The 55,706-nt window shown below is 73.5% G+C and carries 53 protein-coding genes and 1 pseudogene (1 of these 54 only partly in view); 24 read left to right on the forward strand and 30 right to left on the reverse strand.

Annotated features, from left to right (window positions below):
* The first annotated feature begins 82 nt into the window (after nt 1-82).
* Nucleotides 83-1,750 (forward strand): serine/threonine protein kinase, encoded by a 1,668-nt coding sequence (locus tag IE239_RS27145; RefSeq protein ID WP_190152034.1) that lies wholly within the window; start codon nt 83-85, stop codon nt 1,748-1,750.
* On the opposite strand, the gene IE239_RS27150 is transcribed toward IE239_RS27145, so the two are convergent.
* Entirely contained in the window at nt 1,739-3,226 is a 1,488-nt protein-coding gene (locus IE239_RS27150; protein WP_190152035.1) for a serine hydrolase domain-containing protein, read from the reverse strand. The genes IE239_RS27145 and IE239_RS27150 overlap by 12 nt on opposite strands.
* Before the next feature lie 94 nt (nt 3,227-3,320).
* On the opposite strand from IE239_RS27150, the gene IE239_RS27155 reads away from it, so the two are divergent.
* Entirely contained in the window at nt 3,321-4,292 is a 972-nt protein-coding gene (locus tag IE239_RS27155) for an LLM class F420-dependent oxidoreductase (protein ID WP_190152036.1), read from the forward strand.
* A gap of 98 nt (nt 4,293-4,390) precedes the next feature.
* On the opposite strand, the gene IE239_RS27160 is transcribed toward IE239_RS27155, so the two are convergent.
* The 5 genes from IE239_RS27160 to IE239_RS27180 form a co-directional block, all read right to left on the reverse strand.
* Entirely contained in the window at nt 4,391-4,885 is a 495-nt protein-coding gene (locus tag IE239_RS27160; RefSeq protein ID WP_190152037.1) for a DUF6328 family protein, read from the reverse strand.
* 96 nt (nt 4,886-4,981) lie between these two features.
* Nucleotides 4,982-5,965 carry an aldo/keto reductase gene (locus IE239_RS27165; RefSeq protein WP_190152038.1) on the reverse strand — a complete coding sequence of 328 codons (984 nt, stop codon included), beginning with the start codon at nt 5,963-5,965 and terminating at the stop codon, nt 4,982-4,984.
* A 217-nt stretch (nt 5,966-6,182) separates the two neighbouring features.
* A complete protein-coding gene (locus tag IE239_RS27170) occupies nt 6,183-6,824 on the reverse strand; it encodes a TetR/AcrR family transcriptional regulator (RefSeq protein ID WP_190152039.1) in 642 nt (213 codons plus the stop codon).
* Nucleotides 6,821-8,305 carry an MFS transporter gene (locus IE239_RS27175; RefSeq protein WP_190152040.1) on the reverse strand — a complete coding sequence of 495 codons (1,485 nt, stop codon included), beginning with the start codon at nt 8,303-8,305 and terminating at the stop codon, nt 6,821-6,823. The genes IE239_RS27170 and IE239_RS27175 overlap by 4 nt, the downstream gene beginning before the upstream one ends.
* Before the next feature lie 146 nt (nt 8,306-8,451).
* Nucleotides 8,452-9,663, reverse strand: coding sequence for an FAD-dependent monooxygenase (locus IE239_RS27180; protein WP_190152109.1), 1,212 nt, complete (start codon nt 9,661-9,663; stop codon nt 8,452-8,454).
* A gap of 234 nt (nt 9,664-9,897) precedes the next feature.
* On the opposite strand from IE239_RS27180, the gene IE239_RS27185 reads away from it, so the two are divergent.
* Nucleotides 9,898-10,350 carry an SRPBCC family protein gene (locus tag IE239_RS27185; RefSeq protein WP_190152041.1) on the forward strand — a complete coding sequence of 151 codons (453 nt, stop codon included), beginning with the start codon at nt 9,898-9,900 and terminating at the stop codon, nt 10,348-10,350.
* Between the two features lie 15 nt (nt 10,351-10,365).
* On the opposite strand, the gene IE239_RS27190 is transcribed toward IE239_RS27185, so the two are convergent.
* Together IE239_RS27190 and IE239_RS27195 are read right to left on the reverse strand one after the other, a co-directional pair.
* Complete coding sequence (locus IE239_RS27190; protein WP_190152042.1) at nt 10,366-11,079, reverse strand: ribonuclease H family protein; 714 nt, start codon at nt 11,077-11,079, stop codon at nt 10,366-10,368.
* A 32-nt stretch (nt 11,080-11,111) separates the two neighbouring features.
* Nucleotides 11,112-11,912, reverse strand: coding sequence for a VOC family protein (locus IE239_RS27195; protein ID WP_190152043.1), 801 nt, complete (start codon nt 11,910-11,912; stop codon nt 11,112-11,114).
* A gap of 194 nt (nt 11,913-12,106) precedes the next feature.
* Here IE239_RS27195 and IE239_RS27200 point away from each other — a divergent pair, with 194 nt between their 5' ends.
* Nucleotides 12,107-13,051 carry an aminoglycoside phosphotransferase family protein gene (locus IE239_RS27200; RefSeq protein WP_229878329.1) on the forward strand — a complete coding sequence of 315 codons (945 nt, stop codon included), beginning with the start codon at nt 12,107-12,109 and terminating at the stop codon, nt 13,049-13,051.
* Here IE239_RS27200 and IE239_RS27205 read toward each other — a convergent pair.
* Nucleotides 13,036-13,518 carry a VOC family protein gene (locus IE239_RS27205; RefSeq protein WP_190152044.1) on the reverse strand — a complete coding sequence of 161 codons (483 nt, stop codon included), beginning with the start codon at nt 13,516-13,518 and terminating at the stop codon, nt 13,036-13,038. The genes IE239_RS27200 and IE239_RS27205 overlap by 16 nt on opposite strands.
* A gap of 303 nt (nt 13,519-13,821) precedes the next feature.
* Between IE239_RS27205 and IE239_RS27210 the strand changes: the two genes are divergently transcribed.
* Nucleotides 13,822-14,460, forward strand: a complete 639-nt coding sequence (locus IE239_RS27210) for an ATP-dependent Clp protease proteolytic subunit (RefSeq protein WP_190152045.1) — start codon at nt 13,822-13,824, stop codon at nt 14,458-14,460.
* 1 nt (nt 14,461) lies between these two features.
* Complete coding sequence (locus IE239_RS27215) at nt 14,462-15,064, forward strand: ClpP family protease (protein ID WP_190152046.1); 603 nt, start codon at nt 14,462-14,464, stop codon at nt 15,062-15,064.
* A 21-nt stretch (nt 15,065-15,085) separates the two neighbouring features.
* Here IE239_RS27215 and IE239_RS27220 read toward each other — a convergent pair whose 3' ends face one another.
* On the reverse strand, nt 15,086-15,520 hold the full coding sequence (locus IE239_RS27220) for a helix-turn-helix domain-containing protein (protein WP_190152111.1): 435 nt from the start codon (nt 15,518-15,520) through the stop codon (nt 15,086-15,088).
* A gap of 386 nt (nt 15,521-15,906) precedes the next feature.
* On the opposite strand from IE239_RS27220, the gene IE239_RS27225 reads away from it, so the two are divergent.
* The gene (locus IE239_RS27225) at nt 15,907-16,794 is read left to right on the forward strand and encodes an RNA polymerase sigma factor SigF (protein ID WP_190152047.1); all 888 of its coding nucleotides are present in this window, start codon (nt 15,907-15,909) and stop codon (nt 16,792-16,794) included.
* A gap of 266 nt (nt 16,795-17,060) precedes the next feature.
* Here IE239_RS27225 and IE239_RS27230 read toward each other — a convergent pair whose 3' ends face one another.
* The gene (locus IE239_RS27230) at nt 17,061-17,522 is read right to left on the reverse strand and encodes an ATP-binding protein (RefSeq protein ID WP_190152048.1); all 462 of its coding nucleotides are present in this window, start codon (nt 17,520-17,522) and stop codon (nt 17,061-17,063) included.
* Between the two features lie 215 nt (nt 17,523-17,737).
* Between IE239_RS27230 and IE239_RS27235 the strand changes: the two genes are divergently transcribed.
* Nucleotides 17,738-19,006, forward strand: coding sequence for a streptophobe family protein (locus IE239_RS27235; protein ID WP_190152049.1), 1,269 nt, complete (start codon nt 17,738-17,740; stop codon nt 19,004-19,006).
* 183 nt (nt 19,007-19,189) lie between these two features.
* Here the strand turns inward: IE239_RS27235 and IE239_RS27240 are convergent, their stop codons facing one another.
* Nucleotides 19,190-19,600, reverse strand: coding sequence for a hypothetical protein (locus IE239_RS27240; RefSeq protein ID WP_190152050.1), 411 nt, complete (start codon nt 19,598-19,600; stop codon nt 19,190-19,192).
* 308 nt (nt 19,601-19,908) lie between these two features.
* Between IE239_RS27240 and IE239_RS27245 the strand changes: the two are divergent.
* Together IE239_RS27245 and IE239_RS27250 are read left to right on the forward strand one after the other, a co-directional pair.
* Nucleotides 19,909-20,277 (forward strand): annotated as a pseudogene (locus tag IE239_RS27245) (nuclear transport factor 2 family protein); the annotation flags it as partial.
* A gap of 169 nt (nt 20,278-20,446) precedes the next feature.
* Nucleotides 20,447-20,716, forward strand: a complete 270-nt coding sequence (locus tag IE239_RS27250) for a DUF1905 domain-containing protein (protein ID WP_373308155.1) — start codon at nt 20,447-20,449, stop codon at nt 20,714-20,716.
* On the opposite strand, the gene mgrA is transcribed toward IE239_RS27250, so the two are convergent.
* The gene (mgrA, locus tag IE239_RS27255; protein ID WP_190152052.1) at nt 20,706-21,698 is read right to left on the reverse strand and encodes an L-glyceraldehyde 3-phosphate reductase; all 993 of its coding nucleotides are present in this window, start codon (nt 21,696-21,698) and stop codon (nt 20,706-20,708) included. The two genes, IE239_RS27250 and mgrA, sit on opposite strands and share 11 nt — an antisense overlap.
* Nucleotides 21,699-21,835: 137 nt before the next feature.
* Here mgrA and IE239_RS27260 point away from each other — a divergent pair, with 137 nt between their 5' ends.
* Nucleotides 21,836-22,720: a LysR family transcriptional regulator gene (locus IE239_RS27260; RefSeq protein WP_190152053.1), complete on the forward strand. Its 885-nt coding sequence runs from the start codon at nt 21,836-21,838 to the stop codon at nt 22,718-22,720.
* A 25-nt stretch (nt 22,721-22,745) separates the two neighbouring features.
* Nucleotides 22,746-23,261 carry a mycothiol transferase gene (locus IE239_RS27265; RefSeq protein ID WP_190152054.1) on the forward strand — a complete coding sequence of 172 codons (516 nt, stop codon included), beginning with the start codon at nt 22,746-22,748 and terminating at the stop codon, nt 23,259-23,261.
* On the opposite strand, the gene IE239_RS27270 is transcribed toward IE239_RS27265, so the two are convergent.
* From IE239_RS27270 to IE239_RS27305, 8 genes are all read right to left on the reverse strand, one after another.
* Complete coding sequence (locus IE239_RS27270) at nt 23,243-24,307, reverse strand: adenosine deaminase (RefSeq protein ID WP_190152055.1); 1,065 nt, start codon at nt 24,305-24,307, stop codon at nt 23,243-23,245. The genes IE239_RS27265 and IE239_RS27270 overlap by 19 nt on opposite strands.
* Before the next feature lie 37 nt (nt 24,308-24,344).
* Nucleotides 24,345-24,740 (reverse strand): VOC family protein, encoded by a 396-nt coding sequence (locus tag IE239_RS27275; RefSeq protein ID WP_190152056.1) that lies wholly within the window; start codon nt 24,738-24,740, stop codon nt 24,345-24,347.
* A 184-nt stretch (nt 24,741-24,924) separates the two neighbouring features.
* Entirely contained in the window at nt 24,925-26,334 is a 1,410-nt protein-coding gene (locus IE239_RS27280; RefSeq protein WP_190152057.1) for an aldehyde dehydrogenase family protein, read from the reverse strand.
* A complete protein-coding gene (locus IE239_RS27285) occupies nt 26,331-27,548 on the reverse strand; it encodes an RNA polymerase sigma factor (protein WP_190152058.1) in 1,218 nt (405 codons plus the stop codon). The genes IE239_RS27280 and IE239_RS27285 overlap by 4 nt, the downstream gene beginning before the upstream one ends.
* A 3-nt stretch (nt 27,549-27,551) precedes the next feature.
* Nucleotides 27,552-27,902 (reverse strand): YciI family protein, encoded by a 351-nt coding sequence (locus tag IE239_RS27290; RefSeq protein ID WP_190152059.1) that lies wholly within the window; start codon nt 27,900-27,902, stop codon nt 27,552-27,554.
* A gap of 269 nt (nt 27,903-28,171) precedes the next feature.
* Entirely contained in the window at nt 28,172-28,339 is a 168-nt protein-coding gene (locus tag IE239_RS27295) for a DUF8839 family protein (protein WP_190152060.1), read from the reverse strand.
* A gap of 73 nt (nt 28,340-28,412) precedes the next feature.
* The gene (locus IE239_RS27300) at nt 28,413-30,527 is read right to left on the reverse strand and encodes an MMPL family transporter (protein WP_190152061.1); all 2,115 of its coding nucleotides are present in this window, start codon (nt 30,525-30,527) and stop codon (nt 28,413-28,415) included.
* Nucleotides 30,528-30,748: 221 nt separating this feature from the next.
* Nucleotides 30,749-31,273 (reverse strand): MarR family winged helix-turn-helix transcriptional regulator, encoded by a 525-nt coding sequence (locus tag IE239_RS27305; RefSeq protein WP_373308152.1) that lies wholly within the window; start codon nt 31,271-31,273, stop codon nt 30,749-30,751.
* A 171-nt stretch (nt 31,274-31,444) separates the two neighbouring features.
* Between IE239_RS27305 and IE239_RS27310 the strand changes: the two genes are divergently transcribed.
* Nucleotides 31,445-32,968, forward strand: a complete 1,524-nt coding sequence (locus tag IE239_RS27310; protein WP_190152062.1) for an SDR family oxidoreductase — start codon at nt 31,445-31,447, stop codon at nt 32,966-32,968.
* A 107-nt stretch (nt 32,969-33,075) separates the two neighbouring features.
* Entirely contained in the window at nt 33,076-34,449 is a 1,374-nt protein-coding gene (locus IE239_RS27315; RefSeq protein ID WP_190152063.1) for a cryptochrome/photolyase family protein, read from the forward strand.
* Nucleotides 34,450-34,456: 7 nt separating this feature from the next.
* Here IE239_RS27315 and IE239_RS27320 read toward each other — a convergent pair whose 3' ends face one another.
* Complete coding sequence (locus tag IE239_RS27320) at nt 34,457-35,383, reverse strand: LysR family transcriptional regulator (RefSeq protein WP_190152064.1); 927 nt, start codon at nt 35,381-35,383, stop codon at nt 34,457-34,459.
* A gap of 157 nt (nt 35,384-35,540) precedes the next feature.
* Between IE239_RS27320 and IE239_RS27325 the strand changes: the two genes are divergently transcribed.
* Nucleotides 35,541-36,236, forward strand: a complete 696-nt coding sequence (locus IE239_RS27325; protein WP_190152065.1) for a type 1 glutamine amidotransferase domain-containing protein — start codon at nt 35,541-35,543, stop codon at nt 36,234-36,236.
* Between the two features lie 172 nt (nt 36,237-36,408).
* Here the strand turns inward: IE239_RS27325 and IE239_RS27330 are convergent, their stop codons facing one another.
* The gene (locus IE239_RS27330) at nt 36,409-37,395 is read right to left on the reverse strand and encodes a MerR family transcriptional regulator (RefSeq protein ID WP_190152066.1); all 987 of its coding nucleotides are present in this window, start codon (nt 37,393-37,395) and stop codon (nt 36,409-36,411) included.
* A gap of 324 nt (nt 37,396-37,719) precedes the next feature.
* On the opposite strand from IE239_RS27330, the gene IE239_RS27335 reads away from it, so the two are divergent.
* Nucleotides 37,720-38,166 (forward strand): SPW repeat protein, encoded by a 447-nt coding sequence (locus IE239_RS27335; protein ID WP_190152067.1) that lies wholly within the window; start codon nt 37,720-37,722, stop codon nt 38,164-38,166.
* A 188-nt stretch (nt 38,167-38,354) separates the two neighbouring features.
* Nucleotides 38,355-38,618 (forward strand): GlsB/YeaQ/YmgE family stress response membrane protein, encoded by a 264-nt coding sequence (locus IE239_RS27340; protein ID WP_190152068.1) that lies wholly within the window; start codon nt 38,355-38,357, stop codon nt 38,616-38,618.
* Between the two features lie 19 nt (nt 38,619-38,637).
* Here IE239_RS27340 and IE239_RS27345 read toward each other — a convergent pair whose 3' ends face one another.
* Nucleotides 38,638-39,456, reverse strand: coding sequence for a GNAT family N-acetyltransferase (locus IE239_RS27345; protein ID WP_190152069.1), 819 nt, complete (start codon nt 39,454-39,456; stop codon nt 38,638-38,640).
* Nucleotides 39,457-39,875: 419 nt separating this feature from the next.
* On the opposite strand from IE239_RS27345, the gene IE239_RS27350 reads away from it, so the two are divergent.
* Both IE239_RS27350 and IE239_RS27355 read left to right on the forward strand, forming a co-directional pair.
* On the forward strand, nt 39,876-41,492 hold the full coding sequence (locus IE239_RS27350; protein ID WP_190152113.1) for an alpha/beta hydrolase: 1,617 nt from the start codon (nt 39,876-39,878) through the stop codon (nt 41,490-41,492).
* On the forward strand, nt 41,493-42,977 hold the full coding sequence (locus tag IE239_RS27355; RefSeq protein WP_190152070.1) for an FMN-binding glutamate synthase family protein: 1,485 nt from the start codon (nt 41,493-41,495) through the stop codon (nt 42,975-42,977).
* Between the two features lie 215 nt (nt 42,978-43,192).
* Here IE239_RS27355 and IE239_RS27360 read toward each other — a convergent pair whose 3' ends face one another.
* On the reverse strand, nt 43,193-43,975 hold the full coding sequence (locus IE239_RS27360) for an alpha/beta fold hydrolase (RefSeq protein WP_190152071.1): 783 nt from the start codon (nt 43,973-43,975) through the stop codon (nt 43,193-43,195).
* 164 nt (nt 43,976-44,139) lie between these two features.
* Here IE239_RS27360 and IE239_RS27365 point away from each other — a divergent pair, with 164 nt between their 5' ends.
* Entirely contained in the window at nt 44,140-45,234 is a 1,095-nt protein-coding gene (locus tag IE239_RS27365) for a baeRF3 domain-containing protein (RefSeq protein WP_190152072.1), read from the forward strand.
* A gap of 72 nt (nt 45,235-45,306) precedes the next feature.
* A complete protein-coding gene (locus IE239_RS27370; RefSeq protein WP_190152073.1) occupies nt 45,307-46,332 on the forward strand; it encodes a Gfo/Idh/MocA family protein in 1,026 nt (341 codons plus the stop codon).
* A 13-nt stretch (nt 46,333-46,345) separates the two neighbouring features.
* On the opposite strand, the gene IE239_RS27375 is transcribed toward IE239_RS27370, so the two are convergent.
* On the reverse strand, nt 46,346-46,759 hold the full coding sequence (locus IE239_RS27375) for an SsgA family sporulation/cell division regulator (protein WP_190152074.1): 414 nt from the start codon (nt 46,757-46,759) through the stop codon (nt 46,346-46,348).
* A 349-nt stretch (nt 46,760-47,108) separates the two neighbouring features.
* On the opposite strand from IE239_RS27375, the gene IE239_RS27380 reads away from it, so the two are divergent.
* Nucleotides 47,109-48,506, forward strand: a complete 1,398-nt coding sequence (locus tag IE239_RS27380; protein ID WP_190152075.1) for a PP2C family protein-serine/threonine phosphatase — start codon at nt 47,109-47,111, stop codon at nt 48,504-48,506.
* Nucleotides 48,507-48,570: 64 nt separating this feature from the next.
* Here the strand turns inward: IE239_RS27380 and IE239_RS27385 are convergent, their stop codons facing one another.
* Nucleotides 48,571-50,073 (reverse strand): DNA-binding protein NsdB, encoded by a 1,503-nt coding sequence (locus IE239_RS27385; protein ID WP_190152076.1) that lies wholly within the window; start codon nt 50,071-50,073, stop codon nt 48,571-48,573.
* Between the two features lie 232 nt (nt 50,074-50,305).
* Between IE239_RS27385 and IE239_RS27390 the strand changes: the two genes are divergently transcribed.
* Both IE239_RS27390 and IE239_RS27395 read left to right on the forward strand, forming a co-directional pair.
* A complete protein-coding gene (locus IE239_RS27390; RefSeq protein WP_190152077.1) occupies nt 50,306-51,436 on the forward strand; it encodes an aminoglycoside phosphotransferase family protein in 1,131 nt (376 codons plus the stop codon).
* A gap of 244 nt (nt 51,437-51,680) precedes the next feature.
* Nucleotides 51,681-53,597 (forward strand): N-acetylmuramoyl-L-alanine amidase, encoded by a 1,917-nt coding sequence (locus IE239_RS27395; RefSeq protein WP_229878331.1) that lies wholly within the window; start codon nt 51,681-51,683, stop codon nt 53,595-53,597.
* Between the two features lie 43 nt (nt 53,598-53,640).
* On the opposite strand, the gene IE239_RS27400 is transcribed toward IE239_RS27395, so the two are convergent.
* From IE239_RS27400 to IE239_RS27410, 3 genes are all read right to left on the reverse strand, one after another.
* Entirely contained in the window at nt 53,641-54,138 is a 498-nt protein-coding gene (locus IE239_RS27400; RefSeq protein ID WP_062646030.1) for a hypothetical protein, read from the reverse strand.
* A gap of 343 nt (nt 54,139-54,481) precedes the next feature.
* On the reverse strand, nt 54,482-54,724 hold the full coding sequence (locus IE239_RS27405; protein ID WP_190152078.1) for a DUF397 domain-containing protein: 243 nt from the start codon (nt 54,722-54,724) through the stop codon (nt 54,482-54,484).
* 83 nt (nt 54,725-54,807) lie between these two features.
* On the reverse strand, nt 54,808-55,706 hold the 3' portion of the coding sequence (locus tag IE239_RS27410) for a thiolase family protein (protein WP_190152079.1). The gene runs 268 nt beyond the window's last position; only the last 899 of its 1,167 coding nucleotides appear in the window; its start codon lies off the right edge, out of view; it ends in the stop codon at nt 54,808-54,810.

A 55,706-nucleotide genomic window follows, 5' to 3' on the forward strand; every position in this document is an offset into this window, starting at 1 on the left:
CCGGAGTTGCGGATCGATTGAACGGACCCCCTCGCGCCGGGCGTACCACTGGGAAAGGTGAATACCAGCGGTTCAGCGAGGGATGGCCATGGTCAAGACGCACGTCTCCACGCACGAGTTGGTCGCCGGGAGGTACCGGCTGCTCGACGTCGTCCACCGGGAGACGAACCGCGTCAGCTGGTACGGCGAGTACGTCGAGGACACCGGGGCGGTCCGCCCGTGTCTGGTCACCGCCATCGAACTGCCCCCCGACCAGTGCGAGGAGAAGGCGCGTCAGGCCGCCGACCGGGTACTGGGCATGTCCGAGACGATGGCGCGGCTGTGTCCGGGCCGGATCGCCGCGGTCGTGGACGCCGTGGAGGAGGCGGGCTCCCTGTGGACCGTCACCGAGTGGATCGACGGTCCGCCGCTCGGCCAGCTCATCGCGCAGAAGGGCGCGTTCAGCCCGGCCCGGGCGGCGGCGATCGGGCTGCAGCTGCTGGACGTCCTGGAGGCCGCGCACAGTGAGGGCATCACCCACGGCGAGCTGAGCCCCGGGCAGGTGTTCCTGCGGAGCCAGGGCCCCCTCGTCCTCACCGGGTTCGGGCTGGCGGGAGCGACGCTCGCCCCGCGGATGGCCGCGCCGTCGTACGCCTCCCCCGAGCAGGCGCGCGACGAGCGCATCGGCCCGGCGGCCGATCTGTGGGCGCTGGGCGCGATCCTCTACACGATGGTCGAGGGGCGGCCGCCGTACCGGGACCGGGACAGGCCCGAGGCGACGCTGAAGGGCGTGGACCGGCTGCCGCTGCGCGCCCCCCTGCGGGCGGGCCCCCTCGCGCCGACCGTGCAGGGGCTGCTGCGCAAGGACTCCCGCGAACGGCTGACCCGCACGGTCGTACGTCAGTCCCTCACCCAGGTGCTGGACGACGACCCGCACGCCGCCCTGCCCACGCCACGGCTGCGACGCGTCCGTGACGCGGCCCGGCACGTGGGCCCGCAGTGGAGCGGCAGGGCCATGGCGGCCGGAACCGCGCTGGCCGTCGTCACTGTGGCGTTCGCCGCCCTCGTCGTGACCCATCAACTGCCCGACGCCGACGACACCTCGGCGGGAGGGACGCAGGCCCGCCCGTCCGCATCCGCTCCCGCGCCCGACGAGGACGCAGGCGACAGAGGCGCCACGACGCCCACGCCCGCGCCCACCCCGGCCCCCTCCTCGGCGGCCGCGAGCCCGGCCGCGCCGGCCCGCCCGTCGGCGAGCGCCTCGCCGCCGGACGCTCCGCCGTCCGCCGCCGCGACCGCCCTCCCCAAGGGCTACAGCGTCTACCGGGCGCCCGAGGGATTCTCGGTCGCCCTGCCCGCGGGGTGGAAGCGGCTGGAGACCGCGCGCGGCGCCGACCACGCGTTCCGCGTCACGTTCGGAGCCTCCGGCGATCCGCGCACCCTCGCGGTGACCTACAGCGAGAGCGCCGGACCCGACCCGGTCGCCGTCTGGCGGGACGACGTCGAACCGAATCTGAGGAAGGCCGACGGTTTCCGGCGGATCGGCGCGATCAGGGCGACGACGTACCAGGGGTACAAGGCCGCCGACATGGAGTGGGTCTTCGACGTCGACGGCGGACAGGGTCGGACCTTCGGCCGCGGTTTCCTGCTCGGCGGGCACCGCAGCTTCTCGCTGCGCTGGACGACGCCCGCCGGGGAGTGGGACAGCAAGGCCGACCGGCAGGCCCTCGACACCTTCCTGAAGACCTTCCGGCCCGGCTCAGCCGCCTGAGCGGGACGAACGGTCCGGCGCGCGGAACGAGCGCAGCGGACCGCCGTGCAGGGGCGTCGTGTCCCAGCGCGCGGTGAACGTCCGCGCGGCGAGGGAGCAGGTCACCCGCAGGCGGTGCGGCGTCTCCAGGAAGACGATGTGCACGGCGAGCGTGTCGGCGTCGGTCCAGCCGCCGCCGACCGCGGTGGGCAGCGGGTCGTCGCTCACCCGCCAGCCGCCCGCCGTGGGCAGCTCCAGCCTGAGGCCGCCCTGCTTCTCGGCGAGGCCGAGCGTCCACCCGTCGGGTCCTGCGGCGAGTGTGACGCCGGTCAGCCCCGGCTGGTCGGCGCAGACCCCGCCGGCGGGGACGAACGCGGCCTGCGCCCACTGTGCGGCCCCCTGGGGCGGCGCCGGCTCGCCGGCGGCCGGGGGCAGTGCGAGCCGCTCCAGCCGCCGGGCGAGCGCCGAGTCGGCCTCCTCGCGGCCGGTCAGCGGCCCCGGCCCGAACGCGGGCAGCAGGTGCTCCCAGACGAGGGTGAGCAGCGCCTGCATGTCGCGCGTGGCCGCGGTCGTCGCGATCACGGCGTCGTGCTCGGGCAGGATCAGGCAGAACTGTCCATAGGCTCCGTCGCCGCGGTAGCCGTGCCGGGAGCGCCAGAACTGGAAGCCGTAGCCGCGGTCCCAGTCCAGACGGTCCGCGTCGGCGGGGACCCCGGGGTTCGTCGGCACGTGTTCGCGGGTGGCCTCGGCGACCCACTCGGGTGACAGCAGCCGTTCGCCCTGCCGGCTGCCCTCGTCCAGATAGAGCTGTCCCAGTCGGGCGATCGCGTCCGTCGTGCCGTGCAGCCCGCTGAAGCCGAGTTCGCGGCCGGACCCGTCGGTCAGCCAGGCGACCTCGCCGAACCCGAGCGGGTCCAGCAGGCGGGGCCGCAGATACTCGGTGAGCGAGCGGCCCGTCACGCGCTGCACGATCGCGGCGAGGGTGTAGGTGGCGGGCTGGTTGTACGCGAACACGCTTCCCGGCTCACGGTCCGGCGGCAGCAGCAGAAATCCCCGGACGAGGTCGTCGCGGTCGAGGGCGTGCGCCCGGTCGTAGGTCTCCTCCTCGTGCCCGCTGGCCATCGACGCCAGATGGCGCACCAGCATCGCCCGGCTGCGCGGGTCGGTGATCTCCGCGTCGAACTCGGGGAAGTACGACACGACGGGGTCGTCGAGGCCGATCAGTCCCTCCGCGAGGGCGAAGCCCACGGCGGTGGACGTGAAGCTCTTGCTGAGCGAGTACAGCAGCTGGAGCCGGTCGGGCGTGTACGGCTCCCACCAGCCGGAGGCGACGAGCCGGCCGTGACGCAGGATCATCAGGCTGTGCGGCTCGATGAGCTCGGCCGCCTCGACGGCGTCGAGGAACGCGAGGACGCCGAGGGCGTCGACGCCCTCGGCGGACGGGGTGCTCGACGGCAGGGCGGACGGGGCGCCGGAAGGCGTGGGGTGAGCGCTCATGTCCGCATCCTGCCCCGCCCGCGCCCCGCGATCGACGGGTTTTCCGGCCCCCGGCGGCCCGTTTCCCGCGGCGACGGCCGGGGACCCGGACTCCATGGTGCGAATCGGATACACGATGATGACCGAGCAGGCCGGCCCGCGTGACCTGGTCGGCCACGTGGTGCGGGCCGAGGAGTCGGGGTTCGACTTCTCGGTGACGTCGGACCACTACTTCCCGTGGCTGCGCTCACAGGGGCACTCCCCGTACGCGTGGAGTGTGCTCGGGGCCGCCGCCCAGGCCACGTCGCGCATTCCCTTGATGACGTACGTGACCTGTCCGACGTTCCGCTACCACCCCGCGGTCGTGGCGCAGAAGGCCGCGACGATGCATCTGCTGTCCGAGGGGCGCTTCCGGCTGGGGCTGGGCTCCGGCGAGAACCTCAACGAGCATGTGGTGGGCGGTGGCTGGCCGTCGGTGGACGTACGGCACGAGATGCTGGAGGAGGCCGTCGGGATCATCCGCGCCCTGTTCGAGGGCGGGCACGTCACACGGCACGGGGCCCACTTCGACGTGGACTCGGCGCGGCTGTGGGACCTTCCCGACGAGCCGCCGCCGATCGGGATCGCCGTCTCGGGCGAGCGCTCGTGCGCGCTCGCCGGCCGGCTGGCCGACCTGGTGATCGCCACCGAGCCGAAGCCCGGCCTGCTGGAGGCCTTCGACCGGCACGGCGGCGCGGGCAAGCCGCGTGTGGGCCAGCTCCCGGTGTGCCACGACTCCGACCGGGAGACGGCGGTGAAGCGGGCGCACGCCCAGTTCCGCTGGTTCGGCAACGGCTGGAAGGTGAACTCCGAACTGCCGCACCCCGACTCCTTCGAGTCGGCGACCCGGTTCGTCAAGCCCGACGACGTCGCCTCCTCGATCCCCTGCGGCGACGATCCGGACGACTTCGTCGAGGCCGTACGCCCCTACGTCGAGGCCGGATTCACGGAGATCGCCCTGGTGCAGGTCGGCGGCGACTCTCAGCCGGCGTACCTGGACTGGTCGGAGAAGACCCTGCTGCCCGCCCTGCGCGAGGCCTTCGGCTGAGCGGGCCCAGGACTGCCCGCCCTGCGCGGGGCCCGGAGCGCTCCCGGTCGGGCCGGACCGCCGGTCGGGCCGGACCGCCAAGGCGGTCCGGCCCGACCTCAGTCCGTCGTGTAGCGGCGCCTCGTCCACAGCGGTAGCACGAACCAGCAGAGCGCATACCACGCGACCACCCCCGCGACGAGCCAGGGCACGAAGGCGTCGTGGGTGGCCACACGCAGGATCAGCAGCAGCGAGGAGGTCATGGTGGCGAGCAGCAGGAGCAGGCCGGTCAAGGTCAGCCTGGACGCCACCTGCACCGTCTGCGGCTTCACCCGCCGCCCGGAGACGAGACGGTGCAGGGACACCGGGCCTATGAGGGCGCCGGTCGCACAGGCTCCCAGGACCACGGTCACGATGTAGATGACCTGGTCGACGTCCTGCAGCTTCGCGTAGCGCGGGGTGAACACGACGGTCAGCAGAAAGCCGAAGAGGATCTGCACGCCCGTCTGGGCCACGCGGATCTCCTGGAGGAGCTCGACCCACATCCGGTCGGCTCTCTCCTCCTCGGTCTCGTCCCGCCCCGTGCGCCGCTCGGCGCTCGTCGTGTCGGTCACCTTTGCCGTCCTCCCGGTTCCGAGGCGGTCCGTCGCCCCCTCCTCCCCGCGAGTACCCCGTCAGCGGCGGTTCTCGCCGGTCGCCGCCGGGTTCGTCTACCAGCGTCCCTCGACCTGCTCCTTGATGCGCCGGTCGTAGAGGTCGCGGACGGCCGCGAGGGTCTGCTCGGAGAGCTCGGGCAGCCTGGCCGCGGCCGCGTTGGCACGGGCCTGCTCGGGCGAGCGGGCGCCCGGGATCACTGTGGTCACGCCGGGCTGCTGGATGATCCAGCGCAGCGCGAGCTGGGCCGGGGTGTACCCCTCGGGGGCCAGTGCCGCGAACTCGACGGCCGCCTCCACGCCGGTGGCGTAGTCGACGCCGGAGAAGGTCTCGCCCTGGTCGAAGGCCTCGCCGTGCCGGTTGTAGGCGCGGTGGTCGTTCTCCGGGAACACGGTGTCCGCCGTGTACTTGCCCGAGAGCAGGCCGGAGGCGAGCGGGACGCGGGCGATGATGCCGACGCCGGCCGCGCGGGCCGCCGGGAGCACCTCGTGCAGGGGCTTCAGGCGGAAGGGGTTGAGGATGATCTGCACGCTCGCCACGCCCGGCCGGGCGATCGCGGTGAGGGCCTCGGCGCAGGTCTCCACGCTGACGCCGTAGTGCGCGATGCGCTCCTCCTCGACGAGCGTGTCGAGGGCGTCGAACACCTCGTCGGTGGAGTAGACGGGGGTCGGCGGGCAGTGCAGCTGGACCAGGTCGATCCGGTCGACGCCGAGGTTGCGGCGGGAACGGTCGTTCCAGGCGCGGAAGTTGTCCAGGACGTAGTTCTCGGGGATCTGCTCCGCGCGGCGGCCCATCTTGGTGGCGACCAGAACATGCAGGTCCGGCCGGCCGCTGAGGAACGCGGCGACGGTCTGCTCGCTGCGTCCGTCGCCGTAGACGTCGGCGGTGTCGAAGAAGGTCACTCCCGACTCGGCCGCCGCCTCCAGAACCGTCAGTGCCTCCTTGTCGTCGACGTCTCCCCAGTCGGCGCCCAGCTGCCAGGTGCCGAGACCGACGACGGATGCGTGCTGACCAGACCTACCGAATTCGCGCTCGTCCATGGCGTCAGTCTGTCACCCGGTGCGACCTGACGCGGCCGCGGCCTCCCTCCCCCCGGCATCGCGCTGCCGGGACCGTGCCGTCCGCCCGGCCTGGCTCCCGGCCCCGGAAGGCGTGCGGCACGCAGCCCGCGCGCCGTCGCCGCCCCGAGGCCCACCGGCGTCGGGGCACGACGAAGCCCTCGCACCACGCGTCGGCCGCGGGCGCCTCGCGCCCGGATCACTCCCCGGCCGGTCGGGACCGGGGCTTCGGGGCCCGGCCGTCGAGGTGCGCCTGCACCGTGGGCCCGTACCGGTCGACGACGTCCTCGACCGGCATCGCCCGCAGGGCGTCGCCGCGCGCGATGCCGAACATCACGCCGAGGCCGAGCAGGGCGGCGACCGCGAGTTCCGCGCGCACGTCCGTGTCGGGGCCGGTCAGCCGGGCGGCGAGCTTCTTCGTGACCTGGGCGCGGAAGTTGGCGCGCAGGACGTCTCCGTGTTCGCCGTGCAGGGGCGCGAAGGCGATGCGCACCACGGGGTCGGCGCCCCGCTCGCGCTGGCTGACCAGCACGTGCCGGACCATGTGCCGGCCCAGCTCGGCCGGCGGGGCGTCGAGCAGGGCGTCCGCGTCCTCCTCGAAGGACATCACCCGGGCGAAGAGGGCGTCCTTGTTCCCGAAGTACTTCACCACCAGCGGCGCGCTGACCCCGGCACGCTCCGCGACCGCCTTGAGCGTGATGTCGGCGTGCGCCCGGCGGGCGAGAAGGTGCCGGGCGGCGCGCAGGATGGCCGCCTTGGTGGCCTCGGCGTCGCGCCGGGCGGGGGCGGCCCGGCGGACGCCGGGGGCGGGGACGTCGGCCGGGGTGCTCACGGCCCTCATGCTCCCTCCATCGCCTCGTCGCTCACCGGCAGGGTGCCGCCCCGGGTGCTCGGCACGTCGTCCGGGCCGGAGCCGGCGGGGATGGTGAGGGCCACCGCGCAGGCGGCCAGCGCCACCGCGCCCGCGACCGCGAAGGCCACCAGATAGCCGTGCAGGGTCGGCACCGGCCGTCCGCCGACGAGACCGGTGTGGTGCACGAGCACGGCGGCTACGGCCGCACTGGAGACGGCCTGGCCGATGGTGCGCATCAGGACGTTGACGCCGTTCGCCGAGGCGGTCTGGCCGGGCGGGACGGCGCGCAGGACGAGTGCGGGCAGCGCCGAGTAGGCGAGGGTGGTGCCGGTCGCGACGACCGTCGCCCCCACCATGATCATCCACAGCTCGCGGCTGTCGGCGATGCGTACCGCGTATCCCGAGGCGATGACGGCCGCGCCCAGGGCGAGGGTGACGCGCGGGCCGCGCGCCTCGGAGATGCGGGCGGAGACCGGCGAGAACAGCAGCATGGTGATGCCCCCGGGCAGCAGACACAGACCGGTCTGGACGATGGACAGCCCGAGGCCGTACCCGCTCGCCTCCGGGGCCTGCACAAGCTGGGCGGTGACCAGCGAGTTGGCGTAGAAGGCGAACCCGGTCAGGAGAGCGGCCACATGAGGGAGGCCGACCCCGGGCCGGGACACCAGGCGCAGGTCGACCAGCGGTCGTTCGGCGCGCAGTTGCTGCCGGCGCCACAGGGCGAGGACGACGGCCGCGCCCAGGAACAGGCTGAGGATCCGGGGGCTCGCCCAGCCCCACTGGCCGCCCTGGGACACGGCCAGGAGCAGGCAGATCAGGCCGGCCGCCAGTCCCAGCGCGCCGGTGACGTCGAACCGGCCGGGCTCGCGGACGGGCGACTCCGGCACCGCCCACCGGATCAGTGCGACACCGGTCGCGCCCAGGGCGGCGGTCGCCCAGAACATGACGTGCCAGTTCGCGTACTGCACGACCACGGCCGCCGCGGGCAGGCCCAGCGCGGCCCCGACGCCGACGGTGGAGCTCATCAGGGCCACGGCGGATCCCCGCCGCTGCGGGGGCAGTTCGTCGCGCAGGATACTGATGGACAGCGGGACCACACAGGACGCGGCGCCTTGCAGGGCGCGCGCCGCGATCAGGACGCCGATGTCGGAGGTGAGGGCGCACACCACCGAGCCGGCGGCCATCAGGGCGAACGACAGGAGCAGCACCCGCCGCTTGCCGTACATGTCGCCGGCACGGCCGAGGACCGGGGTGAGGACCGCGCCGGACAGCAGCGAGGCGGTCACCGTCCAGGAGACCGCGCCCGCGGAGGCGCCGGTCAGCCGGGGCAGGTCGGGCAGCAGCGGGACGACGACGGTCTGCATGACCGCCATGAGGATGCCGCAGTACGCCAGGACCGGGACGGTGAGCCGGGCCCGCGGCCCGGCGGCCTTCCCGCCCGGTGCGGATATCGGAGCGGGCGACGCCATGGGCACTCCAGCGGCCGGTGCGACACGAGAAAAGGTGAATGGCAATTCACCGTAACAGTGAATTGCCATTCACCCAAGGCCGGTCCGGCTGCCCTGTCCGGTCCGGCTGCCCTGTCCGGTCCGGCGGGCCTGCCCGGTCCGGCCGGTCAGTCGCGAGAGCTCGCCGCGCGCGCCTGCGCCCCGCGCGCGATTCTGGGCCCCAGCCAGCGCTTCAGCCGACGCAGGGCCTCCAGCCGCCCGGCGGCCCGGTCGAGCCGGTAGTACAGCTGGGGCGGCACGTACGGCAGCAGGGGCGAGTGACGCTGGCCGAGGAGCGCGAACATCTGCTCCGGGGGGAGGTGGATGTAGCGGGTCAGGTTCTCGTACCACTGCGCGCTGTGGCGGGCGGCGCTCTGCGGGGAGAGCAGCGCGGACCGGCGCTCCCGTTCGTAGCGGGCGAGCGCCTGCGGCAGGTCGGGGACCTCGCGGAGCGCCTCGGCCAGGGCGATGGCGTCCTCCAGGGCGAGGGTGGTGCCGGCGCCGATCGAGTAGTGGGTGGTGTGGGCGGCGTCGCCGAGGAGGACGAGGCGGTCCCGGCGCCAGGTGCGGTTGGTGAGGGTGCGGAAGGTCAGCCACGGGGAGCCGCCGTCGGAGGCGGCACGGCCGATGAGGGGGTGTCCGTCGAGGATGTGCGCGAAGAGCTTCTCCAGGTCGGCGAGGTTGTCGGCCTCGCTCGCCCGGTCCAGGCCGAGGCCGGCCAGGGTCTCGGGCGCGCACTCGATCACGCAGGTGCTCCGCTCGGAGCTGAAGGGGTAGCCGTAGCACCAGATCCAGCCGTGTGCGGTCTCCACGAAGGCGAAGGTGAAGGAGTCGAAGACCTTGGTGGTGCCGAGCCAGACGTAGCGGTTGCGGCCCGGCGTGAGGGCGGCGCCGAAGTCCTCCGCGTGACGGGAGCGAAGGGCGCTGTGGACGCCGTCGCCGGCCACGACCAGGTCGGCGTCCGGCAGGTCGTCGGCACTGATCTCGCTCTCGAACTCCAGGCGCACGCCGAGGGCGCGGGCGCGGGCGGCGAGCAGTTCCAGCAGCTGGTGCCGGCCGATGCCGTGCCCCTCGTCCCCCGGCTGACGGGTGGCCAGGTCCCGCACGTGGGCGACGCCCTCGTTCCAGCGGACGGAGTGTTTCTCGATCGCGTCCGCCGACTCCGGGTCACAGGCGCGGAGCTTGTCGAGCAGCCCCTGCCAGTAGGTGACGCCCCAGCCGTAGGTCAAACCCTCCGGGTCGCGTTCGTGGACGGTGACGTCGTGGGACGGATCCTGCCGCTTCAGCAGGATCGAGAGATACAGGCCGGCGGGCCCGCCGCCGACACAGGCGACCTTCACGCGCACCCCCAGGGGTTACCGGTCGTGGTGAATTGACGACGCAGGGTAGCAGGGCCGGAGTCGGCAGCCGGCCGGCCTCGGCGTCCGATCGCGCCGCTTTTCCCGCGCGAACCACACCACCGGCGGAGCACCGGCGCGGGCACGTCACCGTCTCCCGGTTTGCGGCACGGGTCACGGGTACCCGCACCGACGTCACCGACAGAACGAACCACGACAACGCAGGAGGAGACGACCGTGTCGCAGGTCGAGGAATCCATCGAGGTCGGCGTGCCCGTGCACACCGCCTACAACCAGTGGACCCAGTTCGAGACGTTCCCGGAGTTCATGAGCGGGGTGGAGCGCGTCGAACAGCGCTCCGACACGCTCACGCACTGGGTGACCAGCGTCAACGGCGTGCACCGGGAGTTCGACGCGGAGATCACGGAGCAGATCCCCGATGAACGGGTCGCGTGGACCACCGTCTCCGGCGAGGCCCGGCAGGCCGGGGTGGTGACCTTCCACCGGCTCGACGACGACCACACCAAGGTGATGCTCCAGATGGCGTTCCAGCCGGAGGGCGTCGCCGAGAACGTCGGCGACAAGCTGGGCTTCGTGAAGCGCCGGACCAAGGGCGATCTGGAACGCTTCAAGGAGTTCATCGAGAAGCGCGGCCTGGAGACCGGAGGCTGGCGCGGCGCGGTGCTGTGACGGCCGCGCCCAGGCTCAACTCGCGTCCGCCGTACGGCACTCCGGGTGTCCCCAGCCCTGCGCGTTCTTGGCGATCTCCTCGCCCGCCGCGTAGGAACGGCCGCACGGACAGCGGCCGGGGAACTTGGCCTTGATCGTGCGGGAGGACGAACCGCCGCTCCGCCGGGACGACTTGTTCCCGGCGGGGCGGCCGTTCTTCTGTCCGGACGCCGTCTTCGGGGTGTCGGGCGAGGCCGGCGGCGCGGGGGAACCCCGGTCGCTGCCGGCCGGCTGCTGGACGACCGCCGCCTGGCTGGCGGCCCGGTCGGCGAAGTCGTTGAGCGGGTCGCCGTCGACCTGGTGGGCGGGCACGTAGCGGAAGTCGACCGAACGGCCGTCGAGCAGCTCGTCGATGCGCACGACCAGCTCCTGGTTGGCCACCGGCTTCCCCGCGGACGTCTTCCATCCGTTGCGCTTCCAGCCGGGCAGCCAGGTGGTGACGGCCTTCATGGCGTACTGCGAGTCCATCCGGACCTCGAGCGGCACGGCCGGGTCGGTCGCCGCCAGCAGGCGCTCCAGGGCGGTGAGTTCGGCGACGTTGTTGGTGGCCCTGCCGAGCGGCCCCGCCTCCCAGCGGGCCGGCGCCTCCGCGTCGTCCGCGACCACCCACGCCCAGGCCGCCGGACCCGGGTTCCCCTTCGAGGCCCCGTCGCACGCGGCCACCACTCGTTCACGCATGCGCACGATCATGCCACGGGCCCGGCGGCCTTCGGTCCGAGCGGCTAGGACACCTCGTCGACCTGGGGCATCTCGCCCGCGGTGGTGGTGACGTCGATCACCGAGAAATTCGCGCCCTGCGGGTCGCTGAGCGCCGCGAACCGGCCGAACGGGGTGTCCATCGGGCCGAAGCGCAGCACGCCGCCGTGCCGGGTCGCCCTGGCCACCGCCTCGTCGCAGTCGTCGACGTTGAAGTAGACGTTGACGTACGAGGGCACCTCGGGCGGGAACTCCTGCGTCATCCTCATGCGGCCGAGCACGGTCTCGCCGCCGATGTCGAACATCCGGAAGTCGACCGCGTCGTCCCGCATCTGCTTGGCCTTGTACGGGAAGACGGCCGGGAGGAACGCGTCCGTCTTCTCGGGTTCGCGGGTGAAGACCTCGGCCCAGCAGAACGCGCCGGGCTGCTCGGGCGGGGCCTCGAAGCCCTCGTGCAATCCCGCCTGCCACACCCCGAACACGGCGCCGCCGGGTTCGCGGCCCAGGCACATCGTGCCGAACTCGCCCACCTGCATCGGCTCCATCAGCACCTCGCCGCCGTTCTCACGGATCCTGCCCGCCGTCGCGGCGGCGTCCGGGGAGGCGAGGTACAGGCACCACTGGGACTGGCCCTCCTGGCCGGGCATCGGCGGGACGACGGCGGCCACCGCCTTGCCGTCGACGTAGGCCTGGGTGTAGTTCCCGTACTCCGACGTCGCCTCGCCGAAGGTCCAGCCGAGGACGTCGCCGTAGAAGCTCTTGGCGCCCTCCACGTCGCTGAACATCGCGTCGGCCCAGCACGGGGCTCCCTCTGGTCGTACGGCCATCACGACAGCCCTCCTGATGAGACGGTTCGTCCGGTTCCTCACGCTAGCCACCCGGCCCTCGGCCCGCGCGCCGAGCACACCGGTCGCCGGGACCGACCCGGTCGGTCGCCGGGACAGGCCCGGACCGCTCCGGTCGCCTCCGCTCCGGAATCCATCCGAAATCCGTTGGACGGCGAGGCGGTCGCCCGCGTCCCATGGGACGCATGTGCGCTGCCGTGAAGATGCGTCCGGACGAGGTCGATCTCGACGCCCCGCTGGTGAGCGGGCTCGTCGCCGCCCAGTTCCCTCGATGGGCCGGGCTGCCCGTGCGGCGGCTGCCCTCCTCCGGCACGGAGAACGCGATGTTCCGGCTGGGGGACGACAAGGTGGTGCGACTGCCCCGGCATCCCGGCGCGGTCGACAGCGTGGGACACGAGCAGCGCTGGCTGACCCGGCTGGGACCGGCGCTGCCGGTGGCGGCGCCCGTGCCGTTGGCGCGGGGCGGGCCGGGAGAGGGGTTCGCCTGGCCCTGGTCGGTCTACCGCTGGCTGGACGGCCGCAACCCGGTCGCGGGCGCGGTGGAGCGGCCGCTGTCGCTGGCGGCGGAGCTGGCGACGTTCGTCACCGCCCTGCGCGGGATCGATCCACGAGGCGGGCCACCGAACGACCGGGGCGTTCCGCTGGCCGAGCGTGACGGCCCCACCCGCGACGCGCTGACCCGGCTCACGGGGCGGATCGACACCGCCGCGGTCACCGCCCTGTGGGAGGAGGCGCTGCGTGTGCCCGGCCGTGCGGCGCCGCCCGTGTGGGCACACGGGGACCTCTCGCCCGGGAACGTGCTGGTCCAGGACGGGCGGCTGACGGCGGTGATCGACTTCGGGGGCGTCGGGGTCGGCGACCCGGCCGTCGATCTCATCGTCGCGTGGAACCTGCTGCCCGCGTCGGCGCGCGGCGCCTTCCGCGCGGCCGTGGGTGCCGACGACGCCGAGTGGGCGCGCGGCCGGGGCTGGGCGCTGTCGATCTCACTGATCCAGCTGCCGTTCTACTGGGAGACCAATCCGCCGCTGGCGGAGAACTCCCGGCATGTGATCGCAGAGATCCTGGCCGAGTCCCGGTCCGTCGGCACGCCCCCGGGGTCCGGCGCCTACTCGCCCTCGTAGGCCCTGCGCAGGGCCGTCAGGTCGAGCTTGCCCATGGCGTACATGGCCCGGGTGGTGCGGAGGGACTTCTCGGGGTCGGGGTCGTTGATCATCTCGATCAGCCCGTCCGGGATGACCTGCCAGGACAGGCCGTACCTGTCCTTGAGCCAGCCGCACGGGCCGGGCTCGCCGCCGTTCTCGGTGAGCTTGGCCCAGTAGTGGTCGACCTCCTCCTGGTCGGCGCAGTAGATCTGGAAGGAGACCGCCTCGCTGAACTTGAACTGCGGGCCGCCGTTGAGCCCGACGAACTTCTGTCCGTTGGCCGTGAACTCCACGGCCAGCACGGAGCCCGCGGGGCCGGGGCCCGCCTCGTTGTAGCGGCCGACACGCCCGATCGCGGAGTTCTTGAAGATCGAGACGTAGTAGTGGGCGGCTTCCTCGGCCTGGCCGTCGAACCAGAGACACGTGGTGAATCCGTCGGTGGTCATGAGATACCTCCTGGGTGTGGGACGCGGTCTTGGGTGTCGACTCCCGCCGGCCCCGAAACTCATCGGCCGGACCGGATCGGACCGCCCGGTCGCCCGATCGCCCGATCGCCCGCCCGGATCGAACCGCGGGACCGTGGGACCGCGGGACCGGAGCAGACGGCCGGTCGTTCCGGCGGGCCGTGCCCGGCGCCCCCGCGGCGCTCTGCCCATGGCGAATCTGCCGCGGGCAGAGAAACGGCGTCCGGGCGCGACGCGCGGTCGACAGTGGAGTCGACGGCATCCGCGCCACGACGAGGAGAACCGATGACTCCACTCACCACGTTCGCTCCCCGGGCCGAGGAGGGCGACACGGCGCCCACCCGGTTCGACGACCAGCTCGCCGCCCAGTTGCTCGGCCGGCGCATCGTCCTGCTCGGCACCCAAGTCGACGAGGTCTCCGCGAACCGGGTCTGCTCCCAGCTGCTGATCCTGTCGGCGGAGGACCCGCGCACCGACATCAGCCTGTACATCAACAGCCCGGGAGGATCGGTGCACGCGGGGCTGGCGATCTACGACACGATGCGGCTCATCCCGAACGACGTCTCGACGCTCGCCATGGGCTTCGCGGCCAGCATGGGCCAGTTCCTGCTCAGCGTCGGCGCGCCCGGCAAGCGGTACGCGCTGCCGAACGCGCGCGTCATGATGCACCAGCCGTCCGCCGGGATCGGCGGCACCACCGCGGACATCGAGATCCAGGCCGAGAACCTGGAGTTCACCAAGCGGACCATCGAGCGCATCACCGCCGAGCACACCGGCCAGTCCCCGGAGACCATCTCCCGGGACGGGGACCGCGACCGCTGGTTCACGGCCGAGCAGGCCAGGGAGTACGGCATGGTGGACCGGGTCGTGGAGTCCCTCGCGGACGTCCAGCCCACCGCCTCCAGGCGACGGATGGGGCTGTGACATGGGGACCTACACGATTCCGAACGTCGTCGAGCGCACCCCGCAGGGCGAGCGGTCCTACGACGTGTTCAGCCGGCTGCTGTCCGAGCGGATCATCTTCATCGGCACGGAGATCGACGACGGCGTCGCCAACGTCGTCATCGCGCAACTCCTCCATCTGGAGTCGTCTGCTCCGGAGAGCGAGATCGCGATCTACCTCAACTCGCCCGGCGGCTCGTTCACCTCGCTGATGGCGATCTACGACACGATGACGTACGTCCAGGCCCCGGTCTCGACGTTCTGCGTCGGCCAGGCCGCCTCCACGGCGGCCGTGCTGCTGGCCGGCGGGGACCCCGGCAGGCGGTTCGTCCTGGAGCACGCGCGCGTGCTGCTCGGGCAGCCCGCGAGCGGCGGCCGGCAGGGCACGGTGTCGGATCTGGCGCTGCAGGCCAAGGAGATGGTCCGCATCCGCTCGCAGGTGGAGGAGGTGCTGGCCCGGCACACCCGGCACGACATCACGACGCTGCGCGCCGACATGGACCGCGACAAGGTGTTCACCGCCCAGGAAGCGGTGGCCTACGGGCTGGCCGACGAGGTGGTGAGCCGGCGTCTCGCCAGGGTGTGAGACACCGGCCCACGGGGCGTGTCAGGCGGCCAGGCAGAGCCCGTCGTAGGACGAAGCGGGCGTCGCGCGGCTTTGCGCGGGATGCCGGCCGGCGAGCCTGACCAGCTCGCCCTGGGCCCGGGTCAGCAGGTCGCCCAGGCTCAGGCCGAGGGCCTGGGCGGCGGCCGCGAGGACCTCGGAGGAGGCCTCCTTGCGGCCGCGCTCGACCTCCGACAGATACGGCATGGAGATACGGGCGGAGTCGGCGACGTCCTTGAGGGTGCGCTCCTGCGCCTGCCGCTCGCGGCGCAGGACGTCCCCGACCAGGTCCCGCCACAGCGGCTCTCGTGCGGCACGCCGGGAGACCGCGGGAACGGGGGTGGGTACGGCGGCCGGGGCGGAGGCGGGGACGCCCGGACGCGCGGCAGGCGGGCGCAACGGGATCACGCGGGCTCGGTCCGGCGGTTGACTGCTCACCTCTTGATTGCTCACCGCTCAAGCCTTGAGAACCCCGGTCGGCCCCGCAAGGGTCCGGCATTGCGCCCTCGGTGGAATCGGCGCAGGGACGGTGGACGGGGCTCCCCGGACGGCCCGGGTGGGAACGCACGGACGGAAGGGCACGGCGGAAGGGCACGACAGGGAGGCACAGCAGGGAGGTACGGCAGGGAGGGCCGAGAGCGCAGGCACGGAAGCGCGGGCGCGGAAGGGGGACCGGCGGGCGGGTTCCCGTGACGGTTTTTCTTCGCGGTTCGCAGGCATGGGTCCGCGAGGACCGGGTACCCGCCCCCTGGACGGGCATATGTTTTCGTGCTCGCTCACGGGAGAACAACGGACGCCGAACCGTGACTGTCGAGGGAGAGACCATGCAGACCGCCGTGAACCGGTCGGAGGCAGGGGTCGTCGAGGGCGGCACCGGAGCCGGCACGGACGGCGCGATGCTGCCGGGCATCGACGCGCCCCGCAGCATCGCTCCGCGCGACGCCCGCACACTGTCCCGACAGTTCTTCCGGCGTCTGGCCGTGCTGGAAGAGGGGACGCACGAATACCAGTACGCGCGCAACACGCTCATCGAGATGAACATGTCCCTGGTGCGGTTCGCGGCCGGCCGGTTCCGGGGCCGCGGGGACGACATGGACGACATCGTCCAGACCGGCATGATCGGCCTGATCAAGGCCATCGACCGTTTCGAGGTGGTCCGCGAGGTGGAGTTCACGTCGTTCGCGCTCCCCTACATCGTCGGTGAGATCAAGCGTTTCTTCCGGGACACGACGTGGGCCGTCCACGTACCGCGGCGGCTCCAGGAACTGCGCGTCGAACTCGCCAAGGCGCGGGACGAACTGGCCAGCCGTCTCGACCGGGAGCCGACGGTGGCCGAGCTCGCCACGCTGATGAACATCGCCGAGAGCCAGGTCGTCGAGGCGCAGATCGCCTCCAACGGCTACAACTCCTCCTCCCTCGACGCCGCGCTCACCGGCGACGGCCCGGAGAACGGCGAAGCGGTCCTCGCCGACTTCATCGGCGTGGAGGAAGAGGGACTGCGTCTCGTCGAGGACTACCACTCGCTCGCTCCGCTCATGGCCGAGCTCAGCGAGCGCGACCGGCGGATCATCCACATGCGGTTCGTCGAGGAGGCCACGCAGGCGGAGATCGGCGAGCGGCTCGGCTGCTCCCAGATGCACGTCTCCCGCCTGATCAAGCGGATCATCGCCCGGCTGCGCCAGGGCATGCTGGGCGAGCTCGGCTGCGCCTGACGGAGCCGTCCGCCGGATACGGGAAGCGGCTCGGCCGCGCGGGAGCCACGCCGCACGCCTTCGTCGGCCGGTGAAGGCGTGCGGCGAACCGGTGGAACGGCGCGACCGGCAGGCCTGCGGCGAAGCACGTGGACGGACTTGGCGGGCATCGGGCGACCGCAGGTCACGGTGTCCCGCAGACCCGCGGGACGACGCAGGACACGGAGCGGTCGACGGCACGTCGTGGGGCAGCAGGGCGGGAGTGTGGGGCGGGACGCCCCACCGGCCTAGGCTTCGAGCTTGAGCACGGCGCGGACCCGCTTGCCGACCGGCACGCGCTCGGCCGTGACCTCCACGGCCACCGCGTGCACGATCTCCAGGCCGTGCCGGCCGACCCTCTGGGGGTCCTTGGGATACCGCATCGGCAGCGCGTCACTGCTGTCGTAGACGCACACCGTGACCGAGGAGTCCGTGCCCTCGAGTTCCAGGATGTACGGCCCGTTGCTGTGCCGGTCGGCGTTGGTCACCAGTTCGCTGACCACCAGCATCACCTCGCCGCTCACCCGATCACCCACCGTCGCGCACCACTCGGTTCTGAGCCGGTCGACGAAGTGGGCCGCGAAGGCGCGGGCCTCGGCTATGCAGCCGGGCTCACCGGTGTAGTGCGCAGCCCGCCTCAGCGGTTCCACGGGTACATCGAAACCAATCGGTATCACTGCCCCGTCCAGGTGCTCGATGTGCTCGATCATGCGTTTCTCTCCAGGAGGCCGGACTGGCCGGACGCTGCTGTGCACGAGTGCTCGTACCCCGAGTCGCGCCGTACAGTCCCCCTCGTTCACCACCTCCTGCGTCCAGGGGCCGTGGAGCGCCTCACACCGCGGTCATGACCGCGGCCGACGGGAGGGCCGGTCGCGAACGGCCCTCCCGGCAGGCGCGCCCGGCCGCCGCTGCCTAGCGTGGCGGGGTGAGCACCCACGGCCCCCACGACCAGGCGGTCCTCCGCCACGGGTGGGGCCGGGCGGTCGTCACGGCAGTGGCCGGGCTGATCGCCATGGGGGTGGTCGCCGCGCTGGGGCTGTGGGCGGCCGGTGCTTCGGCTCTGCCCGACGGCGCCTTTCCCCGGGTGGTCGCGGCGACGGTCGTCACGGCCGTCGGCGGCACGGTCGAGATCTCCGGCGACGCGGGCGGGCTCGCCGGGACCCGGGCGGACCTGACGGTGATGCCGCTGTCGGTGACTCTCGTCGGGGCGCTCGTGGTCGGCGCGGGATTTCTGCGGCCGCTGCGGCGCCGGGCGGTGGCGAGCGGCGCGGAACTGGCCGGGTGGGCGGCGCGGATCGCCGTCGTCTGGCTGCTCGGCCTGCTCGGCGCCGCGCTCGCCGCGCACCGGACCTTCGCGCTCCGCCTCGGCGACGACACGCTGAACGACCTGGGCGAACTGTTCGGCGTCAGCCCGACGGCAGGCTTCACCACCGATGTGCCGCTGACGCTCGTGTCCGGCGCGGTGTGGCTGGCCGCCGTGTTCGTGGCGGCGTTGTTGGTCTCACCGTCGGCTCCCCTGCCGGCCCGGCTGCTGCGTCTGCAGGCCTCGGTGCGGCCGGTCGCGCACGCCATGCTGGTGCTGCTGCTGGTCTGCGTCGCCCTGGGGGTGGTCGTGGCGCTCGTCGTCGCGGCGACCCGAGGGCGCCCGGCCGAGACGTTCGCGGTGGTGCTGCTGGGGATGCCCAATCTGGTGTGGCCGGTGTTCACCATCGGCCTGGGCGCCACCTGGAACGGCCAGGTGGAGGGTCCGTTCGCCCTGCCGATGCCGCACGTCCTGGACGAGGTGCTGCGCGGTCCGGACACCGTGCGGCTGAACCTGAGCACCCTGGCCGAGCACGACGGGCGCGTGTGGTGGCTCGTCGTCGTGGACGCGGTCCTGGTGCCGGCGGCCGCGTTCCTGGCGGCAGCGCACTCCTCGCCCCGGACACGCCCCCGGTGGCACGCCGTGCGCACGGCGGCCGCGCTGGTGCTCACGGTGGTCATGATCTGCCTGACGGGCCGGATCTCCGCGCACTACGGTCTGTCCGTCCTCGGCCTCGGCGATCTGGGCGGCGAGCTGTCCGGTCGGCTGATCCTGCGCCCCGTGGTGTGGTCGGCGCTGGGTGCGGCCGCGTTGTGGGGGCTGGTCGCGGGCTTCGTCGGCGGGGTGGCGGCCGGAGCGGTCCGCCGCCGGAGCGGGACGAGAACCCTTTGACGAGGGACACACCGCGCGCGCCGGGGTGTACGGCGTGACGGCGGCTCTCCAGGACCGTCCGGCCGTCTCGGGGGTGTGGTCCCTGCCCTTGCGGGCCTGCGGGCAAGCCCGCAAGGGCTCGCGTCATCGCCGCGGCCGGCGGCGCCCCCGTGACCGGCGACCTCGACGTCGGGGCGAGGGGCTTCAGCCGACGGGGAGGACGAGGGCCGGCACGGTCCGCTGCATGCGGAGCGCGTCGACGGACTCGGCGAGCAGTTCGTACTCGGTGGTGTCGTCGCTGACCGCGATGCGTACCAGCCGACCGCCCGCCAGCTCGTCGGCCACCAGTTCCTGCCGGTCCAGGTCGGCGCACCAGGCCCGCAACAGCGCGGGCACGTCGCGCACGGTGTCGGCGACCGGGACCAGCGCGCCCGGCGGGATGTGCTCGCTCTCGGGCTGCGGATCCAGCCGTTCCGCCATCCACGAGGCCCGGTCCCGCAGCCACCACAGCGCGAGGGCCAGCGTCGGAGCCCGGTAGGTGCCGAGCGGCACGCCGATGCGCCGGCCGTCGCAGACGCCGTACGCGGTGACATGGCACAGGAATTCGTCGTGCACGTCCCTCTCCCCCGGTGCTGGTTTGCCGGCGGTTCCTCGCTTTCCGTGCGGCTCCTGTGAGTGAACTCGTCCCTGACGTTCGAGTATGTTCACTGCTGAATCACTGTCACCATGTCTTTTTGGCCAGTCTCCTGGCATATTCCCCCTGTTCATGGCCGGAATTCGGCGCATGCAGCGGGCCGCCGCCATTACCGGCAGGTAATCGACGACGGCGGCGGACGGGGGCAGGCTGGTGACACCGGATGGGCGAAGACCGAATCCGGCTTCCGACCAGTGACGACGGCTGCGGCGGAGGCTGATTCCCCACGTCCGCGAACACCGAACGTCACGGAAACGCCGTCGCCCGCTGCTTCGAGGCCTGGAACGCCCGCGAACCCGAGGCTTTGGCCAAGGCTGTCGACGCAGCGTGGGTGGAGGACGGCCGGTACACCGACCCCCTCGCCGACGCCGTGGGCCACGAGCAGATCGCCGCCTCGGTCACGGCGGTGCAGGCGCGGTTCCCGGGCTTCTCGTTCCGCCCCACGGGCGTGGTCGACGGGCACCACGACACGGCCCGGCGCTCCTGGGAGCCGGCGAGGGAAGCCGGGGAACCCGCGCCGGTGGCCGGATCCGATGTCATCACGCTGGACGCGCAGGACCGGATCACCTCCGTCCTCGGATTCCTCGACCGCGCGCCCGTTCCTCGACCGCGTGCCCGGCGAAAGCCATACCCGGGAAGCGATGAATTCCTCCGCTCGCGGCGGTCCACCCGAAAAGGGATCACCGAGAGCGGAGGACGACATGAGCGCCGACGGAACCAAGAACACCACCGCGCACGGAACGGCGGACGGCGGCAAAAGCGGAACGCTGAATGCCGAATTCACCGCCGTCCTGCGCAAGAGCCCGGCGAACGGCGGCTGGACCTATCTCGTCTGGCCGGAGTCCGTCGCGTTCTTCGGCACCCGCGGACCGGTGAAGGTCAGCGGAACGGTCGACGGACATCCCTTCCGCAGCTCGTTCATGGCCCTGGGGGACGGCGCCCACAAGCTCCCCGTCAAGGCCGAGGTGCGCAAGGCGATCGGAAAGCAGGAGGGGGACTCGGTGACCGTGCGGCTGACGGAGCGGCTCAGCCGTTGATCACCGCGTCGATCCGGGCCAGCTCCTCGTCCTCGAAGTCCAGCCGGTCCAGGGCGCCGACGCTGTCCTCGATCTGCCGGGCGCTGCTCGCGCCGACCAGCGCCGAGGTCACCCGGCCGCCGCGCAGCACCCAGGCGAGGGCGAGCTGGGCGAGGGACTGACCGCGGGACTGCGCGATGTCGTCGAGGGCGCGCAGCTTGCCTACGAGCTCCTCGGTGACCGCCTCGGAGTTCAGGAAGGGGCTGTCGCTCGCCGCCCGCGAGTCCTCCGGGATGCCGTCCAGGTAGCGGCCGGTCAGCAGACCCTGCTCCAGGGGGGAGAACACGATCGAGCCGACCTGGAGCTCGTCCAGGGCGTCGAGCAGGCCCTCGCTCTCCGGGCGGCGGTCCAGCATCGAGTAGCGGGGCTGGTGGATGAGCAGCGGGGTGCCCAGCTCGCCGAGGATGCGGGCCGCCTCGCGGGTCTGCTCGGCCGAGTAGTTGGAGACGCCGACGTAGAGCGCCTTGCCCTGCTGTACCGCGGAGTGCAGGGCGCCCATCGTCTCCTCCAGGGGAGTCTCCGGGTCGGGGCGGTGCGAGTAGAAGACGTCGACGTAGTCCAGCCCCATGCGCGACAGGCTCTGGTCGAGGGAGGACAGCACGTACTTGCGCGAGCCCCATTCGCCGTACGGGCCGGGCCACATCAGGTAGCCGGCCTTGGTGGAGATGACCAGCTCGTCGCGGTACGCCGCGAAGTCGCTCTTCAGGAACCCGCCCAGCGCGGACTCGGCGGCGCCGGGCGGCGGGCCGTAGTTGTTGGCCAGGTCGAAGTGGGTGATCCCGAGGTCGAAGGCACGGCGCAGGATGGCCCGCTGCGTCTCGACGGGGCGGTCCGGGCCGAAGTTGTGCCACAGCCCGAGCGACAGCGCGGGGAGCTTCAGGCCGCTGCGTCCGGTGCGCCGGTAGGGCATGTCCGCGTAACGGTCGGGGTGTGCGGTGTACAACGCGACTCCAGAGGGGGTTGGCACGACGATCGGGTCGGGGGGATCGGCCCCGTGAACCGCTACACACTCTCGCCCCGCCTGCGGGCAGTGGTCCAACAGAAGAATCCGATGAGATTCAGCGGATACGCTTCTCAATCATGGAACTGCGTCACCTCCAGCACTTCGTAGCGGTCGCCGAGGACCAGCACTTCACCCGGGCCGCCGAACGCCTCATGGTCTCCCAGTCGGGGTTGTCGGCGTCGATCCGGTCGCTGGAGCGGGAGCTGCGGGCTCCCCTGTTCGTGCGGACCACCCGCAGGGTGACGCTGACGGAGGCGGGCCGGGCGCTGCTGGCGGAGGCGGAGCGTGTCCTGGCACAGGTGCGGGCGGCCCATGAGGCGGTGGCCGCCGTGCAGGGCGTGGTCCGCGGCACCCTGTCGGTGGGGACCGAGCAGTGCATCGCCGGGGTGCACGTGGCGGGGCTGCTCGCGGCGTTCCGGCGGCGCCACCCCGACGTGGAGATCCGGCTGCGCCAGACCGGCTCGGGCGCGCTCGGCGAGGAGGTGACGGCCGGCCGGCTCGACCTGGCCTTCGCCTACCGCACCCAGTCGGACACCGATCAGCTGCGCTGCGTGCCGCTGGCAGCCGAGCCGATGTACGTGCTGTGCCATCCCGACCACCGCCTCGCCGGGGCGCCGGCGGCGGTGACGCCTCAGGACCTGGCCGGCGAGGTGTTCGTCGACTTCCACCCCGACTGGGGCCCCAGGCGTGCCACGGACGCCGCGTTCGCCGGGGCGGGGGTGCGGCGCACGGTCGCGCTGGAGGTCAACGACGTGCACGATCTCCTGGACCTGGTGGACGAGAACCTGGGGGTGGCGGTCGTGCCGCGTCACTTCCGGCACAAGCGCGAGGCCCTCACCGCCCTGGCCCTCGAGGGCACGGGCGAGGCGGCCTACGAGACGGTCGCCCTGCTGCCGCCCGCCAGGGCGACCAGCCCCGCGGCACGGTCGCTGATGGGGCTGCTGGAGACGGGGGGCGGATGAGCGTGCGCTGAGCCATGGTGGACGTATGCATGCCAAGGACATCCTCATCGACGGGTTCGGCCGTGTCCGGGAAGAGGTCCACGCGGCCGTCGAGGGCCTGGGCCCCGACGGCCTCGGGACCCGGCCCGCCGCCGAGGCCAACTCGATCGCCTGGCTGGTGTGGCATCTCACCCGCGTCCAGGACGACCACGTCGCGGACGCCTTCGGGCTCGACCAGGTGTGGCCGGCCCAGGAGTGGGAGGAGCGGTTCGGCCTGGACCTCCCGCCCGGGGACACGGGCTACGGCCACGGCGCCGCGCAGGTGGCGAAGGTGCGGGTCCGGGAGGCCGGTCTGCTGACCGGGTACCACGACGCCGTGCACGCGCAGACCCTGACGGCGCTGCGTGCGCTCACCGCGGCGGATCTGGAGCGCGTCGTCGACGAGCGCTGGGATCCGCCGGTCACGCTGGGCGTGCGCCTGGTGAGCGTGCTGTCCGACGACCTCCAGCACATCGGACAGGCCGCCTACGTCCGCGGGCTGCTTCAGAGCGCGGCCGCGTAGCCCGGCAGGACGACGTCCTCGATGAGAGCCCTGCGCTCGTCGAACGGGACGAACGCGCTCTTGAGGGCGTTCACCGTGACCGTGCGCAGGTCCTCGACGCCCCAGCCCGCCTCCTCGACCAGCAACGCCATCTCGCGCGTCATCGTGGTGCCGGAGACCAGCCGGTTGTCGGTGTTGAGGGTGACCCGGAAGCCGAGGTCCTTCAGCGCGGTGATCGGGTGCTCGGCGACGGAGGCGGCCGCCCCGGTCTGCAGGTTGGAGGTCGGGCACATCTCCAGGGCGACCCGGCGGTCGCGCACCCATCCGGCGAGCCGGCCGAGCTTGCCGTCGACGATGTCGTCGGTGATGCGCACGCCGTGCCCGATGCGCTGGGCGCCGCACACCTGGAGGGCCTGGTGGATGCTGGGCAGGCCGTGGGCCTCGCCGGCGTGGATGGTGAAGGGGACGTTCTCGCGGCGCAGGTGCTCGAAGGCGTCGAGGTGGTCGGCGGGCGGGAAGCCGTCCTCGGCGCCGGCGATGTCGAAGCCGACGACGCCCGCGTCCCGGAACGCGACGGCGAGGTCGGCCGTCTCGCGTGTGCGGTCGAACATGCGCATGCCGCAGAGCAGGGTGCCGACCCGGACGGGGGTACCGGCGGCGGCGGCCTTCGCCATGCCGGCGGCCAGACCCTGCTGGACCGCCTCGACGACCTCGGGGAGCGTCAGCCCGCCGTTCAGCATCAGCTCGGGGGCGTAGCGGACCTCGCCGTAGACGACGCCGTCGGCGGCCAGGTCGAGCACGTACTCCTCGGCGGTGCGCAGCAGGCCCTCACGGGTCTGCATGACGGCGAGGGTGTGCTCGAAGGTGGCTATGTAGCGCACCAGGTCGCCCGAGTCGGCGGCCTCGACGTACCAGGCGGCGAGCTCGTCGGGGTCGGTGGTGGGCAGGGTGTGGCCGACCGCCTCGGCCAGCTCGACGACGGTGGCGGGGCGCAGGCCGCCGTCGAGGTGGTCGTGCAGGACGGCCTTGGGAAGGCGGCGGAGGGTGTCGGTGTCGATGCGGGGCATGTGCGTGTTCCTCGGCGAGTGGTTCGGCGGGCGGTGCTCAGGCGGTGGCCGGCTGGAGCAGGTCCCAGCGGTTCCCGTACAGGTCCTGGAAGACGGCGACGGAGCCGTACGGCTCGTGACGGGGCTCCTCCAGGAAGGTCACCCCGGCGGCGAGCATGCGGGCGTGGTCGCCGGCGAAGTCCTCGGTGTGCAGGAAGAAGCCCACGCGGCCGCCGGTCTGGTCACCGATCCGGGCGCGCTGGGCGTCGCCCGCGGCACGGGCCAGGAGCAGGCCGACGCCGTCCTGGCGCTCCCCGGGCCGCACGACGACCCAGCGGGCGCCGTCGGGGCGGGGCGCGTCCTCGACGAGCCGGAAGCCGAGCGCCCCGGTGTAGAAGCGGATCGCCTCGTCGTAGTCGTCGACGACGAGGGTGACCAGGGCGATGCGACTCATCGGGACCTTTCGCAGGCGGGCGCGGAGCGATCCGGAGAACTTTCCGGAAGGGGATCGACGGGTGAGGTTATACGTAAAACCTACCTCGCGCCAGTCTCCTCCGGAGCGGCCCACGACCGCGGCGCCCGCGCACGGCGGACGACGGCCTCCTCGCCCGGAGGCCGTCGTCCGCCGTGCGCACCGTTCAGTTCAGCGGCTTCGCCAGGACCGCCTTGCGGTGGCTGAACGTCTCGATGGAGTAGCGGCCGTGGTAGCTGCCCATGCCGCTCTCCCCCACCCCGCCGAACGGCAGGTCGGAGACGGTGAGATGGGCGAGAGGCAGGCCGTACCCGAGACCGCCGGAGGAGGTCTCGGCGGCGATGCGCTCCCGGGTCGCCCCGGAGTCGCTGAAGACGTACAGGGCCAGCGGCTTGTCGCGGTCGTTGATGAAGCCGATCGCCTCGTCGAGGCCGTCGACGGTGACGATCGGCAGGATCGGGCCGAAGATCTCCTCCTGCATGACGGGCGACTTCGGGTCGACGTCGGCGAGGACGGTCGGCGCGATGTACTTGTCCGCGCGGTCGCTGCCGCCGCCGACCACGAGGTGGCCGGAGCCGAGCAGGCCGCTGAGCCGGTCGAAGTGGCGCTCGTTGACGATGCGGCCGTATTCCGCGGAGGCCTGCGGGTCGGCGCCGTACAGCGTCTCGACCGCGCTCTTCAGGAGGGGTTCGAGGGCGGCGGCCGTCCGCGGGTCGGTCAGGACGTAGTCGGGGGCGACGCAGGTCTGGCCGGCGTTGAGGAACTTGCCCCGTGCCAACCGGCCGGCGACCACGGTGAGATCGGCGTCGCGGTCGACGAACGCCGGGGACTTGCCGCCGAGTTCGAGCGTGACCGGAGTGAGGTGTTCGGCGGCGGCGCGCAGGACCACCCGGCCGACGGCGCCGTTGCCGGTGTAGAAGATGTGATCGAAGCGTTCGGCGAGCAGGGCCGTGGTCTGCGGGATCCCGCCCTCGACGACGGCCACCGCCTCGGTGTCGAGGTGGGCGGGCAGCAGCCGGGCCAGGGCGGCGGAGGTGGCGGGCGCCAGCTCGCTGGGCTTCACGACCACCGCGTTTCCGGCGGCGAGGGCGCCGACCAGCGGGGCTAGCAGGAGCTGGGCGGGGTAGTTCCAGGGTGCGATGACGAGGACGACGCCGAGCGGGTCGTACTGCGTCCAGGCGCTCGCGTCCGCGCCCAGGTGGGCCGGGACCGGGGCGGACTCGGGGCGCAGCCACTCGTCCAGGTGGCCGAGGGTGTGGTCGATCTCGCGGACGGTGAAGTCGATCTCGGTGCGGTAGGCCTCGGTGGAGCTCTTGCCCAGGTCCGCGTGGAGGGCGGCGGCCAGCTCCGCGCCCTGCTCGGTGAGCAGCGCGCGCAGCCGGCGCAGCTGGTCGGTGCGCCAGGCGACGGGCTTGGTGCGGCCGGCGCGGAAGGCGGCGCGCAGCCGGGCGACGACGTCGGCGGGCTGCTCGGGGGTCGCTGCGGTGGTCACGGTGCCTCGCTGGGGGTGCGCGGGCCTTGCGGCCCTGGTGGTTCGGGGCGAGCGGTCAGCTCGGTGTATATGCCAACCTTTCATGCGCCGTGATTCATTCCCGGCCCGGCGAGGAGTCCGCGCCTGCGTCGGTCGAGGAGCGCGCGTTGCGCCGGGTTCCCGCACAGCGCGAGGGCCGACTCGTAGGCGCCCGCCGCCTCGGCGGTCCGGCCGAGCCGGCGCAGCAGGTCGGCGCGGACGGCGTGCCAGACGTGGTAGCCGTCGAGGTCCAGCCCGTCGACCAGCTCCAGGGCCCGGCCCGGGCCATCGGTCTCGGCCACGGCGACCGCCCTGTTCAGCGCCACGACCGGACTCGGCGCGAGCGCCATGAGCTGGTCGTACAGGGCGAGGACCTGCCGCCAGTCGGTGGCGGCGGCGGTCGGCGCGTCGCTGTGGACGGCCTGCACGGCGGCCTGGATCTGGTAGGGACCGGGGCGGCCTCGGCGCAGGCAGCGGCGGACGAGCGCCTGCCCCTCGGCGATCAGGTCCCGGTCCCAGCGGCCGCGGTCCTGGTCGGGCAGCGGCACCAGCGTGCCGTCGGTGTCCTCGCGTGCCGCGCGCCGGGACTCGACGAGCAGCATCAGCGCCAGCAGTCCGGTGACCTCGGGTTCGTCCGGCATCAGCTCGGTCAGGAGCCGGCCCAGGCGCACGGCCTCCGCGCAGAGGCCGGGATCGCCCTCGTACCCCTGGTTGAAGATCAGGTAGACGACGGCGAGCACTCCCCCCAGCCGGTCGGGCAGGTCGGCGTCGCGGGGCACCCGATAGGGGATGCGGGCGTCGCGGATCTTCGCCTTGGCGCGGACCAGGCGCTGGGCCATGGTCGGTTCGGGGACGAGGAAGGCGCGGGCGATCTGTGCGGTGCTGAGGCCGCCGAGGAGGCGCAGGGTGAGGGCGACCTGCGCCTGTGGGGCCAGCGCGGGGTGACAGCAGGTGAAGACCAGGCGGAGCCGGTCGTCGCGCACGGGGCCCTCCTCCACGGGCTGGTCGGCGGCGTGCAGCAGGGCGGCTTCGGCGTGGCGGGCGTCCCGGGCGGACTCCCGGCGCAGCCGGTCCACGGCCCGGTTGCGGGCGGTGGTGATGATCCACCCCGCGGGGCTGGGCGGCACACCGGTCTGCGGCCAGCGCCGCACGGCCGCGACGAAGGCGTCCTGGACCGCTTCCTCGGCGAGGTCGATGTCGCCGAGGAAGCGGACGAGGACGGCGACGGCCCGGCCGTACTCCTCGCGGAACACGGCCTCGACGTCGGTGGTGTCCGGCATCGTTCAGTGCGCGTCGGCGAACGGGCGCACCTCGATGGGCAGGGTGGTGGCGAGGGCCGCCTTGCGGCCCCACTCCAGGGCCTCGTCCAGGTCCGCGGCCTCGATCAGGCACAGGCCGCCGAGGTACTCCTTGCCCTCGGCGTACGGCCCGTCGGTGACGAGGACGTCGCCGTCCTTGGGCCGCAGCATCGTGGCCGTCTCCGGTCCGTGCAGTCCGCCGGCGAAGACCCAGGCGCCGGCGGCGCGCAGCTCGTCGTTGTACGCCTGCACGCGGCGCACGATGTCGGCGAGCTCCTCGGCCGCGGGCGGCTCGCCGCCGGCGGGCTGGACCACGCTGAGCAGGTAGTGCGTCATGACGTCCTCCGGGGGGGGTGTCGTGCGGTTGTCTCACCTCCTACACGAACAGCACCGCCCCGGATCGACACCCCGCGCCGGAAAGCGAGAAACAATCTCGTCCACGTCCACGTCCACGTCCACGATCACGACCGCACCGCACCCACTCGTCACCCGTGCCCGCCGAACGGGCCGCGTGCTGCCGAGGGGGCCGGGCGTCGCCGGCGGGCGGGTCCGGGGCGACACGGACGCCGAGGGACCCTGCCGGGCGACGCCCGGCCTCGCAGAGCTCAGTCTTCGTCGCCGTGGGGGACCACGACGAGGAAGGCGTCCGACTTCAGGTCCATGACCACGGTCGCGGGCTCCCCCTCGGCTCGCCGCCGGGCCGCGTACTCCTCCGCCGGCCACGATCCCCGCGGGGATCCTGCGGGGAAACGCTCCAAGACCTTCGCGCTCATAGCGGCAGACACCTCCCGATGCGAAACGGACAACTTCTCGGTACTCGTTTTCCCGGGATCGGCGCGAACATGTTCACCCCCGGGTCGACGGGGCGTCATCTGCCTCGCCCGGGTCGCGGCCGAGCCGTCCGGGCCACCACGCGCGGGGCCCGATGTCCCGCACCAGCGCGGGCACCAGCAGCGAGCGCACGACGAGCGTGTCGAGCAGGACGCCGAAGGCGACGATGAAGGCGATCTGGGCGAGGAAGGCCAGCGGGATCACCCCGAGCGCGGCGAACGTGGCGGCGAGCACCACACCGGCCGAGGTGATGACGCCGCCGGTGGTGACCAGCCCGCGCAGGACCCCCTCGCGCACACCGTGCAGCAGCGACTCCTCGCGCACCCGGGACATGAGGAAGATGTTGTAGTCCACGCCGAGCGCCACCAGGAACACGAATCCGTACAGCGGGACGGACGGGTCGGTGCCGCTGAAGCCGAACACGTGGCGGAAGACGAGAGCGGAGACGCCCAGGGTGGCGAGGAAGTTCAGCGCCACCGTGGCCACGAGCAGAACAGGGGTCAGCAGGGAGCGCAGCAGGACCGTCAGGACGAGGAGGATGACGGCGAGGACGACGGGGACGATGAGGGTGCGGTCGCGTTCCGCGGTGCGCAGGGTGTCGTAGCGCTGGGCCGTGTATCCGCCGACGAGGGCGTTCGCTCCGGGGACGGCGTGCAGGGAGGTGCGCAGGCGCGCCACGGTGCGCAGCGCCTCGTCGCCGTCCGCCGCGGAGGTCAGGGTGGCGTCGACGCGTACCCGCCCGTCGACCACCAGCGGCGCGCCGCCCGGACGTCCGGACGCGCCGACGCCGGCCGCCGAGGCGACGCCCTCGGTGTTCCGGGACGCGGCCAGGACCTCCTGGAGCCGGTCGGCGTCCGCGATGATCACGGTGGGGTTGCCGGAGCCTCCCGGGAAGTGCCGGCCGAGGGTCTGCTGCGCGGCGACGGAGGGGGCGTCGTTCACGAAGGTCTCGTCGAGGGGCGTCCCCTTGGAGGCGAGCGTCGGGGCGAAGGCGGCCCCGGCCAGCAGGACGACGAGGGCGACCGCCCACACGCGGCGCGGGGCCCGGTCGACGAGGGCGGCGACGCGCCGCCACACCCCGTGGCCCGCGCCGCCCGCGGGGGCTCGTGAGGGCCAGTAGGCGCCCCGGCCGAGGAGCAGCAGGACGGCGGGCAGGAAGGTCAGCGTGCTGAGCACGGCGCAGCCGATGCCGACGGCGCCGACCGGTCCGAGCGCGCGGTTGTTGGTGAGATCGCTGAGCAGCAGCGCGAGCAAGCCGAGGGCGACGGTGGCGGCGCTGGCCACGATCGCTCCCCAGAAGCCGCGCAGCGCGCCCCTGACGGCGGCGAACCGGTCGGCGCCCGCGGCGAGTTCCTCCCGGTGGCGGGCGGACAGCAGCAGCGCGTAGTCGGTGGCCGCGCCGATCACGAGGATGGAGAGGATGCCCTGGACCTGCCCGTCGACGCGCACCAGGCCGTGGTCGGCGAGCGCGTACACGATCGCGCAGGCGAGGCCGAGGGCGAGGACCGCGCTGAAGATGATCACCAGGGGGAGCAGCACGCTGCGGTACACGAGCAGCAGGATGACCAGGACGGTGGCCAGCGCGACGGCGAGGAGCAGTCCGTCGATGCCCGCGAAGGCGTCGGCCAGGTCCGCCCGGGTCGCGGCCGGTCCGGCCAGCTGGACCGTTGTGCCGGGGACGCGTTCCGCGGCGGCCCGGATCCGGTCGAGGGTGGGGGCGAGGTCGTCCCCGAGGTCGGGGCGCAGGGGCACCACGCCCTCGATGGCCCTGCCGTCCTCGGACAGCAGCGCGGGCGACACCGCGCCGGACGCGCCCCGGTCGCGGGCGAGCAGCGCGAGGGCCTTGTCGGCGTCCGCCAGCCGGTCCTCCATCACGGGCGCGCCGGCTCCGGCCTCGCCGCCCGCGGTCCACACGACGATCGCCGGGAGCGTCTCCTTCTGCCGGAAGGCGCGTTGCGCGGCGACGACCTCGGTCGACTCGGCGCTGCGTGGCAGGAAGGCGGCCTGGTCGTTGGTGGCGACCTCGCCCAGCCGCCCTGCGTAGGGGCCGAGGACGCCGCCGACGCCGAGCCAGACGGCGACGAGGAGGACCGGGACGAGCCAGCGGGCGCGTCGGGGGGTGGCAGACATCGTTCTCCAGCTCCGGAGGAAGGGGCGGACAGCTCGACGGCAGTGATACTCGAGGATGAACAATCTCAATCATTGAGACAGTCATCGGTCGAGTGATCATAGACGTCGCCTGTCCTTCTGTCCTCGACCGGCCTCCGGATGCACCTAGGCCGGCCTCCCGATGCACCTCGACCGGCCTCCGGACGCACCTCGGCCCGTCCGGGACACCGGGAGAGCCTTTCTCAGCGCCCGGGCGGGTGGATCTCCGACAGTTCCTCGCCCATCGCGCCGAGGAAGCGCAGCACCACCGACAGCTCGTCCTCGGTGAAACGGGCACGGGCGGCCCGGGTCGCCTCGGCCAGCGGGCGAAAGTAGGAGCGGGCCGCCGACCGGGCGTCCTCCGCGTAGTACAGGTGGACCACCCTGCGGTCGGCGCTCTCGCGCACCCTGCGGATGTGCCCCGCGCGCTCCAGCCGGTCGACGCACGCGGTGACCGCGCCCGAGGTGAGCCCGAGGTGCTCGCGCAGCCGCTTGGGGGTCATCGGCCCGTCCGCGTCCAGGATCGCGGCGAGCGCCTGGACGTCCGTCGCATGCAGTCCCTGGTCGCCGGCGAATCCGTGCACCAGCCGGTTGATCTCGCCGTTCATCCGCCGCAGCCGGACGGCGAAGGCATGCAGGTCGGTCGGCGCCCCGGACGCCTCGGGTGCCTCGGGTGCCTCGGACGGCGTTTCCCGCACCCGCTCCGCACGCTCGTCAGCTGTGGCCACGGGGTCAGCGTAGCGGCCTTCCGCGATCACTCGATCGTGCGCACAACCCCGGGGTGCATCCGCACGCCGTCTCCGCGTGGAAGCGATCTGGAAGGGACGGTCAGCAGGGCGTCGCCCCGTCGGCGCCGGACCGGTCCCAGGGGGCCCGACCGAACAGAGGACCGAAGACCCATGACCGGAGACGGCCGCGACACCGGAGCGCTCTGCCTGGTGACCGGAGCCACGGGATACGTCGGGGGCCGGCTCGTCCCCGAGCTGCTGGCCGCGGGACACCGGGTGCGCTGCCTGGCCCGCGACCCCGACCGGCTGCGCGACCATCCCTGGGCCGGGGACGTCGAGACGGTGCGCGGCGACGTCACCGACGCCGCGTCGGTCGCGGCGGCGATGGGCGGCGTCGACGTCGCCTACTACCTGGTGCACGCGCTGGGCACGGGTGACGACTTCGAGGAGACGGACCGCAGGGCGGCCACGATCTTCGCGGAGCGGTCCAGGGCGGCGGGCGTGCGCCGCATCGTCTACCTGGGGGGCCTCACCCCGGCCGACGTGCCGGAGCGGGAGCTGTCGCCTCATCTGCGCTCGCGCGCCGAGGTGGGGCGGATCCTGCTGGACTCCGGCGTCCCCACCGCCGTGCTGCGTGCCGCGGTGGTGATCGGCTCCGGGTCCGTCTCCTTCGAGATGCTGCGCTATCTGACCGAGCGGCTGCCCGTGATGGTCACCCCGAGCTGGGTACGCACCCGGATCCAGCCCGTGGCCGTCCGCGACGTGCTGCGCGCCCTGGTCGGCTCCGCCCGGCTCCCGGACGACGTCAACCGCACCTTCGACATCGGCGGGCCCGACGTCCTGACGTACCGCGAGATGATGCTCCGCTACGCGGCCGTCGCCGAACTGCCGCGCCGGCTGATCCTGACGCTGCCGATGCTCACCCCCGGCCTGTCGAGCCACTGGGTCGGGCTGGTCACCCCGGTGCCGGCGTCGATCGCACGGCCGCTCACCGAGTCGCTGCGGCACGAGGTGGTCTGCCACGAGCACGACATCGCCCGCTATGTGCCGGACCCGCCCGGCCATCCCCTCGGGTTCGACGAGGCGGTCCGGCTCGCCCTGCGCAAGGTGCGGGAGGCGCGGGTCGACACCCGCTGGTCCTCCGCCTCCGTCCCCGGCGCCCCCAGCGACCCGCTGCCCACCGACCCCCGCTGGGCCGGCGGCAGCCTCTACACCGACGTCCGCGAACTCGCCGTCGACGCCCCTCCCGCGTCGCTGTGGCGGGTGATCGAGGGCATCGGCGGCGACAACGGCTGGTACTCCTTCCCGCTCGCCTGGGCCGTCCGCGGCCGGCTCGACCGGCTGGCCGGCGGGGTGGGGCTGCGCCGCGGCCGCCGGGACGCCACGCGGCTGCGGGTGGGCGACTCGCTCGACTTCTGGCGGGTCGAGGAGATCGAGCCCGGCCGTCTGCTGCGGCTGCGGGCCGAGATGCGGCTGCCCGGCCTGGCCTGGCTGGAGCTGCGGGCCGACCCGGCGGCCGGCGGCCGCTCCCGGTTCCGCCAGCGCGCGGTCTTCCACCCCCATGGCCTGCTCGGCCACGCCTACTGGTGGAGCGTGGCGCCCTTCCACGCGCTCGTCTTCGGCGGCATGGCCCGCAACATCGCACAGGCTGCGGTGGCGGACGCGGCGGCGCGGGCACGCGAACCCGCCCGCTGACCGGCCGCGGCGGGGAGCGGCCCCGCGCGGCGGTCCCGCCTGCATCCGCCGGCCGCCGCCGACCGGAAGCGATGCACGCAACGAACCCGTCCCCCCGGAGCCCCTTCATGAACGTCTCGCTCGTCCTGTTCACCGCCGACCTGCGTCTGCACGACCACCCGCCGCTGCGTGCGGCCCTCGACGGCGCCCGGCAGGTGGTCCCGCTCTTCGTACGCGACCGGGCCGTCGACCGCGCCGGGTTCGCCGCGCCGAACAGGCGGGCGTTCCTCGCCGACTGTCTGCGCGACCTGGACGCGGGGCTGCGCGAGCGGGGCGGCCGGCTCGTCGTGCGCTCGGGCGAACTGGTGGAGCAGGTGTGCCGGGTGGCGGCCGAGGCGGAAGCGGACGAGGTCCACCTGGCCGCCGACGTGAGCGCGCACGCGCGGCGGCGCGAGGAGAGCCTGCGGCGCGCCCTGGAGTCCGAGGGCGTGCGGCTGCATGTGCACGACGAGGTGACGACCGCCGTCGGTCCGGGCACGCTCGCCCCGGCCTCCTCGGACCACTTCGCCGTCTTCACCCCGTATTTCGGACACTGGTCGCGGGCACGGCTGCGCGAGCCGCTCGGCGCGCCCCGGACCGTGCCGGTCCCGGAAGGGGTCGGCTCCGAGGAACTGCCCGCCCGCAAGGACCTGGCGGGTCTGTCGCCGGGTCTGGCGGCGGGCGGCGAGGAGGAGGGCCGCCGGCGGTTCGCCTCCTGGCTGCGGTCGGGCGTCGGCACGTACGAGGACGGCCACGACGACCTCGCGGGCGACGTCACCTCCCGGCTTTCGCCCCACCTGCACTTCGGGACCCTGTCCGCGGTGGAGCTCGTGCATCGCACCCGTCAGGTGGGCGGCCTTGGGGCCGAGGCGTTCGTGCGGCAGCTGGCCTGGCGCGACTTCCACCGTCAGGTGCTGGCGGCCCGGCCCGGGGCGGCGTCCGCCGACTACCGCACCAAACACGACCGCTGGCGTTCGGAGCGCACGGCGCACGCCGAGATCGAGGCGTGGCGGGCGGGCCGCACCGGCTACCCGCTGGTGGACGCGGCGATGCGGCAGCTGAGCCACGAGGGGTGGATGCACAACCGGGGCCGGCTGCTGACCGCGAGCTTCCTCGCCAAGACGCTGTACGTCGACTGGCGCATCGGCGCCCGGCACTTCCTGGACCTGCTGGTCGACGGGGACGTGGCCAACAACCAGCTGAACTGGCAGTGGGTGGCGGGCACGGGCACCGACTCACGGCCCAACCGGGTCCTCAACCCCGTCACCCAGGCCAAGCGGTTCGACCCCGACGGGGCGTACGTACGGCGCTGGCTGCCCGAGCTGGCGGACCTGGCCGCGCCCGCGGTGCACGAGCCGTGGAAGCTGACCGGACTCGACCGCGCGGCGCTCGACTACCCGGAGCCGGTCGTGACGCTCTCCGAGGGACTGGCCCGGTTCAGGCGTGCGCGGGAACGGCCCTGAAAACCCCTCACCACTGCGGGGCCGCGCTCAGCAGGAGATCGCGCACCCGGGTCACGTCCCGGTTCGTCGCCGCGCCGGGCCGCTGGACCAGATACGCGGTGTTGACGGGCGGATCCGGCGGCTCGTGGAGCGGGACGAGGGCGCCGCGGGCCAGTTCGGCCAGGCAGAGGTAGCGGGGCAGCACGGTGACGCCCGCGCCCGCGACGGTCGCGGCCAGCACCCCGCGCAGGTCGGGCACGGTCACCGCGGCGGAACCCGACAGCCGCCGGCCGAAGACGTGCCGCCAGTATCGGCGTGCGATGGGCAGGTCCTCGGCGTACGTGATCAGCGGGACGCCGTGCAGGGCCGCCGGCCCCTCGGCGGCCAGCGGCCCCCGGAGCCGATCGGCCCACACCGGGGCCGCGACGAGGACGAACTCCTCGTCCGTCAGCGGGACCGCGTGCAGGGTGCGGCCGCGGGGCCGGGTGGTGGCGACGACCAGGTCGTGCCGTCCCGCGCGCAGCTCCTCCAGCAGCGCGTCGGTGAGACCGGTGGCGACGCGCAGCCGGAGTCCCCCGGCCACCAGCGGCGCCAGGGCGGGGAGCGCACGGGTGCACAGCAGCTCGGCCGGTCCGGCGAGATGCACCGGGTCGGCCCGGCCACCCGGGCCCGCCGGGTCCGGGCCGGCCACGACGGCCAGCTCGTCGAGCGGCTCGGCGACACGGGCCGCCAGCTCGTCGGCGACGGCGGTCGGCGACACGCCGCGCGGGAGCCGTTCGAAGAGCTCGCGCCCGGTCTGCCGCTCCAGCGCCCGCATCTGCGTCGTCACGGTCGGCTGGGACAGTCTCAGCAGCTGCGCCGCACCGGTGAACGAGCCCGCGCGGTACACGGCGAGGAAGGTGCGCAGCAGGTTCAGGTCCAAGGGTTCGGCGGGTCGGCCGTCGCTGTGTTCCACCGCGCCAGTATTCCTCCGCCACCCATAGGATCATCAATGGCGGGCATCGGAATCCTCATTGGATCCCTATGCCTCGACCGTCTAGGTTCGCTCAGGCACCCATGCGTCGGCGGTCCGCGGAGCGGAACGCCGACGCCGACCCTCTCGGAGATCACTCATGGCCAAGATCCTTTTCGTGCTGACCGGCGCCGACCACTGGACGCTCGCCGACGGCACGCAGCACCCCACCGGCTTCTGGGCGGAGGAGGCCGCCGCCCCCTACGAGGCGTTCCGGGCGGCAGGCCACGAGGTCGTCGTCGCGACGCCCGGCGGCGTCGTGCCCACCGTGGACAAGGGCAGCCTGGCCGCCGAGGTCAACGGCGGGCAGGAAGGCGCCGACCGGATCGCCGCCGTGCTCGCCGGCATGACCGAGTTGCAGCGACCGCTACGGCTGGAGGACGTGGACCTCGGCGACTACGCGGCCGTCTTCTACCCGGGCGGCCACGGCCCGATGGAGGACCTGGCCGTCGACGCCGTGTCCGGCCGCCTGCTGACCGAGGCCCTGGCCTCGGGCAGGCCCCTGGGCGTCGTCTGCCACGGCCCCGCGGCGCTGCTCGCCGCGGTCGCCGAGAACGGCTCCAACGCCTTCGCCGGTTACCGGATCGCCGCGTTCACCAACGCCGAGGAGCACCAGGCCGGCCTGGCCGACAAGGCGAAGTGGCTGCTCCAGGACCGCCTCACCGAGGCGGGCGTCGACGTACGGGTCGGCGAGCCCTGGGCGCCGCACGTGGTGGTCGACCGCAACCTCGTCACCGGCCAGAACCCCGCCTCCTCGGCGCCGCTCGCCGCGGAGCTGCTGAAGAAGCTGCACTGAGCCCGGCGGCCGCACCGGACGCCCGCGCCCGCCCCTTCGCCCGTGCCGGCCGGGGCGCCCGCACCGCTGGCCTTTGGGCCGGCCGGGCTCCTCAGGGCGCTCCCGGCCCTCGGCCCGGGCGTCTCTCAGGCGGCGGACCGGAGGTCCCCGCGACCGGCCGGGCGCGTGCGCCTCACGCCGCGCCCTGGCCGTGCGCGCCGGCCAGCAGCGTCAGCGCGTCGCCCAGGCCCTTCGGCCGGGGCAGGCCCGGGGCGGGGCGGCCGGCCCATCCGGAGCCGCCGAGCACCACGGTCGGGGCTCGCCGGGCTCCGGTCACGCCCCATCGGGTGTCCGCAAGGTGCCTGGCCAGAGGCAGGCTGGCGGTCGACCGCGTCTGCGACCACAGCACCACGGCGACCGGGCCCAGCCGCCGCACGGCCGCTGTCAGCGCCTCCACCGGCACGGCCGCTCCGAACATCCTTGTCGGAACGCCGAGTTGGAGGAGGCCCGCGTTGAGCGCCTCCAGCGGCAGACTGTGCTGTTCACCCGGCACACAGGCCAGCAGCACCGGCCCCGGCCCTCCCTCCCGGCCGCCCGCCACGACGGCGTGGGGCGCACGGCGCAGCGCGGTGGAGACCTGCCAGGACAGCAGGTGCTCCACCTCGACGTACCGATCGCCGGACGAGGCCCACTTACGGCCCACGGCGTGCAGGGTCGGGACCATCACCTCCTGCCAGGCGACGGCGAGCCCGTGCCGTTCCACGGCCGCCTCCAGCCGCTCCGCGACGGCCGGCGCGTCGAGGCGCACGGCGGCGCGGGCCAGGCCCCGGCACTCCTGACGGACGTCGCCCCCGTCGGGCGCGGGGACGGCGGGCGCACCCCTGCTCCCGGCGGCCGCTCCCGCCGGTTCCGCCGGTTCAGCGGACGGCGGCAGCGCTGTGTCCCTCGCCGCCCGGGCGGCGTCCGCGGGCGGCACGCCCGACGAGGTGAGCCGGCACATGGCCTCCAGCACGGCCACGTCGCTCGGCCGCCAGCGCCGGTGCCGGCCGTCCGCGCGCACGGCGGGCCCGATGCCGTACCGCCGGTCCCACGAACGCAGGGTGGTGGGCGCGACGCCGAGCCGTCGGGCCAGCGCCCCCGTGGTCAGACCTGCGTCATCGGGACTCATCGCCTCGCTCATGACGTCACGATACGACGCAGAAGCGACGCACGACGAGCCAGACGGCTCGCGGCCCCGCCCCGACGGGGGCGCAGCACACGTTTTCTTCGTCGAAGCAAGATTCGACGCACCGGCCCGGCGTCCGACGCGCCGCACGACGACGGCCTCCGCCTCCCCGGCCCGAGCACACCGCACGACGACGGTCCCCGTCCTTCGGCCCGAGAAGCCGGATCCATCCGCACGATCCCTACACATAAAGGGTGAATAAGAGCACAATGAATATGCGCGGCAGATACCGCACACCGCATCGAAGCGGTCGGCCCTGAGAGTCAAAGGAGACGGGTCATGGCCAACGTCTCGCACACCAGAGGCGACATGTCGACGCACCCCGACGTTCCGGAGATGCAGGCGCGTTACGCCCGTATGCTCGGCGGTCGCGACGTGGCGCTCGTGGACGGACCGGTGTTCCTGCTCGGTCTGTACTGCGCCGTGTCCCCGTGGGTACTCCACTACACCGCCAGCCAGCCCGCCCTTGTCACCCACAACCTGATCGTCGGCATCGCCATCGCCCTGCTGGGCCTCGGTTTCACCGCGGCTCCCGCACGCATGTACGGCCTGAGCTGGGCCATGTGCGCGGCGGGCATCTGGATGATCGTCGCACCGTGGGTCGTGGGCGACAGCCCCGACGCCGGAGTCGCGGTCAACAACATCGTCATCGGCGCCCTGGCCCTGCTGCTCGGCCTGATGTGCACCGCCACGGCGGCGCGGAGCACCCGCACGCCCACCCCGTAGTCCCTTCCCGCACCCGGGAGCACGGCCGGGCCGACCCGCGGACACGGGTCGCCCCGGCCGTCACACGTCGCCCCGCCGCCCTGACGCCGGCCCCGGCCGGGACGGCGGCGCCAAGCGGAACGGACTGTCCCACCGCCCCGTGGGCAGACATGGGTCAACGGGCTCTCAGGGAGAAGCGGAGGGGCGGGATGGAGATCGACGGCATCGTCAGTGCCCTCTTCATCGGCATCGTCATCGGCGTGCTCGGGCGGCTCGTCGTCCCGGGGCGCCAGCGCATCGGCGTGCTGTGGACGATCGGGGTCGGCATCGTGGCCGCGCTGATCGGCTCGCTGCTCGCCGCGGGCCTCGGTGTGGCCGACACGAAGGGCGTCGACTGGATCGAGTGGCTCATCCAGATCGGGCTGGCCGCGGTGGGCGTCGCGGCCCTGGACCGGGCGAAGTCGCGCCGCTGACCCGAACACCTCGTCGGCTTCACCGCGGGCCCGCCGGCGCATGACGCTCCCGCGTGACGTCAGGCGCGTGGACGTACGGGGTCGTCGTGCTCAGCGCGGCGAAGCCGAGGCGTTCGAGGATGGGGCGGCTCTGGCCGGAGGCGTCGACCTGGAGGTAGCGGTAGCCGCGCTCGGCGGCGATGCGGGCCCGGTGGGCGATCAGCGCACGGTAGATCCCCCGGCCGCGCCAGCCGTCGACGGTGCCGCCGCCCCACAGGCCGGCGAACGCGACGCCCGGGACGAGCTCCATCCGCGCCGAGCTCACCGGCACGTCCCCGGCCAGCGCGACGAGGGCGACGAATTCCTGGGAGTCGGCGGAGGCGAGACGGGCGAGCAGGAGAGCGCGCAGCCAGGAGCCGTCACGGCCGAAGGCCTTCTCGTTCGCCTCGACCATGAGCTCGACGCCCGCCCGGTCGGTGACCGGCACGATGCGGACACCTTCGGGCGGTGCGACGTCGGCGATCTGGCCGCTCGTCTCGCCGACCATCAGAGTCTCCTCCTGATCAGGCACGAACCCGGCGGCCGTGAGCCGCTGCCCGAGGTCGGCCGGGCGGTCGTGCCCGTACAGCTTCCACTCGAACTCGTGGCCGAGGCCTGCGAAGCGGGCGATCTGCTCGGCGATGGCCGCGTCGGCGTCGTCGGCGTCCAGGCCGGACCACAGGACACCGCTCCAGCCGCCGTCGCCGCCGATGTGCCGGACCACGCCCCCGGACCTCTCGATCCGGGCGTCGGAGCTCTCGGGGCGCGCGCATTCGCGCATCTCCCGGTCGTACAGGGCGAGTACCGCGGCATGATCCATGCGCCCACTCCAGCACCCGTGCACACCCCCGCACAACGCAATTGGAGCGACGAGGCCGGTCCGGGCGCCGTGGGACGCCGTCGGACGCCGTCGGTCGCGGGCACCCGCCCGCACCCGCCCGCACCGGGCGGAACTCCGGCGGACCGTCCGGGTCATGCTGAGCGCCCTCTGTCACCCGCTCGGGCGTCCCTCGCCCCGAACCGACCCGACCGGTGCCCGACCGCCGCCCGGGCGTCGCGCGGGCGCCCGCGGCGCACAGGCCGCATGAGCCGTGCGGGCGGTGCGCGCCGTGCGCGCGCCGGTCCTCGGGACTGGCGCGCGGGGAGGCGTCGTCCGCCCGGAGGCGGGTCACCGGACGGCCGCTTATCGTGATCGAGGACGCCGTCCCCGGACCGCTGCGGGCGTCCCTGGAGGCATTGATGCTGGCCAAGCTGTCGACGCGGCCCGGGTTGCGACGCTGTGCGCTCGCCGCCACCGCCGCACTGACCCTGATCGGTGCGGGCCTGCCGACGATCACCGCGAACCGGAACACGGACGAGGACGACCGTCTCGGCCTGTCCCGGTTCCACGGGCAGAAGATCGCCTGGTCGGCGTGCAAGGGCGACGGCATGCCCAAGGACCTGCAGTGCGCCAGGCTGACCGTCCCCCTCGACTACGCCCACCCCGGGAAGGCCACGCTCGACCTCGCGATCGCCCGCTACCGGGCCACCGGACACAAGCGCGGCTCCGTGGTGCTCGACTTCGGCGGCCCCGGTGGCGCGGGAGTCCCCGAACTCGCCTACAGCGGGAAGGAGTTCATGGACCTCACGGACGGCTACGACGTGGTCGCCTTCGACCCCCGGGGCGTCGGCCGCTCCTCCCCCGTCAGCTGCGGGAGCGGGCAGGAGAGCGGACTGGCCCCGCTGGACGACGACGCGGCCCTCGCGGATCCGCGGACCCTGCTGCCCCGGCTGAAGAAGGCCGCCGCGGTCTGCGCCGAGCACTCCGGGCCGGTCCTGCCGCACATCGGCACGGTCGACGCGGCACGGGACCTGGACGTGATGCGCCAGGCGCTCGGCGACAAGAAGCTCAACTACCTCGGCTTCTCCTACGGCAGCCGGCTCGGCGCGGTCTACGCCGCCCGGTTCCCCGGCAAGGTGGGCCGCATGGTCCTCGACGGCGTCGACACGCTCACCGAGCCGCTCACCGAGCAGGGCGCCGCGGGCGCGCGGGGGCAGCAGGTGGCGCTGGACGACTTCGTCGGCTGGTGCGTGAAGGACATCGCCTGTCCCTTCGGGCAGGATCCGCGCGTGGCCCGCGAGGAGGTCGTGCGGCTGGTCCGCTCGCTCGACGAGGATCCGCTGCCGACGGACTTCGGCCCGGACTTCACCGGCCAGGACCTGGTCGGCGCCCTCGGGCAGGGGCTGTACAGCAAGGAGCTGTGGCCCTCGCTGGAGCGGGCGCTGGCCCAGCTGGTCGAGAGCGGCGACGCAAGCGGCGCCCTGGCCTTCCAGGGCGGCGGCTCCGCGCTTCCGCTCCCCTTTCCGCTCCGGTCCCCGGGCGGCGGCCCCTCGCGCGGCGCGCTCGTCGACGCCGAGGACGTTCCCCTGGACAACCTGCCCGCCGCGCTGATGGCGATCAACTGCGCGGACGACCCCGACCGTCCGACCGCCCGGCAGGTCACCGCGGACCTCGAACGGCTGCGGGCCGCCTACGAAAAGGCGTCGCCGGTGTTCGGCCGGTACCGGCTGACGGAGGTTCTGATGTGCTACGGCCGCCCGAAGGGCACCGACTTCATCCGCGACGAGGTGAAGGACCTGAGGACGCCGAAGATGCTCCTGGTCGGCACGCGCGGCGACCCGGCCACGCCGTACCGCTGGACCGTGGAGACGGCGAAGCGGCTCGGGTCGTCGGCCGTGGTGCTCGACAACAGGGGCGAGGGGCACACCGGGTACGGCTCGTCCAAGTGCGTGCACCGCAAGGTCGACGACTTCCTGCTGTACGGCACCCTCCCGCCGAGCGGCAGTTCGTGCGGCCCCGACGAGGACGCCGGCTGAGTGGGCCGGTTCTGGCCGCTGCTGCTCGTCGCCCTGGCCGCCGCCGCGTCGACGACCGCCGCCTTCCTGGGGTCCGCCCGGTGGTGGCTGGCGGCCGGGCCGGCGCTGGCGCTGACCTGCGTGGGCGCCGGGGACCTGGTGCAGCGGCGTCACTCCGTGCGGCGCAACCACCCGCTGACCGGGCGTCTGGGACGGCACGCCGCGGGGCCGCGCCTTCGGTGGGGCGCGGTACGGGAGCCGCGGGCCGACGCGCGGGACGGGGCGGAGTTCCTGGTGCCGTCGCTGCGGCCGGTCGAGCCGGCCGAGGAGCCGCCGGTGGTGCGGGTGGGCGGGCCCGGCTGCTCGCAGCCCTACGACATGGCGTTGCTGAACGTCTCGGCGATGAGCTTCGGGGCGCTGTCGGCGCGCGCGGTCCTCGCCCTCGGCAGAGGGGCCGCGCTGGGCCGTTTCGCGCAGGACACCGGGGAGGGCGGGCTGTCGGAACACCATCTGCGGGGCGGCGGCGACCTCGTCTGGGAGATCGGGACGGGGTACTTCGGCTGCCGTGCCGACGACGGCGGCCTGGACTGGCGGGAGTTCGCGGACAAGGCGGCGCTGCCCGAGGTGAAGTGCGTGTCGCTGAAGCTGTCGCAGGGCGCGGCCCCCGGCATGGGCGCGGTGCTGCCCGGGGTGAAGGTGAGCGCCGACGTCGCACGCGAGCGACGGGTCCCGGAGGGCGTCGACGTGGTGTCGCCGCCCGCGCACCGGATGTTCTCGACGCCGCGCGAACTGCTGCTGTTCGTGGCCCGGTTGCGCGAGGCGGCGGGCGGCAAGCCGATCGGGATCAAGCTGTGCGTGGGAGCGCGGCGGGAGTTCCTCGCGGTGTGCAGGGCGATGCTGGCGGAGGGGCTGGCCCCGGACTTCGTGGTGGTCGACGGAGCGGAGGGCGGCACGGGCGCCGCGCCGTCGGGATCCGCGGGGCGGCTCGGCATGCCGCTCACCCTGGGGCTCGTCACCGTGCACAACGCCCTGGTCGGCGTCGGGCTGCGGGACCGGGTCCGGATCGGCGCGAGCGGCGGGGTGGCCACGGGCTGGGACGTCGTCACACGCCTCGTGCAGGGCGCCGACTACACGAACGCGGCCCGCGCGATGATGCTCGCCGTCGGCTGCGTGCGGGCCGGACGGTGTCACACCGGCCACTGCCCGGCCGGCGTGGCGACGCAGGACCCGCTGCGCACCCGTGGCCTGCACGTGGCCGACAAGGCCCGGCAGGTCGAGCGCTACCAGCGCGAGACGGTGCGCGAGGCCGTCCGGATCATGGCGGCGATGGGTGTGCGCGAGCCGGGCGGGCTCACCCCGGCCCACCTGGTCCGGCGGGTCGCTCCCGGCTCGGAGCGCTCGTACGCCGACCTGTACGAATGGCTGGCGCCGGGCGAACTGCTCGCGGGGCCGCCGCCGTCGTGGGAGTCGGACTGGAAGGCGGCGGACCCGGACGCCTTCGGCTGACGGCCGCCGCCCCGCCCACATACCCGCGCACCGGCCCACCGGGCCTCCGGGCCTCGGACTGCCGAGCCTTGGGCCGCAGGCTCGCCGGACTGCCGGGCCGCCGCGCCTCCGAGGAGCCTGGACGCCGGAGCCGGACCGCCGGTTCGCCGAGCCGACGTGCTGGCGTGCTGGCGTGCCGACGCGCCGACGACCGGCCCCTGGAGGCCCGTCGGCGGCTACGCGGGCTTGTCGGTCACGAACGCGTCGATCGCGGCTGTCAGCTCGGCCGGCTTCTCGACCGGGAGTTCGTGGCCGGCGTCGATGATGCGGACGACGGCGTCCGGGTAGGCCATGGCCATCCGCAGCATCTGCCGCACCGGGAGCTGGATGTCGTGGTAGCCGTGGATCATCAGGGTGGGCGCCTGGATCTCTCCGGCCCGGTCGAGGACGTCGAAGGCGCGCATGGCGCCGTACAGCGTCATGACCACCTCGCGCGGGGTGCCGGCGGAGGCCTCGACGTAGGCGCGGATCTCGTCCTTGGGGTAGCCGGGGGCGAAGGCGCGCCGGATGTTGGCGGCGACGAACACCTTGAAGGGGACGAGCGTGGAGGCGCCCATCAGCAGCCCCCGGCCCCGGCTGTAGGCCATCCGGCCGATGGAGTTCACCAGCACCATGCGCTCCACCCGCTCCGGGTGGGAGAGGGCGACGGTCTGCGCGATCATGCCGCCCATCGAGTGGCCCACGAGCACGCACCGCCGCACGCCGAGGTGGTCGAGCAGGGCGATGAGGTCCCCCGCCAGTTCCGCGACCGTCTTCACCCCCGCGCCGCCGCTCTCGCCGTGCCCGCGCAGGTCGAGCCGGATCACCCGGCGCCGCACGGCGAAGTGCGCAGCCTGGTGGTCCCAGCGGCGCCGGTTCGCCGTCCAGCCGTGCACGAACACCAGGGGCACGCCGCCGCCGTCGTGCGGCCCCTCGTCGTCGTACGTCAGGGCTGCGCCGTCGACCTCGAGCTGCGGCATGGGTGCCTCCTGCGATGCTGTCCCGGTTACTGACGCGTACCGTAACCGGCGGCCGGGCCGCCGTCACCGGCCGCCCCGAGATTTCGCGGCACCGGGGAAGAGGTGCGGCATATGCGGATATTGCACCGAATGCCTGATGTGCGAATAGGTCCTATCGTGCTCGTATGGAGCACGCACTCAGCCCCGCGACCCTCACCGAGCTGCGCCGTCCGCGCCCCTATCCGGCGGTGTCCGTGCTGACGCCGACCCATCGGCGCGAACCCGAGAACTCCCAGGACCGCGTCCGGCTGCGCAACGTCGTGGCCGAGGCGAAGAAGCAGTTGGAGCACGACCCGGCGGTCACCCGCGAGCGGCGGGCCGACGTGGCCGGGCAGCTGGACCTGGCGCTGGCCGAGGTCGACCTGTCGCACGCCGAGGACGGCCTGGTCATCTACGCGGCCCCCGGCGAACACCAGGTGTGGTCCCTGGCCCGGGCCGTGCCCGAACGCGTCGTCTTCTCCGACACGTTCCTGACCCGCAACCTGGTCTCCGCGCAGGCCGCCGAACGGCCGTTCCGGGTGCTCTCCGTCTCCGCCGACCGCGTCACCCTCTGGCGCGGCGGCGCGGACCGGGTCACCGAGGCGCAGGACGGCGGGTTCCCGCTGACGAGGAGCCGGGAGAACTTCGACGCCGAGCGCCGGCAGCGGATCGGCGACCAGCCCAGCACCTTCCGCGACGAGGACACCCGCCACTTCCTGCGCGCCGCCGAGGCCGCCGTGGCCAGGCTGCAGCGCGAGGACCCGCTGCCGCTGTACGTCACCGGCGAGCCGGCGGCGCTGGCGCTCCTCGACGAGCAGGGGCCGGCCGCCCGCGACGCGGTGCACGTCCCGCACGGCGGACTCTCCCACGGCACACCCGAGGCGGTGTGGCAGGCGGTGCGCCCGCTGCTCGACGAGCAGTCCCGCCGGGACGCCGAGGCCGTCGCCTCGGAACTCGACTCCGCCCGGGGGCACAAGACGTTCGCGGCCGGCGTCGACGAGCTCTGGCAGAACGCACGGGAGGGCCGGGTCCGGCTGCTCGCCGTCGAGGAGAACTACCGCATCACGGTCCGCGACGACGGCGACCACCTCGTCCCCGCCGCGAGCGGCGACCTCGACGCCCGCGACGACATCGTGGACGAGATCGTCGAGCAGTGCCTGGAGACCGGCGCCGAGGTGCGCTTCGTCCCGGACGGCGCGCTGGGCCCGGCGGACGGGCTCGCCGGCGTGCTGCGCTACTGACCGGGGTCTGCGCGGTCGCCTCCCCGGCGGCGTACGCTTCGGCGTGATCGTCGACCGGGGAGGGGAGCGCGCGTGGCCGACCTGCTGGGCGTTGCCGTGCTGGGGGCCGGACACATGGGCGCCGACCACATACGCCGTCTCGATCGCGTGGTGAGCGGAGCGAGGGTCGCCGCCGTGGCGGACCCGGACGCCGCGCGCGCGAGAGAGGCCGTCGCCGGGATCGGGACGGCGACGGTCCACACGGACGCACAGGCCGCACTCGAGGCGCCGGGCGTCGAGGCCGTGCTGATCGCCTCACCCGGTCCCGCGCACGAGGAAGCCCTGCTCGCGGCCTTCGCCCGGGGCCTTCCGGTGCTGTGCGAGAAACCCCTGACTCCGGACCCGGCCGGGGCGCTGCGGGTGCTGGAGGCGGAGGCCCGGCGGGGGCGGCGGCTGGCGCAGATCGGGTTCATGCGCCGCTACGACGCCGAGTACCGCGGCCTCAAGGCGCTGCTGGACGACGGTCGTCTCGGGCGGCCGCTCATGCTGCACTGCATGCACCGCAACGTCTCCTCCCCGCCGGACTTCACCAGCGCGATGCTGATCGACAGCTCGGTGTCGCACGAGATCGACGCGGCTCGCTGGCTGCTCGGCCAGGAGCTGACCGCGGTCACGGTGCTGCGCCCGCGCGTCTCCTCAGGCGCCCCGCAGGGCTTGCAGGACCCGCAGTTCGTGGTGTTCGAGACCGAGGGCGGCGCCCTGGTGGACGTCGAGATCTTCGTCAACTGCGGGTTCGGGTACCAGGTGCGCTGCGAGGCCGTGTGCGAGGCGGGCAGCGCGCGCATCGGCGACGACCACGGGATGCTCGTCACCGCGCGGGGGGCCGCCTGGGCGGACGTGCCACAGGACTACCTGGTGCGGTTCGCGGACGCCTACGACCGCGAGGTGCAGGCGTGGGTCGACGCGACCCGGCGGGGCGAGGTCACCGGCCCGACCGTCTGGGACGGCTACGCGGCCTCCGTCGTCGCCGACGCCGGGGTCAGGGCGCTGGAGAGCGGCACACGCACCGCGGTCGAGCTCGCCCCGCGTCCGGATCTGTACGCCCGGACGGGCCGCTGACACCGGGCGGGCCTCAGACGTTGCCGAGGAGGGCCTGCAACCCCCGGTCGACCGCGGCCTCGACGTCCTCCCGCCCCGCCGCGACGACCGCGTAACTGCGCAGCAGGAAGCGGCGCAGGGCGCTCGTGTCGAACTGGAGCAGGGCCAGCCCGAGCGGGGAGTGGAGCTCCATCACCGTGAGGGCCCGTCCGCAGGGCCAGATGTGCACGTCGCCGCTCCCGGACGGGCCGCTCACACCCTGCTCCAGCAGGCCGCGGCCGAACGTCCAGGTGACCGCCTCGCCCTCGAGGGAGACCTCCGGCGGGAAGTCGACGTGCACGGCGAAGGGGTCGGCGGAGTCGTAGCGGAGCGTGGCGGGCACGGGCAGCTCCTGGTCGTCCGCGGTGATCAGCCGGGCGCGAACGGCTTGTTCCAGAGTGATGTCCATGCATGTACGACCCCGCGGGGGCCTTTCGCATTACGCGAAAACAGGGTCCAATTATTGTGACCTGCATCACAGTCACGGAATGGACGAACACAGGCCCGTCGAACGCATGACCGGCACCCCTCGCGACCTCACCTTCCGTCCCTCAAGTCGCTTACGCCTCATACGACTTGACTCCCCGCCCGGCCGCCCGGACCGCACCCCTCCACGCCTCCCTGGAGACTCTGGCATATGCCAGAAGCACCACCGAATCGGGTGTTGCCAAAGCCCTTACACGTCGTCGCGCGCTGTGCAACAGTCGTGACGGCCCCTGTGTCAGCCCTCGTCGTACCGTCCCGTATCGGAGTGCGTCATGCCGCCCCATGTGTCCGCGGACCGCTCGGCCGCCCAGCCGCCAGGACCCGGCCCGGTGGACGCGCTGATCACGCAGACGCGACGGCTCAAGGGCGACATGGACGCCGTCCGGCCGGGCACGGGGAGCGACCACCCGGAGGACCCCCAGGGGCGCTGGCGACGCGCGCTCTACGACCTCGCACGACACCAACTCGACGACCTGGACGCGCACCTGGCCCAGTTACGGGACGGCCCGTCGTCCGCGCCGGCCGCCCTGACCTCCCCCGCCACCGCAGCCGACCGGCGCGAGTCGCTGCTCAGCCGGGTCGGCAGCGCCGAATGGAACCTGCTCACGGACGAGGTCGTCTGGTCCGAGGACCTGTACCGCATCCTCGGCCGCGACCCGGCCGCCCCTCCCCTCACCCTCGACGAACTGCCCTCGCTCGTCCTGGAGGAGGACCGGCCCCGACTGACCTCGATGGTCACCGACTGCCTGGTCGACGCCCGTCCCATCGACGGCGAGTTCCGCGTCGTCCGCCCGGACGGCGAGCCGCGCACCGTGCACATGATGGGCGAGCCCGCGCTCGACCCCGAGGGCGGCACCGCCTCGATGTGGGCCGTGCTGCGGGACGTCAGCGCGCTGCGCCGCAGCCAGCGGGCGGTGCGCGAGAGCCGTGACTCGCTCCAGCGGCAGCGGCGCCGCGCGCAGACCGAACAGCGGCTCGCGGTCGAACTGCGGGAGGCGGTCCTGCCGCAGGGGCTCGGCTCCCTGACCCTGCCGGGCCGGGGCCCCGGCTCCGTCGAGCTCGCCGCCCGCCGTCTGCCCGCCGCGACGGCCTCCCTGATCGGCGAAGACTGGTACGACGCCCTCGAACTCCCCGACGGCCGGACGGTGTTCGGCCTCGGCGATCTCACCGGACAGGGCCCGGCCGTCTCCTCCCACACGGCGATGATGCTGGGCGCCCTGCGGGGCATGGCCATGGCCGGCACCGAGCCGGGCCAGCTACTCACCTGGCTGAACCAGTTGCTGGACGGAACCGTCCAGCCCGCCCTGGGCAGCGCCCTGTGCTGCCGCTACCGGCCGGACACCCGCACCCTGACCTGGGCGCAGGCCGGACACCCCGTCCCCCTGCTGTTCCGGGCGGGGACGGGGCGCCGGCTGGACGCACCGGAGGGCGTGCTCCTCGGAGCCACCTCACGCGCCGCCTACGGACAGGCCGAGGAGACCCTCGAGGAGGGCGATGTGCTCCTGCTGCACACCGAGGGGCTGGCGCCCGCCGACCGCCTCCTCGGCCTCGCTCCCCGCCTGGACGGGGCGCGTACCGCACAGGACTGTGTGCGGACGGTCGTGGAGGAGTGCGGCGAGGCCGGACGCGACCACGACGCCTGCGTGCTCGTCGCCCGCGTCAACCGGTGACGCCCACGGCAATCGACGGCGCCCACGGCAATCGGTCAAAAAGAGACGGCTGACTCCCTCTCGCTCAAGCCTGGGCGTTGTTGCCGGGCCGGGCTCCCTTCTGCCTCGGAAGCGCCAGCCTGATCTCCTCGCGCAGCTCACTGATCCGTGGGGAGTCGGCGTACTGGGCGGTGAGCCGGTACATCTGGCTCAGCCGGTCCCAGGTACGCCGGGAGGAGTTCGACCCCATCGACATCAGGGCCAACCGCGCGAACCGGTCCGCCTGTTCGGGGTCGTTCGCGATGAAGCAGGCGGACGCCATGGACAGATGGTCGAAGATCTTCGACCGCTCGCGGCCGTCGACGCGCAGCGCCAGCGCCTTCTCCGCGTAGTACTGGGCGTGCGCGGCCGCCCGCGGCTCGAACTCGGCCAGCGTGCGGTACGCCAGGGCCTGCATGCCGTACAGATCCTCGTCCTTGAAGGTCTGCATCCAGGACGGCGGGGTGACGTCGCCCCGGTCGGAGACGAAGAGGTCCTCCGCCCGGCCGAGGGTGCGGCGCATGGCCTGCCCCTTGCCCATCGCCGCCTGCGCCCAGGCCTCGATGGTGTGGAACATCGCCCGGGTGCGCGGCAGGATGTCGTCGCCGGAGCCGGACTGCGCCAGTTTCATCAGATCGAGGGCGTCGTCGGGCCGTCCGAGGTGGACCATCTGACGGGCCGCCCGGGACAACGCCTCGCCGGCCCGTGGCCGGTCGCCGCCCTCACGCGCGGCATGGGCGGCGATGACGAAGTACTTCTGGGCCGTCGGTTCCAGGCCGACGTCGTGCGACATCCAGCCCGCGAGGACCGCGAGGTTGGCCGCGACGCCCCACAGGCGTCGCTGGAGATGAACAGGGTGACGGTAGGCGAGGATGCCGCCCACCTCGTTGAGCTGTCCCACGACAGCCTTGCGTTGCAGGCCGCCTCCGCGGGCCGCGTCCCAGGCCCGGAACACCTCGACCGAGCGCTCCAGTTCGTCGACCTCCTCCGCGCCGATGGGAGCCGCCTCGTACCGGTCGAACCCGGCCGGGTCGGCGTGCTGGAGGAGGGGATGGTCGATGACGGAAGCGTCGGCGGAGAGAGTGGGGTCGGTGTGCAGCCAGTCGTACATGGCACTGCTGAGTGCTGAGCCGGCGGCGAGCGCGGCACCCGCGCCCACCAAGCCGCGTCGGTTGAGCATGAGGTCCATTCCCGTGAATTCGGTGAGGACCGCGGCAGTCCGTTCGGGCGCCCACGGCACGCCGTCGGGATGTTCCTCGCTCCCGCCGCCCTGCCGCTTCCCTGCACGCCCGTGCCGGACCAGACCGAGGTCCTCGATGGTCACGACACGGCCGAGACGCTCGGTGAACAGAGCCGCCAGCACCCGCGGCACCGGATCGCGCGGAATCTCTCCCGTGTCGATCCATCGCCGCACCCGGGAGGTGTCGGTCGACAGCTGCGGATGGCCCATGGCCGCCGCCTGCCGGTTGACCAGCCTCGCGAGTTCACCCTTGGACCAGCCGGCCAGGCCGAACAGGTCCGCAAGGCGGGTGTTGGGTTGTCCGCTCACGTCAAGCCCCCAGGTTCTCGGCTGAGTTGACAGTAGCCCCGTGAAAGTTGCCGGGCGACTATTCGCCAGGGTTCGCCAGGGTGCGCCAGATGGTGTGCCACTGGGCGACGGGTGTCAGGTAGGAAAGCGCCACCCCGACCCGGTCGCCGAGGGACATTCCCCAGGGTGTATCCGAGAGGGCCGGTCGGGGCAGCGCACTGACGTCCGGCACACGAAGGGATCTGTTTCTCCCATGTACGCAGCATCGTCCTCCGTGTCCGCCCCGCCCCGGTCGCTGCACACCCGCCCGGGCGGCGGCGGCCCCTATCTGGACCCCGCACGGTCGGCGGGCCCCGCACTCGGTGCGGGGCCGGTCCGGCGCCCGGCGGGGCTCGGCACGCAACCGCTCAGCGGCAGGCTCGACCTGTCCGGCCCCCAGGGGGCCCAACTGCGCACGGCGATCGCCTCGGTGCACCGGATCTGCCCGGAGTTCGCCCCGGTCCAGGTGCTGCGCCGCAGCGGACGCTCGGTGCTCCTGGTCGGCACGACGGGACGCAGCACGGCCGTCGCCAAGTGTTTACTCGACCACTCCCCCGCGTGGGCGGAGCGGATCCGGCACGAAATAGGGGCGTACCGCACGTTCGTCCGGCACCGCCCCCCCGTGCGGGCGCCGAGACTGATCGCGGCGGACCCGGACAACTGCACCCTGGTGATCGAGCGGATGCCGGGACGGGTGGCGGCGCTGCAGCGGCACCCCACCGAGGTCCCGCCGCGGGCCGACGTCCGCGCGGCGCTCGGCGCGATCTGCCGGCTCAACGCCTGGCGGCCGCCCGCGGGGACGTTCGACGCGCCGCTGGACTACGCGGCCCGCATCTCCCGCTACCACGAGCTGGGCCTGCTCACCGACCGCGACCTGGGCGACCTGCAGAAGCTGCTGCACGGCATCGCCGCCGGCGCGGGCCGGCAGGGCATGGGCCAGTTCTGCCACGGCGACGCCCTCCTGTCGAACATCCTTCTCTCACCGGCCGGTCCCGTGCTGGTGGACTGGGAGCACGCGGGCTGGTATCTGCCGGGCTACGACCTGGCCACGCTCTGGACGGCGCTGGCCGACGCGCCGGTGGCGCGCCGTCAGATCAGCCAGATCGCCCAGTCGGCGGGACCCGCCGCACGCGACGCCTTCCTGGTGAACCTGATGCTGGTGCTGACCCGGGAGATCCGCACCTACGAGACGGCCGTGCAGCGTTCGATGCACGACGCGGCCCCGGCCGCGGGCCACCCGGGCGCCGCGCCGTCCGGCGAGGAACAGCGCCTGCTGCTGCGGCGGCTGCACGACGACTGCCAGCTGGCACGCAGGGCCGTGCGCGCGGCGGTCGGCACGCGCTGACGGGGCCGAGGCGCACGGTGCGCCGCATCGGCGGGGCGCCGCGGGCCCGTCAGCGCGCGGGCGGTGTCTTGACGGGGGAAATGACCGGTTTGTGGTCATGATTGACGGGTTGTCGGCACGGCGGGGGCCACCGGGCCCCGTCGGGCCCGTACGCCGCCGCCCGCTCGTCCCCCAGGAGACCGCAGTGCGAAAACCCGTCACTCCCCCCGGACCCCGCAGACGTTCCCGTAGAGCCGCAGGCGCCGTGGCGTCGGCGGCTCTGCTGCTCCCGCTGTGCGCGACGGCGTCCCCCGCCGACGCCGCGGATCCCCGGCCCGCCTCGGCGACCGGCCTGCAGCGGGCCTTCGCCGCCGCGGCCGCCGAGTACCACGTGCCGCAGAGCGTGTTGCTGGGCGTCTCGTACCTCCAGTCCCGCTGGGACGCGCACGCCGGGGCGCCGAGCGTGACCGGCGGCTACGGCCCGATGCACCTCACCGACGCCCGCGCGGCGCTGGCCGCCGCCTCGCAGCGCGACGGGGACACCCGGGACCTGCGGGGCGACTCCGCCCGCCCGGCGACGCGGCCGGCGCAGGTCCCGGGCGTCCGGCTCCCGTCGAGCGCGGAGCTGCCGGCCCGGCTGAAGACCCTGCCGAAGGCCGCGCGGCTGACCGGTCTGAGCCCCGCGGCGCTGCGCACGGACCCGGCGGCCAACGTCGCGGGCGGCGCGGCGCTCCTGGCCGCCGCCCAGCGCGCCCTGGGCGAGCCCCTGAGCGCCGATCCGGCGGACTGGTACGGCGCGGTGGCGCGGTTCTCGGGCGCTGACGACACCGCGACCGCCGCCGCCTACGCCGACGACGTCTACCAGGTGATCCACACCGGCGAGGAGCGCACCACGGACGCCGGGCAGACGGTCGCCCTGGCCGCGCGGCCGGGCCTGGTCCCGCGGAAGGCCGCACTGCACAGGGCCGGTCTGCGCACGCTCTCCGCGGCGGGCGCCGAGTGCCCGACGACGGTGTCCTGCGAATGGATCCCGGCGCCGCACGAGCGGTTCGGCGACGACGACTACGGCAACCACGACGTGGCCGACCGGCCCGCCTCGCCCCCCATCAGGTACATCGTCGTGCACGACACCGAGGGCGCCTGGGACGGCGTGCTGTCCACGGTCCAGGACCCGACCTACGTGTCCTGGAACTACTCGCTGCGCTCCACCGACGGGCACATCGCCCAGCACGTCAAGGCCAAGGACGTGGCGTGGCACGCCGGCAACTGGTACGTCAACTCCGAGTCGATCGGCCTGGAGCACGAGGGGTTCCTCGCCCGGCCCGACTCCTGGTTCACCGAGGCGATGTACCGGGCGTCGGCCCGTCTGGTGACCTACCTGGCCGCCGAGTACGGCGTCCCGCTGGACCGGCAGCACATCCTGGGCCACGACAACGTGCCCGGCCCGACCGGCGCGAGCATTCCGGGGATGCACACCGATCCCGGCCCGTTCTGGGACTGGAGGCACTACTTCGAGCTGCTGGGCCGGCCTTTCGAGGCTACGGCCGGCAGCGGCGGCGTGGTGACGATCCGGCCCGACTACACCGCCAACCGGCCGGTGTACACGGACTGCGGCGGCCAGGGCGTGGCGTGCGCCGCGCACGGTTCCGGCGACGTGCGGCTGTACTCCGATCATGACGAGCAGTCCGCCCTGATCAAGGACGTCGGCGACGGCTCGGCACCGACCACGGGCCTGAACGACGTCGCCTCACGGGCGTCGACCGGCCAGCAGTACGCGGTCGCCGACCGGTGGGGCGACTGGACGGCGATCTGGTACCTCGGCCGGAAGGCCTGGTTCAGGAACCCCGCGGCCCGGCCGACCGCCGTTCCCGCGACGGGCCGGGTGGTCACCCCGAAGGACGGCCGCGACAGCGTGGCGCTGTACGGCAGGGCCTATCCCGAGGCCGGGGCCTATCCGGCGGGTGTTCCGGCCCAGGCGCTCTCGCCGCTGCCGTACACCCTGCCCAAGGGGCAGAAGTACGTGGTCGGCGACAAGGTTCCCGGCGAGTACTACTACTCGGTCACCTTCGCCGGCGACTCGCACCGGCTGGTCGTCGGCGAGGACCAGTACTACGAGATCCAGTACGGCCACCGGGTGGCGTTCGTGCGCGCCGCGGACGTGAAGGCGACCCCGGCGACGTAGACGTGCGGGCCGCGGGCCGCGTCGTCGACGGCGCGGCCGGGCCTCAGCCCTGCTGGAACAGCTCCGCCGGGAGCGGCTTCAGCAGGGCGTAGAGGTCGTCGGTGATGGGGCGGTCCCAGGCGGCGATGGTCACCAGGACGTTGTCGCTGCGGTCGAACTGCACGCAGGAGATCCGCCCCTCGGAGAGCTTCAGGCGGCGCACGATCAGCAGGTTGTCGCCCTGCATCACCGGCATGTCCTCGGTGCCGACGACGGTCACCTCCTCGTCGTTCTCCAGCGCGAGCAGGAGCTGGGCCACCTCGAAGGGGACCTCGCCCTCCTCCACCTCGCGGGCCGGGGATCCCTCGGGCAGATTGCCGATGATCATCGCGGGGCCGCGGCCGCCGAAGAGGTCGTAGCGCAGGAAGACGCCCTGGCAGCTGCCGTCGGGTGCGGGCAGAAGGCCCGCGCCCAGGTTGCCGGGCCAGTCGCCCGGGTCCATGGCCAGTACGTCGAAGTCGGGCCCGGCGGGCGTGGCGCTGCGGCGGCGGAGGAACGACATGCCGCCATGGTACGTGGCCGACGCGCTCGGGCGGTGCGCGGGCGGCACGCGTTCCGCCGCGCGTGATCCGGTCCGCGGCCCACGGGTCCCGGCGTTCTCCTCCGTCCCTTCGGACCTGCCCCGCGTGCGCTCTGCGGGCACGGGCGCCCGGCGCAGGGCGTCCGGTGCTCGGGGGGTCCTCGCGGGCCGTCGCAGCCGTCGGCCTGGGGCCTGCGCGGCGCCGTGCGCCGGCTGCCGCGACCGATGGGGCGTCCCTGGCCCTCACCCGCGGACTGCGGCCTTCGCCCGCCGGGCCGGCCGCGGTCAGGTCAGGTCAGGTCAGGTCAGGTCAGGTCAGGTCAGGTCAGGTCAGGTCGAACTCTCCCGCCCGTGCCTCCGACACGAACGCGCCCCACTCGGCGGGTGTGAAGATCAGGGAAGGGCTCTGCGGGCTGCCGCTGTTGCGCATCGCGATGAATCCTTCGACGAAGGCGATCTGGACATCCCCCCGCCCCCGGCTGCTGGACTGCCACTCGGCGTTGCTGAGGTCCAGCTCGGGCTTGTCCCAGCCCGTGAGCGGCTGCTGGTGGATGGTGCTCTCGGCCACGTCCGTGCTCCTCCCGGTTCGTCGTCCGCGGGCCAGCCTAGCGATCGGCCCCGTACGCCGACAGAGCACGCGAGGAGGACCTTTCAGGACATCGGCGGCCTGGCTCCGACGAGCCACATGGAGAAGAACTGCGAGCCGCCCCCGTAGGCGTGGCCGAGGACCTTGCCGGCCCGCTCCACCTGGTGTTCCCCGGCCTGGCCGCGCACCTGGAGTGCGGCCTCCGCGAAGCGGATCATGCCCGAGGCGCCGATCGGGTTGGTGGACAGGACACCGCCCGACATGTTGACGGGCAGGTCGCCGTCGAGCTCGGTGACGCCGGCCTCGGTGAGCTTCCAGCCCTCGCCCTCTTCGGCGAAGCCGAGGTTCTCCAGCCACATCGGCTCGTACCAGGAGAACGGCACGTACATCTCCACGGCGTCGATGTCGCGGCGCGGGTCGGTGACCCCGGCCTGCCGGTAGACATCGGCGGCACAGTCCTTTCCGGCCTGCGGCGACACCGCGTCCTTGCCGGCGAAGAGCGTCGGTTCGCTGCGCATCGCGCCTCCGAGCACCCAGGCGGGCGGACGGGGCGAGCGGGCGGCTCCGGCCCGGTCGGTGAGCACCATCGCGCAGGCCCCGTCGGAGGAGGGGCAGGTCTCCGAGTAGCGGATCGGGTCCCAGAGCATGGGCGAGGCCTGGACCTTCTCCAGCGTGATGTCGTGCTCGTGGAGGTGGGCGTAGGGGTTCTTCAGCGCGTTGCGCCGGTCCTTGTACGCCACGAGCGAGCCGACGGTGTCGGGCGCGCCGCTGCGCCGCATGTACGCGCGCACGTGCGGGGCGAAGAAGCCGCCGGCCCCGGCGAGCAGGGGCTGCTGGAAGGGGATGGGCAGGGACAGTCCCCACATGGCGTTGGACTCGGACTGCTTCTCGAAGGCCAGGGTGAGAACGGTGCCGTGGACCCGGGCCGCGACCAGGTTCGCGGCGACCAGCGCGGTGGATCCGC

Origin of the sequence: Streptomyces humidus (genome assembly GCF_014649655.1) — a bacterium.
In the GTDB taxonomy this organism is placed as follows: domain Bacteria; phylum Actinomycetota; class Actinomycetes; order Streptomycetales; family Streptomycetaceae; genus Streptomyces; species Streptomyces humidus.

Bases quoted from the DNA above. Each gene is read 5' to 3' on its own strand.
- IE239_RS27145 (WP_190152034.1), top strand. From the start codon at position 83: ATGGCCATGGTCAAGACGCACGTCTCCACGCACGAGTTGGTCGCCGGG.
- IE239_RS27150 (WP_190152035.1), bottom strand. From the start codon at position 3,226: ATGAGCGCTCACCCCACGCCTTCCGGCGCCCCGTCCGCCCTGCCGTCG.
- IE239_RS27155 (WP_190152036.1), top strand. From the start codon at position 3,321: ATGGTGCGAATCGGATACACGATGATGACCGAGCAGGCCGGCCCGCGT.
- IE239_RS27165 (WP_190152038.1), bottom strand. From the start codon at position 5,965: ATGGACGAGCGCGAATTCGGTAGGTCTGGTCAGCACGCATCCGTCGTC.
- IE239_RS27170 (WP_190152039.1), bottom strand. From the start codon at position 6,824: ATGAGGGCCGTGAGCACCCCGGCCGACGTCCCCGCCCCCGGCGTCCGC.
- IE239_RS27175 (WP_190152040.1), bottom strand. From the start codon at position 8,305: ATGGCGTCGCCCGCTCCGATATCCGCACCGGGCGGGAAGGCCGCCGGG.
- IE239_RS27190 (WP_190152042.1), bottom strand. From the start codon at position 11,079: ATGATCGTGCGCATGCGTGAACGAGTGGTGGCCGCGTGCGACGGGGCC.
- IE239_RS27195 (WP_190152043.1), bottom strand. From the start codon at position 11,912: ATGGCCGTACGACCAGAGGGAGCCCCGTGCTGGGCCGACGCGATGTTC.
- IE239_RS27200 (WP_229878329.1), top strand. From the start codon at position 12,107: ATGGGACGCATGTGCGCTGCCGTGAAGATGCGTCCGGACGAGGTCGAT.
- IE239_RS27205 (WP_190152044.1), bottom strand. From the start codon at position 13,518: ATGACCACCGACGGATTCACCACGTGTCTCTGGTTCGACGGCCAGGCC.
- IE239_RS27210 (WP_190152045.1), top strand. From the start codon at position 13,822: ATGACTCCACTCACCACGTTCGCTCCCCGGGCCGAGGAGGGCGACACG.
- IE239_RS27215 (WP_190152046.1), top strand. From the start codon at position 14,462: ATGGGGACCTACACGATTCCGAACGTCGTCGAGCGCACCCCGCAGGGC.
- IE239_RS27225 (WP_190152047.1), top strand. From the start codon at position 15,907: ATGCAGACCGCCGTGAACCGGTCGGAGGCAGGGGTCGTCGAGGGCGGC.
- IE239_RS27230 (WP_190152048.1), bottom strand. From the start codon at position 17,522: ATGATCGAGCACATCGAGCACCTGGACGGGGCAGTGATACCGATTGGT.
- IE239_RS27260 (WP_190152053.1), top strand. From the start codon at position 21,836: ATGGAACTGCGTCACCTCCAGCACTTCGTAGCGGTCGCCGAGGACCAG.
- IE239_RS27265 (WP_190152054.1), top strand. From the start codon at position 22,746: ATGCATGCCAAGGACATCCTCATCGACGGGTTCGGCCGTGTCCGGGAA.
- IE239_RS27270 (WP_190152055.1), bottom strand. From the start codon at position 24,307: ATGCCCCGCATCGACACCGACACCCTCCGCCGCCTTCCCAAGGCCGTC.
- IE239_RS27275 (WP_190152056.1), bottom strand. From the start codon at position 24,740: ATGAGTCGCATCGCCCTGGTCACCCTCGTCGTCGACGACTACGACGAG.
- IE239_RS27280 (WP_190152057.1), bottom strand. From the start codon at position 26,334: ATGAAAGGTTGGCATATACACCGAGCTGACCGCTCGCCCCGAACCACC.
- IE239_RS27285 (WP_190152058.1), bottom strand. From the start codon at position 27,548: ATGCCGGACACCACCGACGTCGAGGCCGTGTTCCGCGAGGAGTACGGC.
- IE239_RS27290 (WP_190152059.1), bottom strand. From the start codon at position 27,902: ATGACGCACTACCTGCTCAGCGTGGTCCAGCCCGCCGGCGGCGAGCCG.
- IE239_RS27295 (WP_190152060.1), bottom strand. From the start codon at position 28,339: ATGAGCGCGAAGGTCTTGGAGCGTTTCCCCGCAGGATCCCCGCGGGGA.
- IE239_RS27300 (WP_190152061.1), bottom strand. From the start codon at position 30,527: ATGTCTGCCACCCCCCGACGCGCCCGCTGGCTCGTCCCGGTCCTCCTC.
- IE239_RS27310 (WP_190152062.1), top strand. From the start codon at position 31,445: ATGACCGGAGACGGCCGCGACACCGGAGCGCTCTGCCTGGTGACCGGA.
- IE239_RS27315 (WP_190152063.1), top strand. From the start codon at position 33,076: ATGAACGTCTCGCTCGTCCTGTTCACCGCCGACCTGCGTCTGCACGAC.
- IE239_RS27325 (WP_190152065.1), top strand. From the start codon at position 35,541: ATGGCCAAGATCCTTTTCGTGCTGACCGGCGCCGACCACTGGACGCTC.
- IE239_RS27330 (WP_190152066.1), bottom strand. From the start codon at position 37,395: ATGAGCGAGGCGATGAGTCCCGATGACGCAGGTCTGACCACGGGGGCG.
- IE239_RS27335 (WP_190152067.1), top strand. From the start codon at position 37,720: ATGGCCAACGTCTCGCACACCAGAGGCGACATGTCGACGCACCCCGAC.
- IE239_RS27340 (WP_190152068.1), top strand. From the start codon at position 38,355: ATGGAGATCGACGGCATCGTCAGTGCCCTCTTCATCGGCATCGTCATC.
- IE239_RS27345 (WP_190152069.1), bottom strand. From the start codon at position 39,456: ATGGATCATGCCGCGGTACTCGCCCTGTACGACCGGGAGATGCGCGAA.
- IE239_RS27350 (WP_190152113.1), top strand. From the start codon at position 39,876: ATGCTGGCCAAGCTGTCGACGCGGCCCGGGTTGCGACGCTGTGCGCTC.
- IE239_RS27360 (WP_190152071.1), bottom strand. From the start codon at position 43,975: ATGCCGCAGCTCGAGGTCGACGGCGCAGCCCTGACGTACGACGACGAG.
- IE239_RS27365 (WP_190152072.1), top strand. From the start codon at position 44,140: ATGGAGCACGCACTCAGCCCCGCGACCCTCACCGAGCTGCGCCGTCCG.
- IE239_RS27375 (WP_190152074.1), bottom strand. From the start codon at position 46,759: ATGGACATCACTCTGGAACAAGCCGTTCGCGCCCGGCTGATCACCGCG.
- IE239_RS27380 (WP_190152075.1), top strand. From the start codon at position 47,109: ATGCCGCCCCATGTGTCCGCGGACCGCTCGGCCGCCCAGCCGCCAGGA.
- IE239_RS27390 (WP_190152077.1), top strand. From the start codon at position 50,306: ATGTACGCAGCATCGTCCTCCGTGTCCGCCCCGCCCCGGTCGCTGCAC.
- IE239_RS27400 (WP_062646030.1), bottom strand. From the start codon at position 54,138: ATGTCGTTCCTCCGCCGCCGCAGCGCCACGCCCGCCGGGCCCGACTTC.